The organism is Desulfovibrio inopinatus DSM 10711, assembly GCF_000429305.1.
Classification (GTDB): Bacteria; Desulfobacterota; Desulfovibrionia; order Desulfovibrionales; family Desulfovibrionaceae; genus Alteridesulfovibrio; species Alteridesulfovibrio inopinatus.
In genome coordinates, this window is record NZ_KE386881.1 from 97,154 (window position 1) to 154,824 (window position 57,671).

Below are 57,671 nucleotides of genomic sequence, written 5' to 3' on the forward strand. Positions count from 1 at the left end.
GAGGAAGCCCAAGGCACGGACGCTGTAGCTGAAGAAGCAGCTCACCAGAAAGAAGCCATCGAACACGAAGCCGCGGAAGCACAGGACGAACAGGCTACCGAAACCCAAGAAGAGACTTCGGCCGAAGCGCCTGCAGAGGAACACGCCGCGGCACCAGACGACGAGCAACCCGCTGTGACCGAAGAAGCCCAAGGCACGGATGCCGTTGCTGAAGAAGCAGCTCACCAAGAAGAAGCCGTCGAGCACGAAGCCGCGGAAGCACAGGACGAACAGGCGGCCGAAGCACAGGAAGAAACCGCGACGAAAGAAGTCGTTGCTGTGTCTCCACCGTACACCTCGGTGTCACCTATGACGGTAGCCGACGTCGCGTATTGGGTGGGCATCGTTGCCCTGTACCTCGTGATGTGCGTTGCCTATATGCGTATCGGGGCCAAGTTGGGACGCAGCGAGACGTTGCTGTTTCTTGTTCCCGTGTACAATCTATACTTGCTCATACGCGCAGTACACCTGCCCGCATGGCATGTGATCTTGCTACTCATTCCATTCCTCAACCTCATCTATCTCGCGTTCCTCGCCGGTCGCATTGCGGTATGGATGGGTCGTAGCTTTATCGTGTATTTCATTCTCACATTCTTTTTCTGTATTTCCTTGCTTATTCTGGCATTTGATCCTGCGGCGCAGTCTGACTAGCAGGCTCTTTGCTTAAGGTCGATTTTTCACGCCGGAATGACAGCTCATGGCTTGTCATTCCGGCGTGTTCATTGATTCCGTCTTGCCATAGCGTTCATTGATGATTGAAGACCATAGAAGTATGAATCAGCAATTTGAAAACCACAGTAAAAGCATGCAACTCAATTCACTTATCATGATACTTCATACAAAATAGACTAATTATCTGAATAAAAAATAACTCATTAAACAGACAACAACCATATATACAACCTTTATACATTGACAAAAAACAAATACATACAATACGCTACATCAAAGTAAATAGATAAAATCAAAAAAACATTACAAACAATCTCTTTTATGTCGAAAAATATTTATTCCATACTTTTTCAAGCCGCAATTCAATGATCACACATTTAAAGAATATTTTTCAGCAACATTCAGCAAACACAATTCATTGAATTCTTTATGACATAGACATGGCTTCCCATAATCTCCGTTGTCCAGACACGCATTGCATAATCTTTTCACGGGAGTGCATCATGAGCACATTGAAAGTGGTTGATGGGGTAGAAATACTGACGGTTATTGACAATTACATTGATGTCTTCCTCCCTGACCGTGAGGAAGTGAAACGCTATCCACTATGGAGTGATGGGCATTTGAACCCGCCTTTGCTCGCGGAACATGGTCTGTGTTTGCTTATCACGGTCCATGAGGGTGGACAGAAGCATACGATATTGGTGGATTCAGGGTTCACTTCACAGGGATGTATTCACAATATCGAGACGCTGAAATTGCCATTGGACCAGGTGGAGGCCTTCGTCCTCAGCCATGGACATTTCGATCATATCGGTGCGCTGTACAACTTGTATGAATCCGGATACGTGCCCAAAGGTACACCGCTCCATATGCACTCCACAGCACTTGCCGAACGAGGAATCAAGATTCCGTCGTCAGAACGCTTTACCTTACCGCAAGTTTTTCAAGACGAGCTGGAGAAACATGGCGCCGATGTGCGCATTGAAAATGGGCCGACGCGTATTGCTCATGATTGTTGTCTGTTGACGGGAGAGGTGCCGAGACGTTCTTTTGAAATCGGCTTTCCCATCGGGTGGCGCAATGAAAATAATGAAATTATTCGGGATGATATTCCTGATGATCAATCATTGATTTTTCACGTCAAAGGCAAGGGCCTGGTGGTTGTTCTCGGTTGTGGCCATTCCGGCGTCATCAATATTCTGAACTATGCCAAGGAACTCACAGGATGTGATGATATCTATTTAGTCATGGGTGGCTTTCATCTTACCGGTGAACTTTTCGAAAAATACACGGAACAAACTATCGATGCGCTGGCCGAAATGCATCCCAAGTTAGTCGTTCCAACACACTGCACAGGATTCAACTCCACAGTACGTTTTGCCCAACGCATGCCCGAAGCATTTGTCCTCAACTCCGTCGGAACAACGCTGCAAATATTTGCCGGATAGAGCATGAGGTTGCAGTCTGAGTTCACGCCATATCTGACACAAAAAACGACCCAAAGTGGTCGGTGGGGCACTTTGGGTCGTGGAGGCTGAAGACCGTTTCGGATAAAGAGAGCGGAGCGCAGGGGAATGCGCTCCGTTCCAATACATATCCGTCTCGGTCGTGCTAACCGGTTCTGTGCATACGGCGCAGTCCGGCGAACATCTGTCTGCGGTGAAAGAGACTCGGCGCCAAGGAGCCAGCGTCAGCCATCAGGTATTCATAGTACTCGGCCGGATCGTATCCAACCAAGTAGATGACATTCACCGTATCTTCATTAATCAACTGCGCCTTCGGGAAGTCTTTCTTCACCGTTTCCAGACGCTTTTGAGCCAATACCAAGATGTCTTCGCGATCACCGAACTCCATGGTGCCCGTCGGACAAACCTGGACGCAGGCCGGTTTCAGGCCATTTTTCACCCGATCGTTACACATGGTGCACTTCGACCAGATGCCGGTTTCAGGATTACGGCGAGGAATGTTGTACGGACACAGTTCTTCAGGATCATCGGTATCGATTTCTTTACTCAAATCCGTGTAGTACACCGCGCCGGTTTCCGGATCCTGGATTACAGCGCCTTCGGCAAAGCCATCGCCAACCGCTTTGCACGGTGGGTCAACACAATGCCGGCACTGTTCCGGGAAAAATAACCAATGCAACTTTTCTTCAATGATACGTTCTTCAAACCGGACAAGCTTGTACGTATCCGGATTAAGTTCCTTAGGATTCTGATGCGATCCCCAGTTGCTCGTTTCCGTAGCGGGCAGTTTGTTCCATTGCTTACACGCAATCTGGCAACCGCGACACGCCGTACATCGGGTCAGGTCGATGAGGAAGCTTTTCATGGTCATTCTCCTCCTTAGCTCTTGGCCTTCGTGACGTTGACCATGAAGGCTTTAGTCTCGGGGATACCCGTGTTCGGGTCACCGACCGAGGGTGTAAGCAGGTTGGCTGCGTCGCCGCCATTTTTGGGGAAGCGCCAGCCGTAATGCCATGGAATACCAACCTGGTGAATCTGCTCGCCCATGACCGTAAACGGTTTGAGTCGACGGGTGACAATGGCAATGGCCCAGAGTTTACCACGCGGGTTCTCCAGAATAACCTTGTCACCGTTTTCGATGCCGCGCATTTTCGCCAGTTCCGGGCTCATTTCGCAGAACATCTGAGGCTCGGCTTCAAGTAACCACGGTGTGTAGCGCGTCATGACACCGGTCTGCCAATGTTCGGTCACCCGATAGGTTGAACACACAAACGGATAACGCGGATCACAGACCGATTTCTTTTCTTCCTTGAACTGCAGGGCCACAGGGCTATGCAATTGCTTGGAGAACGGATGCTCGGCGATCGGGCATTCCAGCGGTTCATAGTATTCCGGGAACGGTCCGTCAGCAGTACCCGGTCCGAAGATGTGAGCAAAACCGGACGGTTTCATGATGAAGGCATGCTTGGAACCCGGAGGCCATCCACCGTCGGGAACATCGCCTTCCCACTTCTTGCCATTCCACTTGATAACTGCTTTTTGTGGTGCATACGGCTGCCCTTCCAAGTTCACCGACGCGCGGTTGTACAGAATGCGCCGGTTGACGGGCCAACACCAGGACCAACCGGGATACAGACCGATCGTAGCCTGCATATCGGTTTCTTTCTTGTCACGACGGGCGGCCATGTTGCCTTTTTCCGTGTAGGATCCGCAGTACAGCCAGTTTCCCGAGCAGGTGTTGCCATCATTCTGCAAGAAGGCAAAACTCGGAACAAGTTCACCTTGCTTGTAGGTCTTGTCTTTAATAGTCACATCTTTCAGGAAGTATCCATTGATGACTTTGGCAACCTTATGCGGATCGAACTCGCCATGCTCGTTGTCGTAATCCCATGTCAATCCATTGATAGGACCGGGGAAAACGGCCTTCGTATCTTTGGCGTATAAGCCTTTGATGCGATTCATGAGATCAAGGATAATATCGCCGTCCGGCCGGGTGTTTCCAAGCGGTTTCGGTCCCTGATAGCGCCACTGCATCCAACGGCCCGAGTTGGTAATGGAACCTTCCTTCTCGATGGAAACACAACACGGGAGGAAAAAGACCTCGGTCTTGACCTTTCTAGGGTCCATGTTCGGGCCTTTCCAGAACGAATTGGTCTCGTTGTCAAAGATGTTGACGTTGACAAGCCAATCGAGTTTGGAGAGCGCCTCACGGGTTTTGTTCGAATTGGCACCACTGCACGCCGGATTCTGCCCCCATGCAAAAAAGCCCTTGAACTTGCCCTTGAACATTTCGTCAAACATGACGAGCCAGGTGTAGTTCACCCCGTCGTCCAACTTGGGCAAATACGTGTAGCCTTCTTCCGTTGTCTTATCCCGGTACATGGCTTTCAGAAGCGATGCCGAGTACTTGGCATAATTTCCCCACCAATTCGCAGACTTCTCATCTTTAGTGGTCGGGGTCGACTGGGTATCATACGTTTTGAGATCGGGCTGCGAAGCCTTGGGCGCTTTGAGGTAGCCGGGCAGGATATGAACGAGCAAACACTGGTCCGTGGATCCTTGCACGTTGGATTCGCCACGGAGCGCATTGACGCCGCCGCCAGCCACACCAATGTTGCCCAAAAGCAACTGGACAATGGCCATAGAACGGATGTTCTGCACACCGACAGTATGTTGAGTCCAGCCCATGGCATACATGATGGTGCCCGATTTGTCGGGCTTTCCCGTTGCCGCGTAGGCTTTCCAAACCTTGAGCATGTCTTCTTTGGGCGTCCCCGTGACTTTGGAAACCGCATCAATGGTGTAGCGCGCATAATGCTTTTTCAGCAATTGCATGACACACCGCGGGTCTTTCAGCGTGGGGTCTTTCTTGGGATTGCCGTCTTCACCAAGTTCAAATGCCCAGGTGGATTTGTTGTATTTCCCGGTTTTCTTGTCCAAACCGGAGAAGACCCCTTCCTTGAAATCGAAATCTTTACCCACAATGAACGACGCATTCGTGTAGTTCACGACGTATTCTTTGAAGTAGAATTCGTTCTCAAGGATGTAATTGATAAAACCGCCCAAGAAACCAATATCCGAGCCCGAACGAAGTTGAGCGAAGATATCGGCTTTGGCCGATGTTCTCGTGTAGCGCGGATCAACGTGGATAAGCGTGGCTCCCTTATCCTTGGCGCGCATCACCCACTTGAATGAAATGGGATGGTTTTCGGCAGCGTTGCTGCCCATAATCAATATGCAATCACTGTTCTTGAGATCGATCCAGTGATTGGTCATCGCACCGCGTCCGAACGACTCTGCCAGAGCCGCAACAGTAGCGCTGTGTCAGATACGGGCCTGATGTTCGATATAGACCAGGCCAAGAGAACGCAGGAAAGACTGATATAACCAGCACTCTTCGTTATCCATGGCCGCGGAGCCGGCGGAACCTATGGCAAGAGTACGATTGACTTCCTGTCCTTTGGCATTTTTGAGCTCGAAGCTGGCATCACGCGTATCTTTGACGCGTTTGGCGATGGTATCGAGCATCCAATCCCAGGATTTTGTTTCCCATTTGTCGGAATGGGGCGCGCGATACATCGGTTCCAGGATGCGGTCTTCGTTTTCAGCAAGCTGCCAGACCGACGCACCTTTGGCGCACAAGGCACCTTCGTTTACCGGATGATCGGGATCGCCTTCGACATTGATAGCGCGGGCATCCCCATCTTTGGCCGTGTGGACGATAAGTCCACAACCGACCGCACAATAGGGACAAACAGACGTGGTTTGCTTCGCCCAGTTGATTTTAAGTTCCTGGGCGCGGGCAACAGCGGGTGTCAGGTTAAATCCTAACCCGCCGAAGGCCGTCGCTGCACCGGCAACGCCGGCCAGCTTAAGGAACTTCCTTCGATCGAGTTTCATCAGCACTCCTTTTCCGAACGGTTATCGACCCCGAATTTCACGCCCAAGCCGAACCAACAACCGATAGCCGAACGGAGCGAATACAAGCGTATTCGCACGCATTCGAACGCGTGGTCGCGGCCTGCCAACGAGGTGAAATCTGATGAAATATGCCCGCAGACGAATAGGGGTGAGATCGAACCCCAGGCCCGCAAACGGCAATCCATCACCCTTCGTGGCCGAATGATGTAGGGACATGCCTCCTCCTGCATGGACTCCCGAATTGTAAATTCGGTTATCCCCTCTTGAGGCACGAATGTAGAAAATTCCGTGTCATCAGGCAAAAGAACAAGGCTTAGTCATAGTTTGGAACAAGACTGCAAAGAGCTTGCGCCAACAGTGGAAACAATTCCTTATCCTGATGATTGTAGCGAAATTCTAATTCTTTAATATATAAAGGAAATCGACGTGGAGTCACGCCATTGTAGCGAGCAAGACGTGCTCTGGCGAAATGCCAGAAACCGCCTGATTGTTCATCGACAAATGCTTTATGTCGATACTTTCGAATACAATGATACGGCAGAGAATCATCACCACAGAAAATCAAAGCATCATACCGCTGGTATCGATCAGTATAAATAAGATTCCCCATTCGGACGAGCTTGAGGGAAAAATTATAGTTGAAATGAAAAACGCTCAACGCTTCAAGTTGAGGTAAAAGGTCAATAAAAATTCGCCCATTTCGCTCAATAAGCCCGAAGACCGGAATGGGTGAAAGTCGCTCGCGTCCTGTGTTGTGTTTTATCCGACCGCCTTCGAAGCCAAGTTCACTTCCGAAGCCACCAGATAAAAATTGTGGTGCGTCCATCGCTTGAGCCAATATGGCAAAACGAAGCGTGGTTACAGCCTTGTAGACCGTATTATACGCGAGCTGCAACTTCGGCGCCATGCGATTGGCGGTGTCTTCTTCGGCATAATACCGCAACAGTTTGGCCCAATCGGAAAACGACAAGGCACCAACGTTGATAAATCGTCGAGAAAATTCATGAAATGTATATTTACACGATGCACAACGCCGTCGGCCCGACGCAAGGTCATACACTTTGTCATGACTACACTTCGGGCACTTAAAGCCATCTTTCTCACGACATAATGCCGAAAAAAAAGTGTATGCCGATGCATCATCTTCAAAAAGACCGCAGAGGTCCACAGAGGGTAAAACAAAATTCGAAGCAGGCAATGACGCCATACGCGAATCCTTCTGCATATCGTTGAAGAACAGACAACACGATATACGATAGTCACGCGTTCTCCCTTCGACCACTCAAACAACGCGAAAACGACTTGGAGACTGTTGGAGAAAAACAAGGTAGGAAATGGCTAAGCAGCACGCGCCCCTACATCGTACACGATGCAACATGTTGCCAGCATCGTGCATCTGTCATGCCCATACCGTTCACCGCGCCGTACAATGCACGACGCGACGACGTTCAACCTATGTCTCTTCGCGACAAGAGTTCCTGTCACTCCACCATGCGGTGTCTACCCACCGATGGATGACATCTGCTTTTGTGCAACCGGACTCCGACCACGCTTGTCCAATATCTCAAAGCCAAGCGGTTTCCGCGTATTAGCTTTGGCAATAACCTTCGCGATCATATCGTCGTTTATTCGGGGAGAACGCAAAAGCGATCTCAATCGGTATTCCTTATCCGAAAACAGGCAGGTCCGCAGTTTTCCGTCGCTTGTCAAACGGAGTCGATTGCAGGTTCGACAGAAGTGGTGAGAGAGAGGTGTAATAAGACCGAAGCGTCCAAGCCCGCCTTTAATTTCATACATTTTCGCCGGACCACGAGATTCAGCAGACTCCGTTGATGCCGGCACGAGATCGGCCATGCTTTTTGCCGAGGCCAGAATATCATTAGCTGACCAAAAATTTTCAAAGCTCCACCGTGAGCACCCCCCCATAGGCATGAATTCTATGTAGCGAACATCAATGGGGAAATTACGGGCAAGATTAATGAAATCGAACAATTCACCGTCATTGACGCCTTTCAACGCCACGGCATTGATTTTCACTCGAAAGCCTTTTGAAACGGCTCGATCTACAGCAGTCAGGACACGCGGCAGAAAATCCCGGCCCGTGATGGACTGAAATTTGTCACGGTCCAACGTATCCAGCGAAATATTCAGCCGCATGAGTCCAAGATCTTTCAATGCATCAAGCTTGTCGGCGAGCAGCGTCGCATTGGTGGTCAATCGGAGAGCCACCGAAGGACTCGATTCTTTCAACATTTCCACAAAGTGGAGAAAATTCTTCCGAACCAGCGGTTCCCCCCCGGTCAAACGCACTTTATTGACTCCAAGACGTTCACAGATGCGAACGACACGAGTCATCTCTTCATAGGAAAGGATCTTGGGGTGAGGAATATAATATGCGTTCTCTTTATTGAAACAGTAGAGACAGCGCAAATTGCAGCGGTCGGTCACAGACAAACGGATGTAATTGACGGAACGGCCATAAGAATCGTTGAGGCGGCCGTGGGGCAGACTCGTCATGATACGCCCTCCAATTTTTGCATCACCGCGAGATCTGCCGGGTAGTTGATATTGAAGAAAGGCATAGCTTCATCCTTCGAATACATAATGTGCCGACGTCGGAACTCGGGAATGATACGGCTGATTTTATTTAAATTCTTTCCAACGGCGTCTTCAAGCAGGGGGAGGGCGGAATACTCATAGACGGCCACCAGAGATTCTATGAATCCAGTCTCCACTTGGCAATAGGTGGTCATGCATTCATGTCGCCGAATATGTACCCTCTCGGCGAGCAGTTTGGAAAGGATTTTTTCATTCAAAAATGGCAGGTCGCACGAAATAACCAAGACGGCTCCCTGCGTATAACGCAAGGCGGTCATGATGCCTGCAGCCGGGCCACGCCCGGTAATATCGTCGGGCAACCACTCCGTCTCCAACCCATGTATGGAAGGATCGCGCCCTACGACAATGACCCGCTCGCTCAATTGCGAAACCAAAGAAATTGCTCGCTCAAGAAGCGTCTGTCCCATAAAACGAATGACAGCTTTATCTTGCCCTAGCCGGGTGCTTTTACCCCCCGCTAAAACAATGCCTGTGATGGGCTGCCGTATATGACCGTCGGCAATCAGCATCATGAGGAAATCGCTCCAAGACTATCGTTAAAAACCGTAAAGCGATTTTCGGTATCGCGACAAAATCCAATGAGCGTCACCCCATTCGTCATGGCCGCTTCCACCGAGGCTGTGGTGACGGCCGACCGACTGATGACAACGGCAAAGCCACATTGCCGTGCTTTGGCAAGAAGACTGGCTGTCATCCTCGCCGTGACAAAAAGAATATGCGTACCGAGGTCGAAGTTGTGTTGGAGTGCCATTCCTGTGAGTCGATCCAGACAATTGTGGCGGCCGATATCCTCAGCCATGGCCACAAATATACCCTCCTCTGGCGAATATGCTCCAGCTCGATGGAAACACCCCGTACCATCCCACAAACCTGCATAGGCCATGAATGTTCGCATGGCCGAAAGCACTTCTGCGCCATTGAACACAGGCATTGTCGGCACACCTAGCTCTTTGCGAGGAACGTCGACCAGTTCAACATGAAAGGTGTTGGCTTCCCGGCCAACAATGACAGGCCGCATACCGGGACGCGCCCACTCATTCGCTGCGTGCCCCAAGGCCAATGCCTCGAGGTCATGCGGGTAGGCCCACAATTCTGCTCCGGGTTCCTCCAAGCGGATAATACGAACCCGGATTTCCGGACTGATATCGTCCTCAATGGAGCGCCACGCTCCGTTCTTGAACTGACGACAGATGAATTGTTGTGGACCAGGACCGTTCATATCAAAAACCCCAGGCTGAAAGCGTTGGACGCCCATACCCCTTGTTGCGCGCCAAAATATCGAGGGTTAACGATTCAAGATCGTCAAGGACAGGTATACTGGATCGGTCATACTCCCGGAAGTCGGCGGTCTTGAGATAGTGCTTACAACTCTCGCACACATGAACCTGATACCCCGGCTCATCTTTCGAACTGAAATATTGTAATTTCTCTGTTTTTTCCTCTCCACAGAACACACACGCCAAACGCTTGGCGCGATACTCGTGGCGACAAAAAGAACAGGTCAGATACCGTTGCCCTTCCTTGCCTCGCAGATCTGCAATGAGAGGATGCTGTCCGCAGACAGGACAATGCCCATAATTCCATTCATGTTCAGTCGGAATATGTACGGCTACCTTTGCTGCGCAGGCCGCAAGACTCGGAACGAGAGACGTCTCGGCCAAAAAATCCAGTAACATAGGGGCATTGTCCAACTCGTGACGCCACGGTGCAAAAAATGTTTCATCGGCCGTAAGATACGCCGAAAAAATATCCCGCTTTACCAACCTGCCCGAGGCCAACGCGGAGGATATATGGTTTGCCCCGTCGGCAAGAGGCCCCCACGAACGCAAAGCCAACGCAAGCAATTCGTCAAACAACGTATTGACGTTATCTTCGTCATAGATAAAACGCTCTCGAACGAGAAGCGGAGCACCTTGGACTGTCGTATCGGCTGGAGCCAAAACCTCACGAGAGATTTCGGGTATATGCACGTGCTCAGACGCATCACGCTGAAGTCGCATAGCCTCTTCAATGAGGTCGAGTAGCTCTTTGGGGAAAAAACCACGCCCCCGTAAGCCTGCAATCTTCTTCTCGATCAACCGGGCTTCTCGTTGTGGATCTCGGGACATGTATGCTCCTTGCTCACAGTATTACACTTGTCCTTAGTTTGATTCATTACTCATAGGCAAAAACTATTCGATTGCGCAAGGTCTGACACGAACTCAAATATAAACATGACAATAGTAATACAGCCTTCAAGAAGAGGGAAGAAGCATATAAAATTTTAATACAGCGAAGATAAAATATTGTGTACGAATACCTCACTTCTTCATATGGAGAAAACAAAGAAAACAACAGACTTGCCAATGCAGCCTGCATCATGAGATAAAAATAAAAATTCTACTTAATATACCATGAAAAATCCTCACTCTTCCTTTTCACATGACGATAATCTCTGTCGACAGCTTATAGCGGCATGGAGCGACATGACGGCCATTGTCGACAAGGAGCATCTCATACGAGTCGCTTCGACATCATTTGAATCAGAATTATTCCATGGTAACCCATGTGAAGGACGGTTTCTCACTGAGATCATTGGTAATGACGCCTACCGTTGTGTACGTCAAAGTATTGAAGCCTGTTTCGAGTCTTCTTTTGTTAACCCGTCGCATGCTCCATGGTTCTGTGGCTTGACGACGCAAGCTGGTATCAAAATTGATGCACGTGTTTTTGCTCTCACGACAGACAGTAAAACCATTCATCGCGCTGTTCTGAGTCTGCGCCACAGCACCCGAGCATGTAAACTTGATGCATTAAGCCGCGAGCATGAAGAACTCTTCACTCGGCTCTTCCGGGAAAGCCGATCTATCATGTTACTGCTTGACCCGAATTCCGGCCTTATCATCGACGCGAATACCGCAGCATGTGAGTTCTATGGAAAGCCTTTGCACGAACTCTGCCTGATGCCTTTTCTCGCGTTAGCCGAAGCCGATATGGAAGACACCCGTTTTGTTGCCGCCACCTCTGCTGCTCCCGCCGCTCCGATTCGCAAAGCCTACGAGGGACAACATCGACGAGCCGATGGGTTACTTCGTGATGTGGAAACCGTCTTCAGCCCCATTCGTCTTGGCGGTAAGGACCTCCTCAACGCACTTGTTCGCGATGTGACCGAAGTGCAGCGACAACAGGTCCGCAATGCCTATCTCGCCTCTCTTGTTGCCGATACGCAGGATGGTATCATTGGGAAAGACTTGCAGGGCAATATCATGAGCTGGAACAAAGGGGCGCAGGCCATTTATGGCTACAACGAAGCCGAGATCCTCGGAAAGAACATCAGTGTTCTCGTCCCCGGCCACCGCCAAGTACACCTCAAGGACCTTCACAACAAGGTAAGCAAGGGAGAATATGTCGATCGGTATGAAACCGAACGCATTCACAAGAACGGAAACCAGATCTCGATTTCCTTGAAGCTTTCGCCAATACGAGGGCACAATCAAAATATCATCGGTATTTCAGCCGTCGTTCGTGACATTACAGCCCGTAAACAAGCCGAAGAACATATGAAGCGGCTCGCCGCCGCAGTGGATCAGGCGGCCGAAGGCATTTTCATTTTGAATCCCGACTGGAAGATTGAATACGTCAACCCGGCGTTTTCTCAAATCACCGGATTTGGCCCGGACGAAACGATTGGGCGCACACCGAAATTTCTTTTGAATGAAAACGACACGGCATCACGCGCCATCAAGCAAGCGGCATACGATGAAATAACGTGGTCTGGACGACTCCGCGCAAAGAAAAAAGACAACACCTTATATTATGCCGATGCCACAGTGTCGCCGATCAAAGACGATATGGGACAAACCGTCAATCGAGTCTGTTTACTCCGCGATGTCACACGAGAAGTCGCATTGGAGCAGCAACTTCGCCATGCTCAGAAAATGGAAGCCATGGGCACATTAGCGGGCGGTATTGCACACGATTTCAACAATATTTTAGCAGCCATTCTCGTCAACGCCGAAACCGCATTGCTTTTAAGTCAACAAAGCCAAACGATCATTGTCGAATGCTTACAGGATATCGTCACCGGCAGCCTACGAGGTGCTGATCTGGTAAAAAACATACTGACCTTTTGCCGACGAACAGAGGAAGAACGGCAGCCTTTGGTTCTTCAATCCATCCTCAAAGAAGCCCTCAAGCTCCTTCGCGCTGCCACTCCCGCGACGATCCGTCTCAAAACCATGTTTGATGCCGAAAATGCATGTGTTCAAGCTGATCCTACGCAAATTCATCAACTTGTCATGAACCTCTGTACAAACGCCATCCAATCAATGACGCCGAAAGGAGGAGAACTCACAGTGTCGTTATGCCGAGAGAACACCACCCTTGTCCTCTCCGTTACCGACGCAGGGTGTGGCATTGCTCCGGAATACCTCTCACGAGTTTTCGACCCCTTTTTCACCACAAAAAAAGCTGGCGAGGGAACAGGATTAGGGTTGGCCATTGTCCACGGTATCGTGACATCACATTCCGGCGCTATTTCCATTGAATCACAGCCATCTCAGGGGACATGTGTTGTCGTTCGCTTTCCTATTATCGAAAATACACTCACCCCAACACCTGCCGAGCAACCTCACGTCACCACGGAACCCGCGCGCATTTTGGTTGTCGACGATGAAGTCCCCATTGCAGAATCTTTGACGCGTGCTCTCGGTCTTCTCGGGCACACGGTTACTGGTGTCAACTCAGCATTTGAGGCCGAATCCATGTTTACGCACGCACCGCATGAATACGATCTGATTATCACCGACCACTCCATGCCCGGCAAGTCAGGTCTTGATCTTGCCCAAAGCATCCTTGCAAAACGGCCGGATATTCCCGTTATTCTCTGTACGGGGTATGAGGATCTCGTCAACCACGAGGATGCTCGAAATGTTGGTGTCTCTGCCATCCTCAATAAACCACTCACCATGACCGAGCTGGGGACAACGATTGCAGCCAACGTTGTAAAAAGCCCCGTCCATTCCCCGCAAATACTATGACACGGATTCTCCTTATTGACGACGATCCACTTTTCGCCGCATCGCTGAGACGACAACTGTCCGGACTCGGATACACAGTTGAGCACGCCGAGACTTTGCAAGCCGGCTTCCATATAGCCCAAGCCGGTTTCGATATTATTTTTCTTGATGTCGGACTTCCGGACGGCAGCGGCCTTGATGCCGTGGAAGCGTTACGCTCTCCGGTCAATGCCCCGGAAATTATCATTATGACAGGGAAAGGCGACCCGGATGGAGCCGCTCTGGCAATTTCGAGTGGTGTATGGGACTACCTGGAAAAACCATTTTCTCTGGATAAAATGCGGTTATGCCTTACTCGAGCACTAGAATACCGGACGCAACACCGCAGTCAACCGGATCGCCCGCGAGAACGACATGGCATTGTCGGGAATGCACCGGCTCTGCTTGCATGTTTGGATCGTCTTGCAGAAGCAGGATGGAGCGATGCACCGGTTTTACTTTTCGGCGAAACCGGAACAGGGAAAGAATTATTCGCTCACGCGTTGCACCGCATCAGTTCCCGCTCTTCATTGCCCTTTGTTGTCGTGGATTGTGCTGCCATTCCAGACAATCTCCTTGAAAGTGAGCTTTTCGGTCACACACGTGGCGCGTTTACCGGAGCGTCCGTCTCCCGTACCGGACTCGTTGGGCTCGCTGACAAAGGAACCCTTTTTCTCGATGAAATCGGCGAATTACCTCTCTCAGGACAAAAAACGTTTTTACGGGTGTTGCAGGAAAAACGTTACCGCCCTCTTGGAGGCCAGACAGAAGTCAACAGCAATTTCAGACTGATTGCCGCCACGAATCAACGTCTTGAAACCATGGTACGGTCCGGACACTTCCGTAGGGATCTTTTATATCGATTGGCCGGCGTAGTCATCGAACTCCCCTGTCTCCGTGATCGTATGGAAGATATTCCAGAACTTGTCCGGCATCGTTTAGCCGAACATGCACGACAACGCAGAGCAACAGTCAAACAGGTCGCCGCAGACCTCTTTGACACGCTCAGCGTTCATAGTTGGCCCGGCAACGTTCGCGAATTGTTTGCTGTCGTTGACCAGGCGGTTCTCCGCGCAACCAACGAGCCAACCCTATTCGCTCGCCACTTGCCCGACTGGCTGAGAACAAAGGCCATTCGTGCACGTCTGACGCAACAGCCTGCACCGCAAAACCTCGATGCTCCAGATCCTATCAAGGTATACCGCGATGCCATGGACAAAGCGTATCTCATGCGCCTTATGCAACACACCGGGCATAACGTATCACGTGCCGCTGAAATTGCCGGTCTATCGCGTCAGCGACTCCATGTCCTGCTCAAATATCACGACCTGTGACGCGCATCATTCTCGCGGTGAAGTATGAAAAATTTCTTTGACCACGCCGCCAAAGCCGACACGGTATGCAATGCCGCGCCACGCCATAATGTTGGTTGTCCATGTTCGAAGATAGCACCAACCAACCATGATCAAAATCGTATAAAATCCAAGAAGCCAACGAAACATCGGAATCGGAACAGGAGCAAGAACGCGGTATATAGCTCCTATGCTGGCGGTTGAGACGAGGCTGACGAGGGCGGCGTCAACCGTACCGGTTGAAGCAACACCGAACATTCCGGCAAAAAGACACAGCAGAGACAGAACGACCGGCCCACTAAACGCCACAACCAAAAAAATGCCGAGCACCCACTCCACTGGCGTGCAAAACTTCAGATAAAAAAGTTGCCGCGTCAGCCAGTCATCCCATGCTTTCATGCCTTTACTGGAAAACGAGGTCTTCAACGCCGCATCGGCCACGCCGAGACAGCGAATGCCTTTTTTCAACAAATGCGGCCCCATGGAAAAATCATCGACAATATTGGTCGACCACACTTGTGCCACGTCGTGTTCTTCGAAAACGCGTCGTGTCACCGCCATAGCGCCACCCCAGGGTTGACTCAGAAAGCGGAACGACTGCAAAAGATGAATAGCCAATGTGGAAAACAACATGCCCATCGTTGCGACCGAGAAGTCACGCGGAATGATACGGTGGTATCCGCTTGTCAACACGGCCTTTCCTTCGACGATAGGAGCGACAAGGCATGAAACAAGATACCGTGGTGCATCGTGGGTACTGTCGCAAAAGACAAATATTTCGGGCCACGTTCCTAAATGAGCCACAGCGGCGAGCTGGTTGTGATTTTTCTGACCACATGTCGTTGCCGGTCCACTGTGGATGAGTTCCGCATCATCACGACCGGCGATCAATTCGGCAACAAGTGCAGTTGCCGGATCGGTTTCGTCTTTGGTAACGAAAACATATCGCAAAGCAGGATAGTCCTGGTCAAGAAGCGTCGCCAGTGCCTTGCGCATTTCGGGCGAATTTCCGGTTAACGGGATGCTCATTGCCACAGCCGGAGGATTGCTCCATTCTCGGCTGGGCCAAGACCAATCCATGCCTTGGAGTACATGCCGTCGGCCGTTGGCAAAAAGAACACCAAGAACGACAATACTGAGTCCACAAAGCCAAAGAAGAACACTGCTCAAAATATACTCCTTCAGTAAAAAGCCTCAAAGCAGTAAAGAAATCCTCGGGGCAACGCAAGAAGAGCACATATAGCCCCGTTGTGTCTGGTTTAAACCACCAAGGGCACCACAACATGTCCGACAACGTCATGTCCTCTCATTTGTGCGACGTTTCCATGTGCGTGATGCGTTTGTCACACGTGAGCGGAGAGCAAGCGGGAAATACTCAAAAAAACAATTTCGCTGAAAAACTGGAGGATCACATGGCAAGATTTCGTATCGGCTCACTCATATTGTGTGTGTTTTTTGCATCCAACGTTTGGGCGCAGGCCTCGTTTCCAGAGCGATTTTCAAATTATTTAAAACCATACCCGGGATCGACGGTAGAACAAGTTTTCACGTTCCCCAAAGCCACCGAAGCAACGCTCCACGTTAGCGCGTCAATCGACGACGTGGCAAAATTCTATTATAAAGCGCTTATTGACAAAGGTTTTAAAGTTGTCGCCACATCCAAAGAAGCACACTCTGCATTCATGCGGTTTGTTCGAGGAGAGACGGAATTCATTTTTGAAGCAATTCGTCAAGAAGGAATAACGGTGTATAAATTGAGTTTATAACAACGCGGCTTCAATGTCGCAGAGTGTGACAGGAGCGAAGACCATGCCAGCAGGAAGTGAACGCAAATTCCCCACACAAGGCAAGCCCAACCCTGGATCGTATGAAGCCATACACATGGGCTGTACGTGTCCTGTATATGAAAATCATCATGGAAAAGGCTATATTGGCGGGAAGAAAGGTATCACCGGAGTGTCACTTTTCGTCGTCGATGAATATTGCCCGCTTCACGGATTTCGCGAGCCGCGTTTCGGCTACAAACCACCAAGGCATGCGTAAGATTCAAAATCAGTGACGCGAACCTCAGCCTGCCGCGTCGGTTCGCCATCGCATAACCGTCGATAGACGGAGAGCGCCCACAGCGGAAAATAGTGTCGGTATCCATGATACCGAAGATAAAAAACCCGAGGAAATCCTGTGCCCGTATAATGGAGCTCGTCCCAAGTCCCGTTACGCTTTTGACGAGTGACGAGATAATTGACGGCCCGACTCACCGTCTGACTGTTTACTTCTCCCGCTGCAAGCAGGCCCAGAAGCCCCCACGCGGTTTGCGAAGGCGTGCTGTCTCCTTTTCCGGCCAAGGACGGATCATTGTAGCTCAAGCATGTTTCGCCGAAGCCGCCATCCGGATTCTGGCAACTTTTCAGCCAGGCGACAGCATGTCGTATATAATCGGCCTGCATATCCTCTCCGGCCGAAGCAAGTCCGGCCAGCACCGACCAGGTTCCGTATAAATAATTGACGCCCCAGCGTCCAAACCACCCACCACAGGGTTCCTGTTCTTTTTTCAGAAAGGCGATACCGCGGGCAACAGGTTTGAAATCAGGACCATACCCAAGCATACCGAGCATTTCGATACAACGACCGGTCAAATCGGACGTACTCGGGTCCAATAGCGCGCCGTGATCGGCAAAAGGAATATCGTTAAGATACAATGCGTCGTTGTCGATATCAAAAGCAGCCCACCCTCCGTCTGAATTCTGCATTGCAACGGTCCATCGGACCGCACGAACCAAACGTTCCCGGTAAAATGCATCGTCAAGACTCTTCGCCCGGAGCAAAGCCATGACAACCATGGAAGTATCATCGACATCGGGATACAGATTATTCTCGAATTGAAAGGCAAAGCCTCCCGGTTCAATGTGTGGCAACGTTTGTGACCAGTCTCCCGGCGTAAAAATCTGTTGATCAAAAAGCCATCGTACCCCTACATCCACGGCTGCGTGACCTGGTCCAAGACCGGATTCACACAATGCAGACAACGATAGACACGTATCCCAAATAGGAGAGACACAGGGTTGGCACGTCGCGCAGAGAAGAGACGAAGCCTGGTCGGCAACCTGACTGGGGTCAAGTTCCGGTGCAGCAGAGAGTTCCGCCCCAGAGATGACACAAGCAGATGGTCCGCCAGCATTGCCTTTCCCAATATCGATTTTACCGAGCATGAGATCGTCCAGCGCCTTCATGCCACGGACGAAATCAGGATCGTCATCCGATGCTCCATACACCCGAAGAGCCATCACCGCATTGGCCATGGCCGGATAAATGGCACCGATGCCGCCTGCTCCCTGCATACGCTCGCGAGTCCAGATAAGGGCCATGGCCACAGCTTTTTCATGCAGCTTTTTCGGCAAACGATGCATGACGCGTTTCAACGTACGGTCGAGAAGAATGAAGAGGTTTTTCCGTGAGCTTTGTGGAACGAAACCGTCGATATGAACGATTTTTGTAGCGGGTTTGACAAACAATTCAAAAAGACATTCTCGCGGTTCCAACTGACAAATTGGCTGTTTTGCATACAACAACAGCAGCGGAACCATAACTGTACGCGACCAGTAGGAAACCTTGGACAGGTGAAAAAAGAACCAACGCGGCAACAAGACAATTTCCACAGGCATCGCTGGAGCGGTATGCCAAGGGATTTGTCCAAAAAGTGCGAGCGTAATGCGGGTAAACACATTAACAGCAGCAGCTCCGCCCAGACTCAGAATACACTGCCTTGCACGCACCATATGCGGAGCATTCTGGTCTTCCCCCATAAGTTTGAGAGCAAAATAGGCTTTCACGGACGCACTGACGTCCGCCGGGCCATCGACATCAAAGAGCGGCCACCCACCATCCGGCATTTGTTTGGCAAGCAGGTAATTCCGTACCCGACGCCGAAAGTCGTCTCCGGGATCACGCCCGAGAAACCGTTGCAACATGACATATTCAGCGGGAATAGTGACATCGGCTTCAAGGTCAAAAACCCAGCATCCCTCCCGCTGCTGCCGAACAAGAAGGAATTCGATCGCTTTTTTGGCCGCCTCACGTGCACGTTGGCCAGCAAGCGAAATTGGCTTCATCCCGCCAACCGTATTGAAATAGTTCATGGTTGCCCTTTGTGGCCCACACGTCATACAAACGACCAACAGCGTACGCCGTTGGTCGGTTTAAAACGCTCTCTTCAGGTTATCGTGAAAGAAAATTGCTGTCATGGCCGCCCGCAATTGTCAACATAAGCAGATTGACCGGTTAAGACCCAATAGATACATACAAGGCCAAGGAGCCTGATAAGGTCTTGTTAAGGAGAAACTATGCGGATTTGTCTTACTTTGGTCTTCGTGCTGGTCGGAATACTCATGACGCATGGCGTCTGTTTTGCCGAACCCCACGGTTTCGGAGGCTTTCGCTTCGGAGATCCTGCCCCCCACACAGCACAACTCACACCAATCACTCGCTCGGAACTCCTCGGCGCGAAAAGTCCAGAATCCCGGTGTGTTGGCTTGTTTGTCAAAAAAGATCCCATAACGTCCTTCCATGGAGTAAAAACGACTCGGGTTATATATAAATTTGTCAAAGATAAATTTTTTGGCGTTCTGATTGAATGCAAGGACACCGATACCAGTTACAACGCGCTTATCCGGAAGCTCATCAGCAAGTATGGACGGCCTTACGGGATGAAGGCGGCCAAGGGCATGTACTTCTGGTACTTCGACCATGTCAATCTCACGGTCTACAAATCCATGCTTTCCAACACGCTTACCATCGAGTTCGAATACTCTCCTTTGCTCACCGAGTCCTACACCTGCCTGGAAGAAGAGTTCAATACCGTCGTCGAGGAGCGTTATCCCGGCGTCATAACCACCCGATAATGGAGGTTTCATGACACGTCGATTTTTCCTCACCCTGTGCTTGGTCGGCGTTATCGTTTTGCCCCTCTGCCTCATCGTACATACGGCAGCGGCCCAAAACATTGTCATAGACGGCCTGCCCTCCCAAAAAGCAAGCGCCAGCGCGACAGAGGCACGGCTTGATGCCCTTGACGCGACGCAAAGCCAAGACTTCAGACTCAAGATCATCAAAAGTGACGGTCAATATTTATGGGCCAGTCGAGGCAACAAACCTCTGTCGCACGTTGTCAGCGGGGTCTTTCATATCTTTTACGACACAACCGGTGGCGGATACGTCAAAATTATCGACTGGGCACCGCTCCCTCCATCCATGAAAAAAAACAACACCGGTGTCAGCTACTTTGAATTCATTTCAAGCGGCATGAAAACAATCACGTACTTCGGTTCGGCCGATTCCTTCACCCCCTGACGGCGTTCGTAAGCGTACGACATATTGCTCTTCGTCAAGGGGCTTCCATGGACCGCATTCAATACGTGCCAGCAAGAATATATTGTGGTATGCAAGTGTAATCGGAGTGAAGCATACGATGCATTTAGCGTCGTCATGTTTATTACCGTTGCAATATGTGAGCATCACAAAATATGACGTTCCCATAACCGGCCTCTGCCGGGAATGCAGGATAACACGTGAATACCGCCCCGCTATTTTCACACAAATCGCCTTCCCTGTCTTTCATCAGTCGGCGTTTTCTGTTTTTGGGAAGCGCGATATCGATTATCCTTATCCTTCTCTACAGTATCATTCTTGTTGTCGACCTTAATAAAGAGCGGCGCAACGCAATCGCATTCCTGATTTCATCAAACAATGCGACGCTTGCAATAGAAAAATCCAATATAGAAACCCTCTTTCTCACGGCGTTTTCCGAAATTCAGTTCCTGCCCAATATGTACGACATGCAACTCTTTCTTGCGGCACAAACCCCATACGCTCAGTCGCGACTTGAAAACAACCTTTCACAACTCTATTACAGCACACTTTCGTACCAACATATCCATCTCATACGACCGAATGGCGAGGAAGTGATTTCCATTACAAATGGCGATATAGACGCACTGGATAAACCTCTCAACGTTTCTGCAGAGCTGTATTTCCAAAAAGGCATGAAACTTACTCGAGGGGAAATCAGTATTGAGGATGTAGACAATATTGGGCCCAACGACCATCGCGTTGCTCCGCAGCCAGGTTTTCAACTTATTACCAAAGTCTATGATATCTCTGACAAATTTTTTGGACTTCTCGTCTTGGAATACAATGCTTCAATCTTTCTCAACCAACTTCCTCTTCCTTCTCAGCTATCATCATGGTTTGTCTCATTAGCCAATGAGCAAGGAGAGTGGATCGTTCCTCCCAAAGTATCATCAGGCGACAACACATCTCCAGCACAGCATCCTCCAAAGTATCAAGATACATTTCCCCAAATATGGCAAGACGCCCGTTCTTCCGAATCAGGTTCTGTTGTGACAGAGAATGGACTCTTGAGTTACCAAACTATCCATATTGCTCACCTCGCCGACCGCATGCGTTCCGACTTTCATATTGTCACGGAATCATCCAATAATTTACTGCTCACGGCGGTCATTCCTCCGCCTGCATTATCCGAGCATTTGCTCCCACTTATAAACCGCTTTTTTATATTGCTTGGCGCTGGTTCTATTGTTCTCATATTACTGACCTGCTTTGCCGTCTCCGCCTGGGACAGTCGCTTACGCTCAGAACGTCGAGCCAAGGAACACGCACAAAAACTGACACAACTCAATAGCAACCTGGCGCAGGAAGCTGCAAAACGAGCGCAAGCCCAAGAAGAAGCCGCAACAGAACGTGCCCGCCTGCTTACTTTTCTTGACGCGGCTGATCGTGTGGGTGTTATCGTCACCGACGTAACTGGTATTATCCGTTTTGTTAGTCGTGGAGCCGAAATTCTTCTCGGCTACCGCGCTGAAGAACTCGTCGACAAGATGACACCGGTGATCTTCCATGATCCACAAGAAACTGAAGAACTAGCGTTGAGTATTAAAGCGGAGACCGGTCGCCTCCCCTCCCCATTTGAAGCACTAATCCATTTCGCCAAACAAGGGAGGCAAGACGCAGGAGACCGTATTCTTATATCGAAAGACGGGAAACACATCCCTGTCAATTTTGTTGTCTCCCCTATCTACGATGAAAACCAATTGCTGACTGGATTCATCGGCGTTGCCATCGATATTAGTGAACAGCACAAAGCCATGCTTGCGGTGAGGGAGTCGGCCGCACGCTTCGAAGCCATGAGTGAAGCATCCCATGACGCCCAGGTACTCATCAATGCCTCTGGAAACATACTGTATTGGAATAGCGCTGCAGAAGCCCTTTTCGGCTACAGTGCCGAAGAAGCACTGGGAAAAGATGTCCATAATATGGTCGCACTTCCAGAACAGAGATCACAAGCACGAAAGGGATTACGCCATTTTTCAGAATCTGGACGCGGTGAAGCCATTGGGAATGTACTCGAGTTCGAAGCACTACGAAAAGATGGTTCACGAGTGCAAATCGAACGCGCAGTGGCATCGTTCCACTTCGAAGGGAAATGGTACGCTGTCGGCAATGTTCGCGATATTACAGAACGCAAAGCCATCGAACAACAATTACGCACCAGTCAGGAACGTCTTGATCTCGCACTGGAGGGTGGTGGTCTCGGGCTTTGGGATTGGAATATCACGACCGGTGAACTTTATTTCAATGATCAATGGACCGGCATGCTCGGCTATGATCGAAAGGAAATCACCCCGTTTTTTATACACTGGTTGCAGTTAATCCATCATGATGACCTGGCAGAAGTAAAAGCAGGTCTCAATATGCATTTAAACGGGGAAACACCTGTTTTTCGTGCCGAATACCGTATGAAATCCAAAGAGGGTATTTGGAAATGGATTCTTTCCATGGGCAAAGTGGTCGAACGCGATTCCCTGGGACGCCCTCACCGTGCTGTAGGGACACATATGGATATCACCGAGACAAAAAGAGTTGAAGAAGCCCTTCGAGAAAGTCGGGAACTCTTACGCGCTACGCAAGATATCGCCATGGTTGGAGGCTGGCAATACGACGTGGCCACCGGCACGCTCACCTGGACAGACCAAGTGTATACCATTCACGAACTTCCTATCGGCACAACAGTGTCCATAGAACAAGCCGCGGCATTCTACCCTCCGGAATATCGAGACATTATACAGAATGCGTTTAAAGCCTGCCTCAACGACGGAACTCCATACAATCTCGAACTCGAACTCCTGACGGCATCCGGCACACGAAAATATGTTCGGGCGATGGGAGCGGCGGAAACCAATCATGGTCATGTTGTGAAAGTTTCCGGAACATTGCAGGACGTGAACGACCGAAAAGTTGCCGAGCACCAGCTTGAAGAACTCAAGAGACGTTTGGAACTCGCTCTTGTCTCATCGGACTCGGGCCTGTGGGATTGGAACGTGATCACAGGAGATCTCTATATAGATGACAAATGGGCGGCTATTCTCGGGTATACCAGAGATGAATTGCCTCCACATGTCTCGACATGGGAAAAAACCGTTCATCCTGAAGATATGTCAGGTGTTATGGTACGACTCGAAAAAAGTCACCGTCCCGACGCAACCGAACTCTACGAAGCAGAATATCGCGCCCCGACCAAAAGTGGTGAACAGATATGGATTCTTGCTCGTGGTCGAGTGGTCGAACGTGACGAGAACGGCGCGCCTTTGCGTATGATTGGCATCATCCAAGACATCACTGCAAGAAAGAACCTTGAAGAACGATTGCGCCTGGCGACGGAAGAGGCCACGCAAGCCAGTCGAGCCAAAAGCGACTTTCTTGCGCGAATGAGCCACGAAATTCGCACACCGATGAACGCTATTATCGGCTTGTCTCACCTTGCGCTGCAAACGTCTCTCGATGCACAGCAACACGGCTATATCATCAAAGTACAAAACTCAGCGAAAGCCCTGTTGGGCATCATCAACGACATCCTCGACTTCTCGAAAATCGAAGCGGGAAAACTTGTTCTCGAACATACGAACTTCAATCTCGACACCACAATGGCCGATCTCGCCAACGTTGCCGGCCTGAGCGCCGAACAAAAAGGCCTCGAATTTATTATTTCGACGGCTCCCGATGTTCCGCGACAACTGACTGGGGATCCGCTCCGGCTCAGCCAAGTTCTCCTCAATCTGACGGCTAATGCAGTCAAATTCACGGACTCAGGGGAAGTCATGGTGTCTGTCGGGATGAAGCAAGCGACCAATAGTCGCGTCACATTGGAATTCTGTGTGCAAGACACAGGAGTCGGGTTGACAGAAAAACAAATTCAACGCTTATTCGAGTCGTTTACTCAGGCTGATGAATCCACCACACGCAAATATGGAGGAACAGGACTCGGACTGACCATCAGCAAACGACTCGTCGAGTTGATGGGGGGAGAAATATGGGTCCACTCCATTCCGGGACAAGGCAGTGCATTTCATTTCACGATTGTTTTAGACCGCCCCACAAACCAGGGTGAGACCGTACGGAACTTATGTTCCCATTTTCTTGGAAAGCGTACCCTCGTTGTGGATGACAACATGACAGCCCGTCAAATCCTGACCCGTGACCTCGAATCACTCTGCTTCAGCGTAACAAGTTGTGCTTCAGAAAAAGAAGCGCTCCGTTTACTCTACACAGAAGGACCAACGTATACATTTATTTTCATTGATAGTCAGACATCTGATATCAATACACTCGAACTCGTCCACACCATCCGGCGTGATCCAGCATTCACAGACACAAAAATTGTACTCCTCACGACCAATGAACACATCGATATTATTCCCCAAGCACAACAGGCCGGGGTCGACACCGTTCTTGTCAAACCCGTGCATCGCTCGTTGTTATATGACACTTTGACACAAACCCTTCACGAACAAACTCTCATTTTAGACTCTCCTCAACCTGATACCGACCTTGAAACTGCATTGAGGCGTATTCGCGAGGCAACGATTCTCGTTGTTGAAGACAATCCCATAAATCAGCAAGTAGCGCAGGAACTTCTTGAAAATGAAGGCTTTGTGGTCACTTTGGCCGATAGCGGCAAAGCCGCCATCCAGCTCCTCAAGAGCACCACATTTGATATTGTACTTATGGATGTCCAGATGCCGGGAATGGATGGGTACGAGGCAACACGTGCCATACGAAACCAATTGAAGCTTGTGGATATTCCTATCATTGCCATGACCGCTCATGCGCTTGTCGGCGACCGTGAGAAAAGCCTCAAATCCGGTATGAATGAGCATATTACAAAACCAATTGATCCGAGCATCCTGTTTAAGACCCTGACGAAGTGGATTCTTCCCAGGAACAAAACCATCTACCGCCCCTCAGATCGAACGCAGAAGAACATCGTCCTGCCCGACAGCTTGCCCGGCATCGATATTTCATCGGGGCTTACCCGCGTCGCTGGCAATGCATCATTGTATCGCAAGCTGTTGTGGGATTTCGTTCGTCATCACGAATCAGCAGGTACAGATTTGAATACACATCTTGCTTCCGGTGACATAACCACGGCTTTACGTCTGCTCCATACAGTCAAAGGTGTTGCTGGCAATATTGCGGCAAAAAAATTGTCCATTGAGGCAAGAGATCTCGAACTCCGCCTGAAAGAAGAACAGACCATTCCCCCCGAAGCATTCGCCGGATTTACCCAAGCTCTCGAATCTGTTATAGAAGGAATACACCGCTTTTGCCCCGAAACAACTTCGGACGTTTCCACAGAAAGCGAAATGGATCGAACGCAGGCAGGGAAAAAAGCAGCTCACTTGTCCAGCCTGCTTGCGGAGAACAGTTTTGATGCTGAATCTGCATTTGTTGAGTTCAAGAACAGCATGGCAGGCTTGGCCGATAAACGTTTGGATGAACTCCACAGTGCCATTGACGAGTTCGACTTTGAAAAAGCGCAAAGCCTGATCACGCAACTTATAAACGAATTTGACCTTAGCCCAGGCGCTATGGGACGCCCAACATCATGACCGATCGCCGCCGGGTACTCATTGTTGACGATATGCCTCAAAATATTCGTATGCTCGGAGAAGCACTGCGTGCCGACTACGAAATTAATGTCGCGACGTCAGGACAAAAAGCACTCGATATCGCTTTTTCCTCTACTCCACCCGACCTTATTCTTCTTGACGTCATGATGCCTCAAATGGACGGCTATGAAGTAATGCAACGCCTTCAGGCCAATGAAAATACCCAGTCCATCCCGGTTATTTTTGTTACAGCAAAAGATGAGGAAAAAGACGAAGAAGTCGGGCTCAAGCTCAGAGCTGTTGATTATATCACCAAGCCTATTAGTCTTCCTATTGTCAAAGCCCGAGTTGCCAATCACATGGCGTTGCTCGAAGCTCGACGTGAAGTCCAAACCGCCTACAATCAACTGTCGACGGAAATGGACAAAATGGCGGCGTTGCAAAAAAAGCTTATGCCCAACTCGGATTACCGAGATGATCATACGATTATTTCGGGGATGTACCGTCCATCCGGCAAAGCCAGTGGCGACTATTACGACTTCTTCCGCATGGATGACCGTCTTCGTCTTGTGGTGGCCGATGTATCCGGGCACGGTGCCCGAGCAGCGTTCATTGTCGGTCTTGTGCGATCTGTTTTTCATGCAAGTCGAACGACACGCATGGGATTGGCCGACATTGCCGACATCATTAATCGCCAATTGCTCGATTCTGTGGGAGAGGAGGGGGATTTCGTCACGATGATTGCGGCCGATATCCATACGGATACGGGATATATTGATTTCATCAATGCCGGGCATTGTCCGGGAATTCTTCGGACCAGCACGAACGACTTTGTCCATCTTGAGAGTCAGACCGCCATGCTCGGACTCTTTGAAGCCGAATTTGAAGCCCAGGCCATACAGCCAGGAGAGACATTTTCTTTATTTCTCTATACCGATGGAATTTATGAGTGGTTCATTGCGCCAGAAGAACTCTACGGAGCGAACCGCTTTGTTCAGCGCATTGAGAACGAACTCTCCAAGAATGCATTGCATCATGCAAACGATGTTCCCGGTATTGTGGCTGCAGACGCCAAGAGCACCCCGCGCTTCGAAGACGACCTTACTGCGCTCTTTATTCAATTCAGCACGACAAGCATAGGAACACATGATGAGCCGGCCGCGTAAGATACTGATCATAGATGACTCCACCTCAAGTATACGAATTCTTGGCACGGCCCTCCGTGGACTCTATGACGTCTTGGTCGCTACAAACGGCGAAAAAGGACTTGAGGTTGCTGCGGCGCAATCGCCTGATCTCATTTTACTCGATATCATGATGCCTGGAATCAACGGGTACGAGGTCTGTCGTCGATTGAAAGAAGATCCGCACCTCTCCTCTATCCCCGTTATTTTTATTACCGCCAAAGACGATGAGGAAGACGAGGAACAAGGTCTCAATCTCGGGGCTGTCGACTACATCACCAAACCGTTTCGTTTGCCGATTGTCCTGGCCCGCGTTCGGACCCACCTTCGACTCAAAGAAAAAAGCGACTTGTTGGAGCGGCTTGCGTCCGTTGACGGATTGACCGACATTCCGAATAGACGTCGATTCGACGAAGTCCTCGATATGGAATTTCAACGCGCCAGACGAGATGGCACACCTCTTGGTGTTATTCTCATCGACATTGACTTCTTCAAGCATTTCAATGACACTTATGGACATGCCGCTGGCGATGAATGTCTTCGCCGCGTCGCCAGAGTGCTTTCCCGAAGTCTCAAACGTCCGGCAGATTTTGTGGCACGCTATGGCGGCGAAGAATTCGTCGCGGTTGTCCCAGGAACACCACTCGATGGCACGATGGCATTGGCCGACGCCATGCGTCAATCCGTTTTTGAAGAACATATCCCTCATGCAGCCTCCACAGCTGCCGACTTCGTCACCATCAGCCTTGGGGCGGAATCGCTTGTGCCGCACTCCACCGACTCATCTGAACAACTTTTGAAAAATGCCGACGAAGCGCTCTACCTCGCAAAACAAAACGGCCGCAATCAAGTGCAAACACTTGCAGCTCAAACACCTCCGAAGGAATCATGACCCACCCCAGACCAACAATTCCCGAAACCGTCAACGCGGTCTGGCATCGCTCCATTTCCGATATTGATCGCACCGACTGGGACCGCCTTTGCGGCCCTTCAGTCTCGCCATTCCTCGAATGGGACTGGCTTCACCTGCTTGAGGATTCAGGGAGTGCCAATCAGGACACCGGCTGGCTTCCGCTGCACCTGACATTAAGCCACCAAGATCATATTATTGCAGCGGCCCCCCTCTATCTGCGCTTTGATAGCACCGGTGAATTCGTTTTTGATCAGATATGGGCCAACGTCGCGCTCCGCCTGGGGTTGCCGTATTATCCAAAACTTGTTGGTATGAGTCCGTTTACACCAGCAGCGGGGTACACGTTCCTGACGGATCCAACCTTTAATCAACATCTTCTGCAAGAAGCGCTTTTTGCGACACTGGCCGACTTCAGCGAACACAATGCACTTCACTCTTTGGCGTTCAACTTTATTGACCCTGCATGGAAACCTGAACTCGAAAGTCGGGGCTATAGTTTATGGGAGCATCAAGGGTTCGTCTGGAAGAACGCCAACTACGGTCATTTCGACGACTTTTTATCCAATCTCAAGCCGAATCGACGCAAGACCATACGGCGAGAACGAAAAAGCCTACTCAACGCAGGAATAACGACGCAAGTTCTTCAGGGAGATGAGATTACTCCCGAAGTTCTGGATTGGATGTATGAGGTCTATGTCAATACGAACGATAAATTCGGCCGATTTAGCTGTAAATTTCTCACAAAAAAATTTTTTGACGGGCTTCTTGGACCAGTAAGACGTCACCTCCTCTTTGTTGTTGCCCGACAAAACAATAACGCTCGCCCTATCGCCATGGCTTTGCTCGCGCATAAGAATGGTATCTTGTATGGTCGATATTGGGGCACATTCGAACATATTCCCTTCCTGCATTTCGAGGTATGTTATTACACCCCGATAGAATGGGCCATTGCCAACGGCTTACATACTTTTGATCCGGGCATGGGAGGCGAACACAAGACATTACGTGGTTTTCTCTCCACAACAAATTATTCCGCCCACTTACTCTTGGATTCAAGAATGCGTGAAATCATGCGCATCAATATGGACAAAGTGAATTCGCTCGAACGTGAACACATCGAGGCATTGAATGAATTACTTCCCTACAAAGAAGACGAAGAGCATCAAGGCACAGACAGGGAATAAACGATACTATCAAGAAGCTCTGGGAATATTGCTTCATTTAAAAACGCGACGCATGACACGTCGCGTTTCTGCTTTACGGATGGGGACGCAATATCTCACGTAAAGTTGTGAGGGCGTTGTGAAGTGTTGTGAAGTCTTCAATGCCTGTGAGCGAAATACGAGCCGCTGGAGGAGGAGAAGTTTGTCCCACGGCAAACTTTTCGGCTCCGAAAATACTGATTCCGGCGCGACGTGCAGCTCGTTCCAACATCTGTCCGGTCCATCTTTCAGGCAATTCCAACCAGATAAAAAAACCATTGGGCTTTCCCTGAAAACGCAACTCCTTCAAGGCATTGCTGGCGACCTGAAAACACTGTGCTCCCTCGGCCTGTTTGCGCTTCACGACCGCATCTGCCGTTCCATCCAGAATCCACATGGAAACCAACTCGGCATTCAGAGCCGGGCTCATCCAAATTGTATTGAGCACGGCCTGCGCCAAAGGTTTGAGATGTCGTTTCGGAACAACCAGAAACGACACGCGTAATCCTGCTGCGAACGATTTGGATATCCCCGCCACAAACACTCCACGTTGACGTACACGAGCCGTAATCGGTGTTTGCCCACCCGTCCCAGTCAGCGCATAAGCATCATCTTCAATGATGAGCAGATCATGTACCTCAGCAAGATGAGCAATACGGTCTCGTCGGGATTCCGGAATGGTCGCCGTCGTCGGATTATGCACATCGGGCATGAGATACACCGCTTTGATATCGTCACGACGACACGCCACATCTAAACTCTCCGGAATCATGCCATGCTCATCCATGGCGATGGGTACCAAGCGCATGCCGAGCATGGAAGCAAGCGTCTTCATCCCCGGATAGGTTAAGGCATCCGTTGCAATGCGATCACCAGGTCTGAGCAGCCCGCTCATACAGCACGTCAATCCATGCTGAGACCCACTGCAAACAATAATATCCTCAGCTTCGACTTCCAGGCCATACCGTGAGGCCCAAAGAGCTCCGGCCGCTCGATGTTCGGGAAGACCGCGCGGGTCTGTATACCGCATGAATGCCGCAGGGTCTTTCCGTCGTGCAATACGACGAAAACCTTCAGTGATGTCCGGATCCAAACACGAAAGCTGCGAAACCAATCCCAGATCCAACAATCCAGGCATCTCCGGCTCAAATGATACCATTGATGTATTCGTCACGGCATCTGACGCGACATAGGTTCCACGGCCCACGGTTCCAGTAACCAAACTCCGTTTTTCAGCCTCCAAGTATCCTCGTGTTACGGTGGAAACATTCATGTGAAGCACGTCGGCCAAATCACGATGCGTCGGCAACCGTTCTCCCGGTTTAAGTTCTCCACAAGCAATGGCGCGCTCAATTGCATCGGCCAGCTTTTTATACAGCGGGCCGCCACTCTCGGGGATGTGTGGTGTCCATATTGTCATGCACACAATAATCACATTGACACCACACAATGTCAACCGTACATCTGATTCATTACAGAACCTTTCTCCCCAATGGAGTAACTTCAATGAATATGGAGACATATTTCGCATTTGTCTTATTCGCAATTCTCATGACGGCCACACCCGGAATGGGTAACCTGACCATGATGGCCATTGGTCAAACAACGGGATTTCGTTCTTCCTTACCATTTCTGGCAGGAGCAGTTCTTGGGGCGACGTGTCTTGATACATTGGTGAGTGTGGGGTTGGGAGGCCTGTTTCTTCGGTCTCCTCAACTTGCCATCGTCGTGAAGTGTGGAGGAATGGCGTATATTCTGTATTTAAGTTGGAAAATCATGACAATGCAACTTTCCACCCATGGATCAAACAAACGGTTTTCCTTTTGGGAAGGACTGGTACTCCACCCAAGCAATCCCAAAAGCTGGACCATGGCCGTGGTCGGCTTCAGCCAAGTCGTCAATCCGGAAGCGCCTCTTTTGCCACAAGTCGTGCTCTTTGTTGCAACGTTTTCAATCTTCGCCATGACGTTTCACTCCCTGTGGGGAGTTGCCGGGGCAATGCTTATGCGCACAGTAACTTCACCTCCACTTCGCATTGGACTCAACCTTGTCATGGTGGGGGGAATGGTCGGTGCAACGTTATATGCCATGTTGGCATAAGAGGTGGATGCGATAGCACTGAAAAAAATGCAAACGAGGCATACCACAACCGGTACCCTCGTTTGCATTCAAGGAAGAGGAACAGACATATTCGTCTGCTCTTTTCTCAAGTGGTTTAAGCGTCCACTTTAGCAGGAACAAGCATCATGACACCATCTTTATAATCCGGATTCGCATCAATAAGCTCCGGCGGCGTCGGAATTGGGAGAGGTTCATTGTGATCATTCATCACACGAATATGTCCTTCAAGAGCCTGAACAGCCATATTTCGAGCACTGACAAGATCTGCACCGGCAGTAATGCACCCAGGGAAATCAGGGAAACACAATTCATATTCTGAGTCGCGCTGCTTATGAATCACGGCAATGTAATATCTCATCTCCTGCTCCTACGCGTTCAGGTTTGAGCCCGAAACAGGCCTGCCGCTCGATGTTGAGCAATGTCTTGATGGTAATGTTGCGCTTTGGATGTGGGACGGTAACGGTTCCAGGCTTGGTCTCATGCCGAAAATGCCTATGCGATCCACTGGAACGAACTAAACGCCACCCATCATTTTCCAAATGCCGAATCACCTCTCGACTATCCATATTTTCCCCCATGCTGCGATGAATATGCCCTGTCAAGAACGCTCTCGACTGATATGCATTCAACATCCGCGCACAGTATAGCAACAGAATCTTATTGATCGTCTACAACTTTGTGTACTGTTATCTGCGGATACGGAATCTCCCAGCCATTTCTGGTGCAGGTCTCCACGGCAACCTTCTGCACCAAACGGCCTGCCGAGTAATACCATGTCGCCGCTTCATGCGTGAGCGTAACAAACAACGAAATATTAAGCGATGAGTCAGCAGCCTCTTTGAAACTCGTCGAGACACTTTTTACGTGTTGCGCAATGGCTGTCTGAGAAAAAGCGTCGGCAATATCTGCTCGTAATGTTTCGGGAATAACCGTGGTGGCAATGTCTTGATGCTTATAGTCCACACCGAAGACTACGGTCACCGTAAAGCCTGTCGCAACATTCAACGGGGATGCGGAGAGGAAACTGCTTGTCGGGTAGTATTTGATCGCACCAGAAAGTAACTCAAGCTGAACAAAATCGGGTGTTTGCCGAAGAATTTTACCATAATCGGAACCGACCTGGACGTAATCATTTTTTTTCGTAGGAAAAAACGGCTCGCCCTTTTCAAAAGGCCTGGAGCATTTGCTCGTCAGATCGTCAATATGAACACGAACCATCCCTCCGGACAACGCCGGATTATTCAAGACCGTGTAATACCGAATACGATCAACCCGATATGGGATACCGTTCCAGACAAGACGCTCACCCTCGCGCACTCCACCAATATTAAGCAGAAGCTTCACCTGCTCCCAATACTTGTTGATCCCGGCTTTGGCCGACCAAATGGCACCAAAGATCAAAATAATGGAAAGACCAAGCAAGACCCAATCTCCTGCGACATAAAAAACGGCCAATGCTGCGAGGATAGCCAACAGAGATCCAAAAACGCCTACAGCAATACTGACCAAGCGCGCAGAGAAACTTGTTCCACCTATTTTATTTTTGAAAAGCAAAGGGGTAATCTGTTGATGCAACAGTCGTACAAGAAAGAACACTCCACAAAAGGCAAGACAAGCAAAGATAAAATTCAGCCCTCGCGAACTGAAAAATTGTTGAAACAAGGAGGAAATGGAGTCTGTCAGTGATTTGGTTTCGCTTTGTTTCTGATCCAGTTGAAGGATGGCAAGTTCCAGTGCTTCTTTGTAATCGGAAATAAGCGATTCCCAATGCTCTTTCTGTTTTTTCAGATAGTCGACCAGATCCGGATCTTTGGTTTCCGCTATCAATCCATCAATACGTTTCAACGCTTGTTCCGCTTTGGAAAGAACCTCAGTACGGCGATTGATCTCCGTACGAAGATGCTCAATCTCCCGAGGGTGTTCCGTCAAATCTTTTATCTGTTGAACAAGGGGCGCAAAGAGTTCCGCCAGCTCTGCTTTCCAGTCGAACTTCTTCAATTGGGGCTTGGCAAAGGTCTCCATAGAAATACCCGAAGCAATCTCGGATAAATCTTCACGTTGATCGGCAATGGAGGCTTGAAGCGAATCGATACGTTGTTGAATCGTTTTTTTTGTGTCGTCATCCTCGGCCGTATCCAACGCTTTTTGCAACTCGTCCAATGATTCTTGATTCTTTGCAACAGCATTCAACAAGGAGACAAGCGCTTTTCGCACTGCTTGCGATTTTCCGACCTTTTTAGTCGCAAGAGAAGGCATATCTTGTTTGGCATCAGACGGTTTCGCTTCAGAAAGAGACGTTTGCGGTGCCGGCAATCCTTCTTGTGGTGCTGCCGTTTGAATCTGCGTCTTCTCAGCAGGCGTATCGGATTGTGCACACACGACAGAAGCATGCAATACAACGAAAAAAATAAACAAGAATAGACATCGCATCGACACGCAATAAACCCGAAACATCAGATACTCTCCTTGGTTGTGCAATGTTTGGTCACGGCAGCATCATTTATAAGAGACAATCAGGAATTTTGTGGCCGTTATCGTGATGAGAGTCAACCGGAAGAAAGAAAATCTCACAAAAAAGCATAAAAAAAGGCCCTCGAAAGGGCCTGAAAAAATATGCTAAAACAAAAAATATGCGCTTAGTTGACGACCGTTACATTGGCCGCCTTGGCGCCGCGTTCACCGGGAACAATTTCGAAGTTGACCCGTTCACCTTCATGGAGGGTTTTGAAGCCCTGGCCACTGATCGACGAGTAGTGGACGAAAACGTCTTCTTCACCCGGTCGTTCAATAAAACCAAAGCCTTTCTTCTCATTGAACCATTTCACGGTGCCTTCGTACAGCATATAAATCCATCCTCTCAAAAGGTTATCAATCTTCCGCATCATGCGGCCCAAGAAGCAATGACGATACCCTTTTCCAAGAATTAGGCAAGGGAAATTAAATCATTCTGAATCACTCCGATTTTTCGCCCGAGCTCTTCCCATAATATCTCGTCCATATTTTTCCTGAATGGCATCAACGGCGTGATCGAGTTGAACTAAACGGTCATGGCGAGATTGGCGTTCATCGGGCAACAGCGTCAACTGTTGGGCCGGCCCATTAAAATTCGAAACACCAACCCCAATAAGGCGCACAGGACGGCTCAATTCAATCTTGTCGAAAAGACTTTTTGCCGTTGAATAAATCGTATCTGTGGCACACAGCGGGTGCGACACCGTTTCACTGCGCGTAAGGTTCGTAAAATCAGCAAATTTCAGCTTCAGCGTCACCGTGCGTCCGGCAAATCCTCGTCGTCGGAGTCCATGACCAACGCGCTCCGCTTGTGTGAGAAGATGTGTACAGAGTACGTCTCGATCAGCAGTATCGCGAGACAGCGTGTGCTCTGCCGATACAGATTTCCGCTCACGAGAGGGATTGACCCGAGAACGGTCTTCACCCCGCGCTTTTTTGGCCAGCTCCAACCCCCATTTCCCCAAATGACGTTCCCAAAACGCATCACTTTGCCGCGCCATGTCACCAGCATGGACAATCCCGAGACGAGCCAGGGTCGTGGCGGTGCGTCCCCCGACTCCGGGAATCTTACCAATAGGCAGTGTTCGTAACACCTCGGAAACATCATGTTCTTCAATGATGGTAATGCCCCCCGGCTTTTTCATATCCGAGGCGATTTTCGCGAGAAACTTCACGGGAGCCCCACCAATGGCACAAGAGAGATCGATTTCTTCACGAACCCGTTGTTGAATCATGACCGCAATTTCGAGAGGAGGACCATACAGCCGTCCCAATCCGGCAACATCAAGATAGGCTTCGTCAATAGAGGCAGGTTCTACAACAGGAGCGATCTCTTCAAAAAGCGCCATGACCTGACGCGATATTTCGGCATAACGATGCATACGGCCGGACAAAAAAATGCCGTGAGGACAAAGCTTCCGAGCCTGCATCACAGGCATAGCCGAATGTACACCAAACCATCGGGCTTCATACGATGCTGCTGAAACCACACCGCGTGTACCCTTTCCAATAATGACGGGTAATCCACGAAGTTCCGGATTATCGAGCTGCTCCACAGAAGCAAAAAAGGCATCCATGTCGATGTGAAATATCATCGGTACAGCCTTGCCTAACAGTGTGCCGTCCGACCCCGGGCACGCGATCGAAATCGAGCCGAATTATGTGGACTCGATGACGGCCGGATTGACCAACAGACGAAACATGTCGTCAAGATTGACAATACCGAGAGCCTTGCCATTATCAACAACCGGACAAAAACGACGGCATTCCGCCATCATGGCACTCGCGGCAATTGCTAATGGTTCTGTGGGAGTCAAAGGCTGCGGTTTCCTTGCTATCGAGCCGGCAGAAACACGCAAGGCCTCGTCAGTATAATGCTCGAACTGGAACTCAAAATCGGCGCCTAAACTCATGCGTAAGGCATCATTCAACGCAGTATCGTCAAGGTGCTTGAGCACGTCGCGCACACTGAGAATTCCTTCGTATTCCCCGTGATTATTGACAATAAGACAAGCCCCCATGGAATTGTCGTGCTCCATCGATGCCAAAATTGTTTTGACCGCATCCCACGCCGGAGCCGTGGCTTCAACAGTCGAAACATCGGTCCGCATGAGATCGAAAACCCGCTTCAGCAACAACATGGGGGGTACTCGCGTGTTAGGATTCTGCGCGAAGATCGAATGCTATTTTCATCGATCCGGACGGCCCTTTGTCAAAACTCAGAGCAAACGCCTTGCGGTAGTCTGTCAATGGAAACGTGTGCGTCAACAGACCAGCTGTCTCAAAATCTGATGATCCAAGTAATTCAAGCGCCATATCGTAGGTACGGACACGCTTCCCATTGAAGTCGGCATGAGCGTATGTTGCCGACCCTTTGAGCGTAAGCTCGCGGAACCAAAGGCTTGACACATCAGCTTTGTTAATACTCCCGGCCGTCCCAATCATGACGTACGTTCCTTTTGCGCGAAGGGCGAGCAATCCGTCCTCGAAAGAACGCGAACTGCCGACACAATCGTAAATGATATCGGCTCCTCCTTCAATATTCCCTCCGCCCAATGTGGTCGGTACATACTTAGCACGCACGGCCGATGCCAGATCCTGCCGAGAAGGAGAACGCAGAATCGTATCGGCTCCCCCCGCTTTGGCGAGATCAGCTTGGAACTGATGCCTGGCAATAACGGTAATGGAGATATCAACGCCAAGAGCCCGCAAGATGCGAACGACATGTTGTCCAAGAATACCGGCACCATAGACAACAACCCGATCGCCGTTTTTGGGAAATGAGGTGAGAACGGGTTGCAACGCCGACGCCAAAGAATCGGCCAGAACAGCTTCTTCATCGGTCAATGTATCAGGCACACGGATTAATCGCGACGGATGGGCGGCCGTCATTTCGGCCATTCCGCCCCCAGCCGACGCATTATACCCAAGAAATGCTCCTGGAGCGATGGAACCGTCGAGAAAATTTGTGCAGACATTGTAGTCCCCGGCCGCACATGCCGGACATAATGGAAGGCCTCGCGGTTCACAGCTCAAAACCGGCTCGACAACAACGCGCTCACCAATTTTGAACTCGCTGTCGGTCTGCGAAGCATCCACACGTGCGACAATTTCATGGCCAAGGATGGCGGGTAAAGATGCATAGGGTTCCATAAGAAAGGATTCGGAACCTTTCAGCAAACTGATATCGGAACCGCATATACCACACATCAAAACCCGCAATCGAACCCAATTAGGATCAGCCGGTTTGAAATCGACCTCTTCACAGCGCAACGGCGACAACCCGGCAAAAAAATGCTTCCGGGCAAATCGGTTCGCCACCTGCCCTAATACATACCGCAAAACACTTCGATGATAGACCAACGCATGCATATAATCCCTCCCATCACATTGTCCCGGCTTGTACGCCCTCTCTCTCTCCTTGTGAAGTGAATAATGGGGACAGGCAAATTTTATTGACGTTTGAAGTTTGTTCGCTGTATCCATGTTGGCATACATAATCAGCAGCACTTCGCTCCACCGACACACGAACGCTCGCTTCAACTGTAGAGGGGGAAAATCATGCCACGCATAGCCCGTCTTCTTCTCTCAGACCAGCCGTCAGTCTATCATGTCATGTCGCGTACGGCACTTGACGGTTTTCCCTTTGATGCCCTTGAGAAGGACATTCTCCTTTCGATCATCAAACAATTTTCCACCATATATTTTTGTGAGGTTCTCGGATTTGCCCTCATGGGAAACCATTTTCATCTTCTTCTCAGAATGTATCCGCCCGATACCGTAACCAACCAGGACGTCACCGATCACTTTAAACTCCGTTATGGTCCCGATGCCGTGATTACCGAGCTCCAAATCAATCGGTATCGCCAGAAATGGACGAATCTGTCGGAACTTATGCGAGAGATAAAGCAGACGTTTTCACGATCGTACAACAGGCGCCACAACCGACGCGGTTATCTTTGGGGAGATCGCTACAAAAGCGTTATTGTTGAAGACGGTCGGACGCTTATCAATTGCCTGGCATATATTGACCTCAATCCCGTTCGGGCCGGGATCGTCAAGCACCCCGAAAAATATCGATGGTGCTCGTTAGGCTATCATCTCCAATCAGGGAACCAAGATAACTTTCTGAGCCTTGATTTCGGTCTCAACGACTGGGATATCGCTCCGAAAACTTCGACTCGCGAACGCCTCCGGCTCTATCGCCAATTTCTCGCTGAGACCGGAACCCTCGCTCCCTCCCCCAATGGCCCCCGTATGACAATCCCTTCTCGCGACGATCGCAATGCCGACGACGAATATACACTCATCGATCGCCTTCTCCTACGAACACGGTGGTTTACCGACGCAGGTATCATTGGATCCAAATCGTTCGTTTCCAGACTGGCCAGACGCTTCAAAGTCTTTACGGTGAAAGACCGTCCTCCCAAGCAGGTTACCGGACTCAATATGTACTCGCTCAAACGGCTTTCCGAAATCGTTTAAACACAACACGCCGAGATATGACTCCCATCTTGGAGGAGACATCTCCCAATCCTTCCCAATTCATAAAAGAATATTTCGTTTTCGAGCGTTCTCTTTCGTTGCTTCGTGAGATTTATTTTCCTCGCAAAAGGATCTTGCTCCTTTTCTGATCCGTTCCATCATGCTGCATCAATCATTAACAGCATGACCACACAGAGGTGGATAATTTGCCTGTCCCTCTTTTAACCAGGTTGACGAGGACTTTGGCGGAGATTATGTGTTCGAGGCCGTTGGATTATAGAGTCTTCATACGCCCCATGTCGGGCATCGTGAATTTCCATTTCCCCAGTTCGACGACAAACCCTTGGAGGGTTGCATGTCTAAAAGAAGCAGTATCGCACTTGGAACGATTTACAAAAATTTCAGCAAAGTCCTCCGCCATCCTTGGTTGGCTGCACGGTTGGCTGGTATCGAAAAAGAAAAAATCTTTTTCGATTACCTCAATCCTAAAGCCGAAGAAGGACATGCCCGCACCATCCGCCAACTCAGTATCCGCATCACCGATCTGTGCAATCTTCGCTGCCATACCTGCGGACAGTGGGGCGACCAGGGCTTTCTCCACAAGTGCAATCTCAAAGATCTCAAAAAATCTGAAGTCACTCCCGAGAGGTATCTCGCACTTCTCGACGACCTGAACGCAAACGGGCACAAGCCTTCCGTTTACCTTTGGGGTGGAGAGCCGAGTATGTACAAGGGATGGCTCGATATCATCGATCGTGCCGCAGAATATGGAATGCCGACATCCATTGCGACGAACACCTCTGGTGTTGCGGCTGCAGCCGAACGCCTTGTCAACGCGCCGATGTTTCTTCTGCAAATTTCCATCGACGGACACGACCGCGAAACACACAATCTTGCCCGTCCGGCAGCCGGTGACGGTGATAACTTTCAAGATGTTCAACATACATTGGAAGTTGTCCGTGAAGAACGTAAGCGCAAAGGCGGCACTCTGCCCCTTATTGCCAGCCTGACCACCATTTCACAAACCAACATGCACAACCTTGTCGATATCTACGAAACCTATAAAGATAGAGTCGATATTTTTGTCTTCTATCTTTCCTGGTGGATCGACGAAGCATCGGCCAAAGCCCATGATGAAGATTTCGCCTCACGATTTGGCTTTACACCTAAACTGCATTGGGGCTGGGTCGGCGACTGGACCATCAAAGAGCATCAAGCCTTAAACGAGCAACTCATGGAGCTGCAAAAACGGTCAAAATCCCTTTCCTCGCCGCCAGTCAACATCATTCCGAATATCACGGGAGTGGAAAACCTCCGCGAATATTACACGAATCATAATGCCCACTTCGGCTATGACCGGTGCATTTCCATCTATCAAGCTGTAGAAATCGATTCCAACGGCGATATGTCACCGTGCCGTGATTACCACGACTATATTGTTGGTAATGTGAAAGAGAATACCATTACCGAACTCTGGAATAGTGAACCGTATCGGAAATTCCGTGGCAGTCTCCACACGAAAGGCATCATGCCTGCTTGCACGCGGTGCTGCGGACTCATGGGATATTAAAATCTGACCATGACACATTCATCTCCCCCGGCCACCGTGGTCCTCTTACTGCAAGACCTCCTTTTTGGAGGGACGCAACGTCAGACTCTTGAACTGGCAAAACGGCTCGACCGTTCCCGGTTCTCACCCCAGATATGGACTATGATGGCCGGATCGGATTTCTCCTCAACGGCCCAACAATACGATGTTCCGGTTCGAGTTCTTGCCGACACCCCTGCCGTCAAACTTTCATCGTTAACGGCTCTACGACGCGCCCTTGCCGAAACTCGACCAGACATTCTGATGCCCCTCACCGCCGTTCCCAATATTTGGGGACGTATTTTCGCTCGGCTGGCCAAAGTTCCTGTTGTCATCGGAACCTGCCGTGGAGGTGGAGCTATTCGTCGCCAGCATGAACGGTTTCTCGCCCGAATTGCCCACCACCACATCTGCAATACCGCAGCCCTCAAGACCGACCTGGTACGCCTCGGCCGGCCGGACAAAAACGTTACCGTCATCAAAAACGGCATCGACTGTGATTTTTTTGCGCCTCCACCGGATGAATTGCGCCCGGTACGCCTTGTCATCCTTTGTCTGGCCCGGTTTTGCGAGGACAAAGATCACGAAACACTCCTTCGCGCTTTTGAAACCGTTGCGGCAAAACACCCCGCCGCAGAACTTTGGCTTGTCGGCGACGGCCCCATGTCCCACGACGTTTCCAAGCAGGTTTCCCGGCACAAAGCGAAATCCCGCATTCGCATCTACCCGGCGAGTTCGGATGTACGCCCATTTCTTCAACAAGCCTCGATACTGGCATTAAGCTCGGTACGCGAGGGAATGCCCAATGTTATTCTCGAAGCCATGGCCTCTGGCGTCTCTGTTGTTGCAACTTCGGTTGGTGGCATTCCCGAGGTCGTCAGAGACAACGAAACCGGCCTTCTGGTTGAACCTCGAAACCCCGATGCATTGGCACAAGCCCTCTTGTCCCTCATCATCGACGATGCGCGTCGGCTTGCCATGGGACAAGCCGGCCGACGCAAGGCACACGCCGAATTTTCCATGGACGTCATGGTAAATAATTATCATGATGTCTTTAGCCGACTCCTCGGTACCACCTCCAGCCACGGTACGGAGCTATCATAATGAAACGCATTGCATTCATCACGACCGTCCTGGCCCTGCTGTTTTTCGCCAATATTTCACGCGCACTCTGCCAAAGCATCACTGGCGCATGGTGCGGTTCCATCCTCGGCTCCCGCATCGAAGTCACTCTTGTTCAAAACGACCAAATGTTTGAAGGGATTGCGAACCTGACTGACATTATGGGAACCCAAAGCACGTACCATGTCGTTGGAGCCGTTTTCGGCAACGCAATCAATGGACTGCATGGTTCCGGTCATACGTTTGCCGGACAACTCGTGAATCCAGATATTATCAAGGGGACGCTCACCCTCAAGTCAGGCCGGCAATTCGACCTGGAACTTGAGCGTGTTCATGCCGCGACCGTGTCTCAGCACTCAAACTCGTAATTCCTGATTTCCTACGGTGCTCGTAGAGGTGGTTGAGGATCCACTCCTCCTCAACCACCACAACGCGCTGTATCAGCTTCAATTTCTTAAAATCCTCGTGATCTCATTCTCCGCAGGCCGTTTCCGTAAAGATTTGCTCCCGGAAAAATAAACCATTCACCACATTGCTTATAGAGAACGGATAGTATACTGAAAATCAAAGGGATGTACCTTTTTTTCAATCATCCGCTATATTTTTTCTACAGGTAATAGTATCTTATCCCAATACAACGTCATATTTTTTCTTCTTCACCTCATGGTGATCGACTTGTAACATTTTGGAATACAACGATATGAAGACCAACTCACATGAAGTAACGCCATTATCCTCTGCCGGATTGTCCCCTTCGCTCCTTGATGAAATTTCTGTGCACGATCTCCCTGGCTTTCCTCCTCCCGCTGATAATGCACCCTGCTGAGGTCCCAAAACAGAGTCCGGTTTCGGAGTCTATGACAAGCCTGGATATACTATTTCCCCATTTATCGAATCATTTTATGAAACACCGGGTGGCCCGGTCCCTCGTCTCCGTACACATCTTTCGCTACGCGATCATGGCGGAACGATGTTCGCTCGACTCGGAGGACGAACAAATTATAAAATTGTTCCAGGCCTGTACTGCGTAGGAACCCCCAATGCGGGTTCAGAAGTTCTTGTAACCTGCAATTACAAGCTCACTGTCGATGCCCTGCGTCATGATATAGAAGGTGTCAACGCCTGGATTCTTATCCTGGATACACACGGCATCAATGTCTGGTGCGCCGCCGGGAAAAAAACGTTCTCCACGGTCGAAATCATTCATCGTGTCGCAATGAGTGAACTCAAATGCATTGCACCAGAAGCAACACTCATTTTGCCTCAACTCGCCGCAACCGGCGTTAATGCAAGAGAAGTCAGAAAAAAAACAGGATTTCCAACCATATTCGGTCCCATTCTGAGCAAAGATATCCCGCAATTTCTTGCGAATAATCTACAAGCCGATACTGCAATGCGTCGAGTCACCTTCAATATGTCTGAACGCGCTGTTCTCATTCCGGTTGAAATTACCCTTCTATGGAAACCGATCATTATCGGACTTGTGCTGATGTTGCTTGTTTCGGGAATTAGCCCTTCCATCTTTTCGTTTCATGCCGCTCTCACACGCGGTTATGCCGCCTTTTTGGCCGGTGTAGCTGGAATCGTGGCCGGAACCGTCATTGTTCCGCTCTTCCTCCCTTGGCTGCCAGGACGTGCGTTTTCCATCAAAGGAGCGCTTACTGGCTTTGGTACGGGTACAATCGCAGCATTCATGGGTGATTCTTTCCTGGCTGGCTCGGCGCTTGTGCTTTTTAGCACTGCGATATCCACCTACCTTGCCATGAATTTCACGGGTTCAACCCCCTTCACGTCGCCTTCCGGAGTGGAGAAGGAGATGCGTTATGCACTCCCGTGGATTGCAGGAGGATTCGTTCTGTCCGTACTCTTGTGGATTATTTCCGGATTGAGTGCATAAGATCGACGTTTTGATTCCTGCACAATAACAAAGGTAACGCATTCAATAAAAAACATCTCCCAGATGACGACGCGTTTATGAAACGCACATTATGCCAGGAGCTTACGGCTCTTGCGACATTATTCTTCTATGGACAATTGCCGATTCTATGCTACATTCTCAAGGTATAGAGGATTTCCTTCTTCAGAAGAATTCAGTGTTCGTCATACAAGAAGAACAATGCGAACAGTAGGATACTCTTCTCCATGCATATGATGTCTCCGAAGCACAACAAAAATCTCCTGCACTGTTTCATATGTGCGTTTTTCCTGCTGCTCCTTGCATCGCACGCTCAAGCGAAAACATGGCGAATTTTTATTCTACAAAGCTATAACCCTGAGTATATTTGGTGTAAGACCGTCAATCAGGGCATCATGGAAGCGTTATCCGATAGGACGATTGAATACGATTTTTATTACCTCGATGCCAAGCGAACTCCTAACGCACAAAGCCTCCAGCAGGCAGCACACACCGCGTATGCACGACTCACGGCGTTCCATCCCGATATCGTCATCAGCGTAGACGACGTTGCAGCAGCATTGGTCGTCAAGCCTAAGCTTACCGGCCACAACGCTCCACAAGTCATTTTCTGTGGTATCAATGCCCCGCTCTCACAATATGGATTCCCGTCAGCGAATGTCAGCGGCGTTTGTGAACGATGGCATTATCAAGAAGGGTTCCAACTCCTCAAACGCCTTGTTCCCGACGCCAAACGGGTGGCGTTTCTCATTGAAGATTCAGATGCAGGTGCGTTTGTGGTCAACGCGTTGCATGACGAACTCTCCGAGACTCCACCACATGGATTAACACTCGTCGGAGTGGAAAAAATCAAGACATTTGCACAATGGAAAGAACGTATTCAGTACTACCAACACCATGCCGATGCGTTGGCGCTTGGACTCTACAACAGCCTCGTCGATAAAAACGGAGAAGTCGTCGCCCCCGATACCATCATGGAGTGGACCAATGGCGCCAACACGCTTCCGACATTAGGATTCTCTGATATCGCCATGAACCATGGGTTATTATGTGGAATTCTTGAATCCGGTCACGAGCAGGGCTTTTTGGCCGGACAAATGGTCCAGGAGGTCATGGCCGGGACTCCAGCCGGTGCACTCCCTCCACGTCGCAATGAACGTGGTGTAGTCATGCTCAACCTTGTAACGGCCCATCAACTCAAAATCAGTATTCCGTATCGCCTCATCGAAGCAGCCGGAGTCGTCATACAATGATATTTCGACGCATCGCCGCTGTTTTTGCTCCGAACCCCAAACGAAGCGTGACGACCATGCTTTCCATCATCCTGCTAGGGATGCTGCTTATCACGATCGTTTCCTATATTCATACACGAAATACTGCGAAAAATTTGGCTGTCGGACAAGCGATGCAGGTCCTCCAGTTTCTTAATCGCGAGATTAATACACAATTCTTAGCGCTCAGGCTGAACCTCCAACAATGGTCTCATGAAGATGTTTTTAAAATTGCTTTGGAGAATTCCTACTTAGGGCGTTCGGCTCGCAAGGCCGCCGAGCAGCGACTGGCTGAACGCGCCAAGGGAAGAAATATTGAACGTATTCTCCTTGTTAGTGCTGACGGAGAGGTCCAAGCTTCCTCCGTCCCCGAAATGGTTGGAACGCTCCATCTCGCGGACAGAGACTATTTCAAACGCTCCATGGCCGGAGAAACAACCATCGCATCCCTCGCAGAAAGTCGCTATTCGGGCCGACCTGTCATCATTGTCTCCGGGCCTATCGTTTCCAATGACGGAATGGTCATCGGCGTTTTGCTGATTACGTTGGACACACTCGGTTTTGCCGAAAAAATCATCGATGACATCCATTTTGGCGACACTGGAGGAGCCTACTTCATTGATTTGCAGACGGGAGTACGCGCTGTGCCTTCATGGGGAAAGCCTGGTCAGTTCGACCCCGGCACCTCATTTGATGCTGTGCTCGCTGCAGCCGATACTAATCGGGTTATTCGATATGAAGGGCTCAGCACAGAACGTATGGCCGTGTCCACCATCAATACAGAAAGTGGATGGTTGCTCATTGTCGAGGCCGATACGAGTGAAATTCTCTCCCCGGCCACACGTCTCGCGACGTTCAATACCATGATTACGTTGTTCATTTTGGGGGTGACCATACTCTCTCTCGGCGCATTGCGTCGTGCCATGGTCGACTTGAAAACATCGGAATCACAGTTTCGATCTCTCATTGAAACAAGCCCTCTCGGAATCGCCACATTCGACAGCCAAGGTCACCTGACCTACATGAACACCCGAACAAGAAACATCCTTAGTCTTTCCCCGAATAGCTTGGATCAAGACTGGATGCAGACATTGGAAGACGAGTCCGGAACGCCTATTCCTCATCAATCACTGCCCATGATGCAGGCATTGACGTCAAAACAATCCATTATGGGGTGGACCGCCTGGCGTAAAATGCCGTATGATATCCGACAGGTTCTTTCATTTAATGCGGCCTGCCTCGGCGCTGAACACGGGGCTTCGGTGGTTGCCGTTATCGAAGACATTACCGAAGTGGAGCTTGCACGTAAAATTCTTGAACAATCTAAGGAAGAATTGGAAAAAATTGTTGAAAGCCGGACGAAGGAACTCAGAGAGGCCAATGCACGTTTGCTGGAACTCGATGAAATGAAATCACAGTTCCTGAGCATTGTTTCCCATGACCTCCGCACGCCCCTGACGTCCGTACTTGGCTTTGCGAAGATCATTGGCCGTGAATTCGCTAAAAAATTCTCCCCCCTCGCCCAATCGGACGCGCGTTTATCAAAAAGTGCCAAACGCATCGAACTCAACTTGGGCATCATCGATTCCGAAGGAAAACGCTTGGCACGGCTTATTGATGACTTACTCGATTTGTCACGCATCGAATCCGGGCGCTACCAATGGAAAGATACGAATATTGATATCATTCAATTGTCTAAAGAAGCGAGCAATGCCCTCTCTGCTGCATTCCACGCAAAGCCGATGGTCCGCTTGAAGCTCAATCTCCCGGACAAAGAAATTCCGCTTGTTATGGATCCCGACAGAGTAATGCAAATTCTCATCAATCTTTTGTCCAATGCACTGAAATTTACGGAACAGGGTGAAGTCAGCCTTACCGTCAAAGAAGACGGCGACATGCTGCATATAAGCGTTTCCGACACTGGAATTGGCATTGCTCCGGAAGACGCAAGCCGAATTTTCGAACGTTTCTATCAAGTCGGAAACCCCAAACTGGTCAGCAAGCCTGTCGGGGCCGGCCTTGGGTTATCCATTTGCAAAAATATTGTTACGCATTACAGCGGGACCATCTCCGTTGAGTCAGAACCCGACAAAGGAAGCACATTCATCGTTGAATTCCCTCTCGCCGTCGTGACACAACAAAGACCGGTAGACGACGTACAATCCCAAGACGTTGAAACCAGTCATACATAATTTCTCTCAAGAGAAATTTGGCGTCCAGGGCTTCTTTGAGTAGAACCATCAAAAGAGGAGCGAACTATGTTCACTATTCTCGACGGCACAGAAAACAACATTCTTGGGGTAGAAATCACTGGTGGGTATATGAAGGAAGACTTCAACGCGGTCAAAAAGGCCTTTGAAGATATCCTTGCTCAAGGCCATGATCGCGTCAATGTGCTGTGCAAAATCGATAAAATGAAATTTCTGGAAGGCGAATTATCTGCGTTTATTGCAGACGGCCGGTATGCGTTATCGCATCGCGACAAACTTCGACATGTGGCGATTGTTGCAAACAGTTCGGTTGTCGAGACACTGATATCCTTGGATAACGCAATTTTCGGAGATCCTCAAAACGATCTCATTGAAAAATACTTTGACATTAAAGATATTGACGACGCCTGGGAATTCGTTCGGCATTAAATTATCGTATAGGGCTCTCGAACAAACTACAGAGAATCCTCCCAAGAGGGAGACATCTCTGTCATGGACAAGGGCCACTGCTCCATGTAACGGTTATGTTGATTTGGAAATCAAAAACCAAGGGAGTATGTGATCGTGGAAAACGTTGTCTTGCTACTCGTTATGATTTTTGCAGTATATTACATGGTTAAAAAGATGTCGCGAGAATCGGGGGCGAACTTCTTCGGAGCTTCGTCGTCTGTGCAGGACCGGACCACACATCACGATTCGATTGACGATGACGACGTAGATGATACCGACGTCATCGTCTCAGAGACCAAATCATAGGACCTCACGCTCAAAACAGTACACTGCTTGCCATATTCCAAGCGGGGTTTCTCTTCCGAAACCCCGCTTTTTTCAGCGTGAATGCATGTCTTCTTCATTCAGGATAAACGCTTTTCGATGCGAAACATATTGGTTTGATCGACATATGAATATGACAGCGCGTCGGCATGTTCCCGGATGAGAAACACCCCAAGCCCATGCCCTAAAGGATTGTCGAGATCGGGAGAAGCAACGCGAGTGGGATCGAATGGCTTCCCTTGATCTGTGATGAGAAGAACAGCACGTTCATCATCGAACAGGAGTTCCACACCAACTTCTCCCGGCTCATCGTCGTATGCATGCCGAACAACATTCGTCACCGCTTCAGAAACCATCAGTTGCAAAGCATAACTCAACTCCGCATTCTCGACGACATACGGTGACAACTCGAAAAACCGCCGAGTAAAATCCGTTATTACGCCCACCGAAGAAGGAATGGCAGTCATAGTAACGTGGGCGCGTTGCACCGTCATCTCATCGCCTCCTGACCCGTCCGGACAGAATCGAAGTCTTGCCGCCTATCGGTGATTGTCCCGAGAAACGCGGCGTTATCCCTGAAGCACCGCAAGATCATTATTGTGCGACCACTGTTTCTTCATGGCATGAACCCGTTGTCCTATCAAGCTATTCAAATAGTTAAGTGGTTAAGAATCATCGTGCAACAAAAGAAAGAGAGCGGGATTTATGCCCCTCTCAACCGGAACGGCCTCAAGATAATTAAGCATAGTATATTCATCAAAAACCCCCATCTCCATCGTCAACGTTCCATCGGAAACCGTAACGGTTTTCGTACGGACAACATAGGGAGCCGTCGGTTCGTCGTCGAGAAAAGGAATACCTTCAATGACAATTTTATTGTGACTATATGTCCGGCCTTGCCAACCACACGATACGGTCACCTTGTATTCCCCATTCGGTACATCATGAACAAACGTCGTCAATCGTCCCCAATCATGGTAGATGACACTGGCCTGCAAAGGGTTGGGCGCATCGTTCAGATAGCGGTACATGGTGTATTCCATGTCATTCCCATACCATCCGTATCCTAAATTCTCATCATAGGCGTCCCAACCAACTTTCTTATATGTGTGTCCATTCACCACCAGCGGATCATCGAGAGGCTCACCATTCGGGTCTTGAAAATTAATATACAATGCCGTCGCTTTTTCATCCGACCCTGCAGGCTGAATATCTGGAATAGTGTCAATTTCACCGCCAATCTTCATGCCGATGAGCTTTCGAACATTTGCGAGGAAATCATCGTCACGAGTATATGAGGTCAATCCAGAAATAATTTTATCGGCCTGGCTATCTGCCGTATTGGTAACATCAACTTGTGGGTCGCCACCGGACAATATTTTCAAATACTCATAATCTTCCAGCCCGTCGCGTAACAATTCGATGCGAATGGACGGAACAAGACGATGATTGTTCTCGCCATAGGAAATTGCAACATTCTCCTCAGAGGGCGGATACAACAAAAAGGTATCGCCGTTGTGCCCATCCGTCATGGGGTTGGTCCATGGATTTTTGTTCCAGTTGTTACATGAATAATAAGCAAGCCCAGAAATTCGATATTTCCACAGAAACCACCCTGTAAATCGCGCTTCAAGACCTGGATGATCCAACGTTATTGGATTGAAATACGGAGGACGTGTTCCATGAAGAAAGTAAATCCACGTATCCTCATTATATTGTTTTTTGCGGGCATGCGAGACTGTTGGATCGTAATTATTGAGCACTGGCAACCAGATATCGATCGCGGCATCGGTATATACAGGGTGGTTATAAATTTCGGGTCGTGGTTCTTCCGAAACCATGAGACGTAAGTCCGGAGCCACTTTTTTCATCTCTTGTGCATACCATGCGATAGCATCGTAATCAGCCTGGTCTTGTGGCTCATTGGCAAAATAATAATACGCCATGTTCAGATAGCCCAAATTCTCCAGGTAACGTTCCAACGCCTCCATGTAGGCAAACCAGGCCGTGTTATATGCCGAGTCCGTATTCCCCAACCAATCCGATGCCGAAAGTGTATGTCCACAAAATGAAGATGGCCGCTGATCTTGTGATGAATCGTTATTCTTGAATGTAGCCGCCATAAACGACGGGAAGCCCACCCCATTGTTGAACCCATTCCCGCCCAAATACTTTTCCGCCGGCTGCTCAAATCCCCAGATACCGTCTGTATCCGTGAATGTTCCGGCGCAATCATATCCGATAAACGGCGCCCCCTGGCTCGTCAGCCCGCCGGGCCACAGCGGCCCTTTCGGGGTAAGACGATGTGCCATGAAAAATTCCTTCACCATGTCCACATAATTCCAATATTCCGTCGACGTTCCCGGCACACTGTAAGCCGATAATATCGTCTGAAATGATGTGTTCATCTGTGACAAGATTGAAGGACGTTCAGGCAAAGAAAAGTCAAACACATGCAGTACAACCGGAACCGCAACCCCATTTATGGTCACCGAACCGATATGGTCCCCAGCTGAGGCAGTTGTATCAACAGCAACGCTCACCCAAAACGCAGTATTCACACCGCCAGCCAATTGGACTGTCGCCCCATTCTCCAATGGCCACAACGGATCAGGATATGGTCCTGTCTGCCCAAGACTATCGGAAACCTGCTCGATATCGACATATTTGACCTGAAACAATTCCGTAATCACGCCTGAACCGAAGTCCGATACATTCACCGTCACCGCGCCTGAACTCGACGGCTTCACGGCGATCTGAAAAGGCTCCGTTTCATTTCGTGCAGCAAAAAGATGAATACTCTCGGCGCTCGCTGTGGGTACGGTATGCTCTTTAAAAATCCGTACTGTAGGAGGAGCCGTCCATAGTACGACGGCGGAAGAAGATTGGGTCAAACGATGGGTAAAGGTTTCGACGTCCGCCGCCCGAACAGAAGTCGCCAACAGCAGCATCCCCCAAACGATCGCAACGCCACTCCAGACGACACGTATCCCATGTTGATTTCGCATAGATGTTCCCCGCTTTATTGATTGCTTAGCATACTGAGACCATAAAACGTCAATGCAGACAAACCCAAAAAAGGGGGCGAACTCGAAAGTTCGCCCCCTGACAAGGTATGAGTGGTTGAGGAGCCTACGGCAAGGCTGCGGTGACGTCGTCAAAAGCCTTCTTCAGCTTCGGTCCAAGAGCGGCAACCGAGCCGACGATAACAGCGGCAATAAGAGCGGCGAGCAGGCCATATTCAACAGCGGAAGCGCCTTCGTCGTCACGGAGAAAATTCAGGATTGCGTTCATGATATACTCCTTATGATCATCGTCTTATGCGTATACCGGGTCGAATGTTGTGTCGTCCGGTGTGCATGCGTTATACAGAACAATCGTTTGACTTACGGCAGCGCGGCGGTCACGTCGTCAAAGGCCTTCTTCAACTTCGGTCCAAGTGCGGCAACAGAACCGACGATAACGGCGGCAATAAGAGCGGCGAGCAGGCCATATTCAACAGCGGAAGCGCCTTCGTCGTCACGGAGAAAATTCAGGATTGCGTTCATGATATACTCCTTATGATAATCGTCTTATACGTATACCGGGTCGAATGTTGTGTCGTCCGGTGTGCATGCGTTATACAGAACAATCGTTTGACTTACGGCAGCGCGGCGGTGACGTCGTCAAAGGCCTTCTTCAACTTCGGTCCAAGTGCGGCGACAGAACCGACGATAACAGCGGCAATAAGAGCGGCGAGCAGGCCATATTCAACAGCGGAAGCGCCTTCGTCGTCACGGAGAAAATTCAGGATTGCGTTCATGATATACTCCTTATCTGCAATGCAAATTGCATGATGATATATTTGTTAACCCCATGTAATGCATTATCTATGCATTATGCCGATTTATTAGTTTACGGCAACGCAGCGGTGACGTCGTCAAAAGCCTTCTTCAGCTTAGGACCAAGAGCGGCGACTGATCCAACGATAACTGCGGCAATAAGAGCGGCAAGCAGGCCGTATTCAACAGCGGAAGCGCCTTCGTCATCACGGATGAAATTCAGGATTGCGTTCATGGGGTACTCCTCATTCATATTATAAAAATTAGTGTTGCAGTGATGTGTCATCCTCTTGCATTTCTATTAAGCAACGCCTGTGCCAAGACACAATCTCTTCGCTATTTCTTTTGAAAAAAATGATATCTCATTGAAATATAAAAACTATTCCAGGCACCTCACCATCTTTTATACGATGTATCACCACATGCATTCTTCACACAAAGGCCCCACACCGTGAGTCGGCTCCATGAATCAATTAATTATGGATAGATCATCTCCACATTTTCATGATTCCATCAATAGAATTGTCCTATACACTCGGAAATGGAGCCAAAGCCGCTTTGATTCTTTTGAACGGGAATGGTAGTGAGTGCCGACATTTCGCGTGAGCGCGCCAAAGGAAGGAAAAGCATGTCCAAAGTGTATTTGTTGGGAGCCGGCCCCGGCGATCCTGGTCTGTTGACCATCAAAGCCAAGGAAATCCTCGAAAAAGCCGACGTGGTGGTCTATGACTACTTGGCGAACAAGGCTTTTCTGCGTTACGCCAGGCCCGATGCCGAAATTATTTATGTTGGCAAAAAAGGTGGCGATCACACCCTACCACAAGATCAAATCAATCAACTTCTCGTGGAGAAAGTTAAAGCCGGCAAAGTCGTCGCTCGGCTCAAAGGCGGAGATCCGTACGTTTTCGGCCGCGGTGCCGAAGAAGCCGAAGAGCTTCTTGATGCGGGTGCAGCCTTTGAAACCGTTCCGGGTGTCACGTCGGCTGTGGCAGCACCGGCTTATGCCGGCATTCCTCTGACCCACAGACAGTATGCCTCGTCTGTCAGTTTCATCACCGGTCATGAAGACCCGACGAAACCTGACAGTGTCCATAACTGGGAGAGCCTGGCGAAGGGAACATCCACCCTTGTCTTCTTCATGGGCGTCAAAAATCTTCCCGATATTTCACAAAATCTCATCACGGCGGGGATGGACCCCACCACACCAGCGGCACTCGTTCGCTGGGGAACCACCTGCCGTCAACAGACCCTTGTTGCCGATATCGGCAGTATTGCGGATGCAGCCGCAGCGGCCGGGATGAAGCCACCCGCGTTGCTCGTGGTCGGACATGTCGTTTCATTACGCGACCGTCTGGCTTGGTTTGAAGAAAAACCGCTTCTCGGCAAAGGGATTGTTGTCACTCGCGCCCGGCAACAGGCCAGTGGCCTTGTTGCGACACTGACCGAGCTTGGAGCCTGCGTATACGAATTTCCGACAATCGAAATTGCTCCGCTCTCGGATTATGGTCCGGTGCGCGACGCAATTGATCGACTCGACTGCTATGATTGGATCATTTTCACCTCGGTCAATGGCGTGAAATACTTTTTCGATGAGATGGAAATCATGGAAAAAGACGCTCGATCTCTCGCGGGGAAAATGATTGCCGCTATTGGTCCGGCAACGGCGAATGAGCTTCGTGCTCGCGGTATCCGTCCGGATTTCATTCCGGAAAAATATGTTGCCGAATCGGTCGTTGAAGGCCTGTTAGCACTGCATGTGGCCGGGAAACGGGTACTTATCCCGCGTGCACTTAAAGCACGCGAAATTCTCCCCAATGAATTACGCCGTGCTGGTGCTGATGTTGAAGTGCTGTCTGTCTATGAGACAACCCTGGCCAATCAGGACACGGACGAAGTGCTCGCCGCGCTGAAGAATGGTGAAATCCATTATGTGACGTTCACATCTTCGTCCACTGTGGATAATTTCTTTGAAAAAATTCCAACCGATGTCCTCAAGGCTGCAAAAGGTACGGTAAAATTGGCAACCATTGGCCCAGTGACAGCCCAAACCCTGTCTCGTCATGGCTTCGATTCCGATCTTTCGCCCGAAGAATTCACCATTCCCGCCTTGGTTCAGGCTCTGGTGAACGACGCATCTTGATCGACACTTGTCCGGCAAGTCCTCCAAGCCTTGCCGGACAAGCTACCGCCATTTCACCATCAATCAAAGCGAGCGTCGCCTATGCTGCCTATCGCTGTTTTCGTTTCCGGCTCCGGATCCAACTTGCAAAGTATTATCGACAAAATGGAACAAGGTGCCCTTCACGTGGATATCCGCCTTGTACTCTCCAACAAGCCCGACGCCTACGGACTCGAACGCGCCCGAAAGCATGGACTTCCAACGGTTATTCTCCCTCATGGCGACTACCCCGACCGAAACGCGTATGATGAAGCGCTGCTGCGTGAAGTCGACCAGGCGCAGGCTGATGTCATCGCGTTAGCCGGGTTCATGCGTATTCTTGGCCCAACGTTTGTTTCGTCCCGACGCAACCACATCGTCAATATTCATCCGGCAATTCTTCCGAGCTTCAAAGGAATTCATGGGCAACAGGACGCCGCCGACTATGGCGTCACCCTTTCCGGTGCAACGGTTCATCTCGTTGACGAAAAAATGGATCATGGCCCCATCATTATTCAGGCGGCCGTCCCCGCGTATCCCGACGACGATGGTGATAGCCTCGGGAAACGCATTCTTGCCCTGGAGCACCGCATTTATCCTCAAGCGCTGCAATGGATCGCCACAGACCGTCTCAAAATCGAAGGTCGAAAAACCCGCATTGAGCAGTCCGAAATACCTCAAGCTGCAATGACAACGCCGTGCCTCGTGAATCCTCCGTTAGAGGAAGGGTTCTAAAGTTATTACAATAAAAAGAAGATAACTTCGGCGGATCAAAGAACTTGAACAGGTTGCAACACCATAGCGGAATGCAAGATTAAGACACTCAGCTCTTCCCCATGGGAAAGATGCAAGTACCGACCGTTACATTCTCATCTGTGCGTGCGACATAAAGAATAGACTTCTCTGCGTTTCATGCCAATTTCTACGAAACGCCAGTAATAAAGGTTTGGGCGAAAAGAGAGGGGAATTCTATCCCCTCTCCCCTTCCCCTGACCGCCGGAGACTGCCTATGAACATCGCCATATATGCTCTGACCCCAGACGGGGCGCGGTTAGGCGACGCATTACGTCGAGCTTTTGACGGTACACTTTTTCTCCCAATGCGATGGGCGCGCGAACATAATGCAACGGGCTTTGAACGCATTGTGGATGCGGTGGCAGAAGGCTTTGAACGCTACGATGGGCTTATCTTCCTGACCGCATGTGGGATTGCTGTGCGTTCGATTGCACCACTTTTGCAAGGGAAAACGAAAGACCCGGCCGTTGTGGTCATGGACCAAGCCGGACGATTTGCTATCAGCCTGCTGTCCGGGCATTTGGGCGGAGCCAATGGGTTGGCCGAACATATCGCGGCCGTCACAGGAGGAACCGCCGTTATTACGACAGCAACGGATGTTATAGGTGCTCCGGCTATCGATATTGTCGCGAAACAGGCTCGCTTGCGAGCCGCTCACGACATCGGGTTTCGAGAAATTGCAGCAGCCTTAGCCGCTGGAGAACCGGTATCATTGTTCGATCCGCAAGGATTATTACCATTGACGCCGAAAGAATCCGGATGTTTTGTGTGGGCATCTGCCCCGCTTGGCCCTGCGGAAACCGATCCAGAGGTGGTGGTGGATTTTCGAGAGCATCGCAATCGACCGGGACGTCTTGTGCTCCACCCACCGGTTCTCGTTGCCGGAGTGGGATGCCGCAAAGAGGCATCGGCCGAAGATATTCTGGAGTGTATTACATTGGCTCTGTCAAAAGCCAACTTGGCCGCCAAAAGCGTGGCCATCGTGACCAGCATTGATGCCAAAAGCGAAGAACCCGGCCTCTTGGCCGCAGCCACGGCATTATCAGCCAAAACCCTGTTTTTCTCCGCGGAAGAACTCGGCAGTGTAACAACACCCACTCCGTCGAGAACCGTGGAACGCCATATGGGAGTGAAGAACGTATGCGAGGCAGCAGCCATGTTGGCAGCCCAGACAAATCGGCTCCTTGTGACCAAAGTCAAAACACAGACAGCCACGACAGCCATCGCTCGAATACAGCAGCCGGTATAACGGTTGTCGGTCTCGGGCCGGGCGATGCAAGTCTGTTACCGCCCCGTGCGGCCGACGCCATTGCCAGTGCAGATTCGATCGTCGGGTATACAACATATATTCGCCTCATTCCCGAAGCATTGCTCGTTGGAAAAACGATCATCGAAACGGGCATGACCGGAGAAGTGGCTCGATGTGAACGAGCCGTTGCTGAAGCGGTCTCAGGAAAAGAAACCGTGGTTGTCTCAAGTGGAGATCCCGGTGTCTACGGTATGGCTGGACTCGTTATTGAAATTTTGGAAAAACAAAACCGTCTTGAGACCGTTCCATGCCAGGTGATTCCGGGCATCAGCGCCGCGACGGCCGCCGCCGCCTTGTTGGGCGCTCCACTGACGCATGATTTCGCCGTAATCAGTCTCAGCGATCTTCTCACACCATGGGAAACCATCGCAAAACGACTCGATTGCGCAGCACAGGCCGATTTCGTTATCGTGCTGTACAATCCACGCTCCAAGCGTCGTCAAGACCACCTTCCCAATGCTCTCGAAATTGTACGCCGGTACAGGCTCCCCACCACGCCGGTCGGCCTTGTTCGCGAGGCTTTCCGACCGGGAGAGGAGACAAAGCAATACACCCTCTCCACAGTCGACGTGGATGCCGTCGATATGTTAAGCATCCTTATCATTGGCAATTCTGCGACTCGAATGGCAGGACCGATGATGCTGACACCACGCGGCTATGCTGGCAAATACGCTTTAGGGTAGAGACGAAAATGGACCTCGTCGATGATGAGAGAAACGTCATTTTTTTCGTGTCGAACCTTCCATATGTCGTATCGCCTTGACAGTATTAGGATAGTCGCCGTATTGGCTTATTTGCTTCTTTAACCTAACTTCTACTCTTGGGAGGTGTAGAGGAATGAAACGGACTCTTCTGACAATGTTGAGCTGTTTGGCGTTGGTGACCATGTTTTACCTGCCCAATCTGCAGGCGACCGAAGCTCCTGCTGATATGACCATTCAACCGCTCGAAGGCATGAAAGTCACCAAAGCACCTGTTGACTTCTCGCACAAGGGACATGCTGCGCTTGATTGTAAAGCCTGCCACCATAAATGGGACGGCACGAGCGAAATCAAAGGTTGTGCCTCTGAAGGTTGTCATACCGACGGCGCTAACAAAAAAGGCGATCACTCCTTCTATCGTGCATTCCACGATATGAAGAGCGAAAACAGCTGCCTGGGTTGCCACAGAGCCAACAAGGGCAAAGCTGGACCGACCAAGTGTAACGATTGCCATCCTAAAAAAAGCTAACGCCATTCTGTTAAGAGGCCGCCCAAGCGGCCTCTTTTCTTCCGCAGACCGGGCCATTGCGGCCATGCGAGGTGAGAGATGCCTTCCAAACCGCCAGCGAATGACAATATTCAAGACGATATCATGGACCTGACCGAACTCATGGGAGACGACGACGCCCAAGGTCATGGCGACGATCTGGACATGAACTTCGAACAGGAACTTGAAGATCTTTTTTCCGACGGTCCGGACGAAACCACCCCTGAAAGACCCCAAACAGACAATGCCGATGATATATCGGATGCGTCCCCCTTCGCATCGGCCGATGATGAACCTATAGAACTCGGTGATGACGATATTGCCGATCTCAATCTTGACGACGCGTTTGATCTGCCGGAAGCGCAAAGTGCAGATGACGATGAGCATGCACCAGAAACCGGAGGCGAAATAGACCTCGCCGGTTTGGATGCACTTATTACGGAAACGCGTGCACAAGCAGACTTTTCAGAAAACACCGATCCCATGGATTTGGAGCCCTTCGAGCTCAGTGACATTGTTCCCGAAGACGACCAAGAGCCATTTGACCTCGAAGATGCCCTCATCGAAGAAGAGCCCGATAGCGCCCCCCTTGAATTGACAGAGCCTCTTGAACCGGATGAAGACGCCGAGGCCCCTGACTTGGCTGAACCGGATGTGTCGGTCGCAGTTCCTCCCGTCGATGACAGCTCTCCAGTTTCCGACGATGCATTGTCCGCTTTTGAAGAACGTCTTGCGGCACTTGAAGAAAAAGCCGTGGCCTATGACACCATGGAACAGTCGCTGACCGCAACGTTTGAGGACATGCTTTCCACCAAAATTTCCGAACTCAAAACCGAGTTGGCCGCAGATTCAGATCCGGTAGCCGATCCGACGGAGGCTATCGATTCCATGGCTGAAGCCCTTCGGGCGGAATTGACAGAACGTATCAAAGACCTGAAAGCCGAGCTTGTTCCACAATCTGAAGAAGCAGACGAT

Annotated in this window: 52 protein-coding genes (1 of these 52 cut by a window edge); 28 read left to right on the plus strand and 24 right to left on the minus strand. The window is 50.0% G+C overall.

The genetic code is table 11. The annotated features are described in order from the left end of the window. Both G451_RS33370 and G451_RS0124965 read left to right on the plus strand, forming a co-directional pair. Positions 1-690 (plus strand): DUF5684 domain-containing protein (locus G451_RS33370; RefSeq protein ID WP_169727940.1); only part of this gene is annotated, 690 nt, incomplete at its 5' end. A gap of 524 nt (positions 691-1,214) precedes the next feature. Then, the gene (locus G451_RS0124965; protein WP_034644003.1) at positions 1,215-2,162 is read left to right on the plus strand and encodes an MBL fold metallo-hydrolase; all 948 of its coding nucleotides are present in this window, start codon (positions 1,215-1,217) and stop codon (positions 2,160-2,162) included. Between the two features lie 163 nt (positions 2,163-2,325). On the opposite strand, the gene G451_RS0124970 is transcribed toward G451_RS0124965, so the two are convergent. The 8 genes from G451_RS0124970 to G451_RS0125010 all read right to left on the minus strand — a co-directional run bounded on the left by G451_RS0124970 (position 2,326) and on the right by G451_RS0125010 (position 10,828). Continuing rightward, positions 2,326-3,051 (minus strand): 4Fe-4S dicluster domain-containing protein, encoded by a 726-nt coding sequence (locus G451_RS0124970; RefSeq protein ID WP_027186363.1) that lies wholly within the window; start codon positions 3,049-3,051, stop codon positions 2,326-2,328. 8 nt (positions 3,052-3,059) lie between these two features. Continuing rightward, positions 3,060-6,080, minus strand: coding sequence for a formate dehydrogenase-N subunit alpha (gene fdnG, locus G451_RS0124975; RefSeq protein ID WP_084448774.1), 3,021 nt, complete (start codon positions 6,078-6,080; stop codon positions 3,060-3,062). 21 nt (positions 6,081-6,101) lie between these two features. Then, entirely contained in the window at positions 6,102-6,317 is a 216-nt protein-coding gene (locus G451_RS31680) for a hypothetical protein (protein ID WP_034644004.1), read from the minus strand. Between the two features lie 97 nt (positions 6,318-6,414). Next, positions 6,415-7,308 carry a transposase gene (locus G451_RS0124990; RefSeq protein WP_169727941.1) on the minus strand — a complete coding sequence of 298 codons (894 nt, stop codon included), beginning with the start codon at positions 7,306-7,308 and terminating at the stop codon, positions 6,415-6,417. Positions 7,309-7,601: 293 nt separating this feature from the next. Then, positions 7,602-8,618 carry a GTP 3',8-cyclase MoaA gene (gene moaA, locus G451_RS0124995; RefSeq protein WP_027186367.1) on the minus strand — a complete coding sequence of 339 codons (1,017 nt, stop codon included), beginning with the start codon at positions 8,616-8,618 and terminating at the stop codon, positions 7,602-7,604. Next, positions 8,615-9,232, minus strand: coding sequence for a molybdenum cofactor guanylyltransferase (gene mobA / locus G451_RS0125000; RefSeq protein ID WP_245587870.1), 618 nt, complete (start codon positions 9,230-9,232; stop codon positions 8,615-8,617). The genes moaA and mobA overlap by 4 nt, the downstream gene beginning before the upstream one ends. Then, positions 9,229-9,939 carry a formate dehydrogenase accessory sulfurtransferase FdhD gene (locus G451_RS0125005; RefSeq protein ID WP_027186369.1) on the minus strand — a complete coding sequence of 237 codons (711 nt, stop codon included), beginning with the start codon at positions 9,937-9,939 and terminating at the stop codon, positions 9,229-9,231. Before G451_RS0125005 ends, mobA begins: the two co-directional genes overlap by 4 nt. Position 9,940: 1 nt before the next feature. Next, positions 9,941-10,828 carry a formate dehydrogenase accessory protein FdhE gene (locus tag G451_RS0125010; RefSeq protein ID WP_027186370.1) on the minus strand — a complete coding sequence of 296 codons (888 nt, stop codon included), beginning with the start codon at positions 10,826-10,828 and terminating at the stop codon, positions 9,941-9,943. 357 nt (positions 10,829-11,185) lie between these two features. On the opposite strand from G451_RS0125010, the gene G451_RS33375 reads away from it, so the two are divergent. Together G451_RS33375 and G451_RS0125020 are read left to right on the plus strand one after the other, a co-directional pair. Next, a complete protein-coding gene (locus G451_RS33375; protein WP_051261895.1) occupies positions 11,186-13,738 on the plus strand; it encodes a PAS domain-containing hybrid sensor histidine kinase/response regulator in 2,553 nt (850 codons plus the stop codon). After that, entirely contained in the window at positions 13,735-15,090 is a 1,356-nt protein-coding gene (locus G451_RS0125020; RefSeq protein WP_027186371.1) for a sigma-54-dependent transcriptional regulator, read from the plus strand. Before G451_RS33375 ends, G451_RS0125020 begins: the two co-directional genes overlap by 4 nt. 6 nt (positions 15,091-15,096) lie before the next feature. Here G451_RS0125020 and G451_RS0125025 read toward each other — a convergent pair whose 3' ends face one another. Then, positions 15,097-16,278 carry a glycosyltransferase gene (locus tag G451_RS0125025; protein WP_027186372.1) on the minus strand — a complete coding sequence of 394 codons (1,182 nt, stop codon included), beginning with the start codon at positions 16,276-16,278 and terminating at the stop codon, positions 15,097-15,099. 242 nt (positions 16,279-16,520) lie between these two features. Here G451_RS0125025 and G451_RS0125030 point away from each other — a divergent pair, with 242 nt between their 5' ends. Together G451_RS0125030 and G451_RS0125035 are read left to right on the plus strand one after the other, a co-directional pair. Next, a complete protein-coding gene (locus G451_RS0125030) occupies positions 16,521-16,874 on the plus strand; it encodes a hypothetical protein (protein ID WP_156921820.1) in 354 nt (117 codons plus the stop codon). 43 nt (positions 16,875-16,917) lie between these two features. Beyond that, positions 16,918-17,151, plus strand: coding sequence for a hypothetical protein (locus G451_RS0125035; RefSeq protein ID WP_027186374.1), 234 nt, complete (start codon positions 16,918-16,920; stop codon positions 17,149-17,151). Here G451_RS0125035 and shc read toward each other — a convergent pair. Further along, positions 17,127-19,244 carry a squalene--hopene cyclase gene (gene shc, locus G451_RS0125040; protein WP_051261896.1) on the minus strand — a complete coding sequence of 706 codons (2,118 nt, stop codon included), beginning with the start codon at positions 19,242-19,244 and terminating at the stop codon, positions 17,127-17,129. The genes G451_RS0125035 and shc overlap by 25 nt on opposite strands. A gap of 204 nt (positions 19,245-19,448) precedes the next feature. On the opposite strand from shc, the gene G451_RS0125045 reads away from it, so the two are divergent. From G451_RS0125045 to G451_RS31705, 6 genes are all read left to right on the plus strand, one after another. Further along, positions 19,449-20,006, plus strand: coding sequence for a hypothetical protein (locus tag G451_RS0125045; protein WP_027186376.1), 558 nt, complete (start codon positions 19,449-19,451; stop codon positions 20,004-20,006). Between the two features lie 10 nt (positions 20,007-20,016). Further along, the gene (locus G451_RS0125050; protein WP_027186377.1) at positions 20,017-20,454 is read left to right on the plus strand and encodes a hypothetical protein; all 438 of its coding nucleotides are present in this window, start codon (positions 20,017-20,019) and stop codon (positions 20,452-20,454) included. Positions 20,455-20,672: 218 nt separating this feature from the next. After that, positions 20,673-26,069: a PAS domain S-box protein gene (locus tag G451_RS33380; RefSeq protein ID WP_051261897.1), complete on the plus strand. Its 5,397-nt coding sequence runs from the start codon at positions 20,673-20,675 to the stop codon at positions 26,067-26,069. Further along, entirely contained in the window at positions 26,066-27,235 is a 1,170-nt protein-coding gene (locus G451_RS33385) for a PP2C family protein-serine/threonine phosphatase (RefSeq protein ID WP_051261898.1), read from the plus strand. Before G451_RS33380 ends, G451_RS33385 begins: the two co-directional genes overlap by 4 nt. Further along, positions 27,216-28,145, plus strand: a complete 930-nt coding sequence (locus G451_RS31700; RefSeq protein ID WP_051261899.1) for a diguanylate cyclase — start codon at positions 27,216-27,218, stop codon at positions 28,143-28,145. Before G451_RS33385 ends, G451_RS31700 begins: the two co-directional genes overlap by 20 nt. After that, positions 28,142-29,350, plus strand: coding sequence for a GNAT family N-acetyltransferase (locus tag G451_RS31705; RefSeq protein WP_051261900.1), 1,209 nt, complete (start codon positions 28,142-28,144; stop codon positions 29,348-29,350). Before G451_RS31700 ends, G451_RS31705 begins: the two co-directional genes overlap by 4 nt. 73 nt (positions 29,351-29,423) lie before the next feature. Here G451_RS31705 and G451_RS0125075 read toward each other — a convergent pair whose 3' ends face one another. Further along, a complete protein-coding gene (locus tag G451_RS0125075) occupies positions 29,424-30,788 on the minus strand; it encodes an aminotransferase-like domain-containing protein (RefSeq protein WP_027186378.1) in 1,365 nt (454 codons plus the stop codon). An 86-nt stretch (positions 30,789-30,874) separates the two neighbouring features. On the opposite strand from G451_RS0125075, the gene G451_RS0125080 reads away from it, so the two are divergent. Continuing rightward, complete coding sequence (locus G451_RS0125080; RefSeq protein ID WP_027186379.1) at positions 30,875-31,468, plus strand: LysE family translocator; 594 nt, start codon at positions 30,875-30,877, stop codon at positions 31,466-31,468. Positions 31,469-31,583: 115 nt separating this feature from the next. Here G451_RS0125080 and G451_RS31710 read toward each other — a convergent pair whose 3' ends face one another. The 7 genes from G451_RS31710 to G451_RS0125110 form a co-directional block, all read right to left on the minus strand. Continuing rightward, positions 31,584-31,847: a type II toxin-antitoxin system HicB family antitoxin gene (locus tag G451_RS31710; protein WP_051261901.1), complete on the minus strand. Its 264-nt coding sequence runs from the start codon at positions 31,845-31,847 to the stop codon at positions 31,584-31,586. Then, on the minus strand, positions 31,819-32,055 hold the full coding sequence (locus G451_RS33920; RefSeq protein ID WP_084448777.1) for a type II toxin-antitoxin system HicA family toxin: 237 nt from the start codon (positions 32,053-32,055) through the stop codon (positions 31,819-31,821). Before G451_RS33920 ends, G451_RS31710 begins: the two co-directional genes overlap by 29 nt. A gap of 91 nt (positions 32,056-32,146) precedes the next feature. Continuing rightward, complete coding sequence (locus G451_RS0125090; protein ID WP_156921821.1) at positions 32,147-33,904, minus strand: mechanosensitive ion channel family protein; 1,758 nt, start codon at positions 33,902-33,904, stop codon at positions 32,147-32,149. A gap of 221 nt (positions 33,905-34,125) precedes the next feature. Continuing rightward, positions 34,126-34,332 (minus strand): cold-shock protein, encoded by a 207-nt coding sequence (locus G451_RS0125095; RefSeq protein ID WP_034644007.1) that lies wholly within the window; start codon positions 34,330-34,332, stop codon positions 34,126-34,128. A gap of 99 nt (positions 34,333-34,431) precedes the next feature. Further along, positions 34,432-35,595, minus strand: a complete 1,164-nt coding sequence (locus G451_RS0125100) for a DNA polymerase IV (protein ID WP_027186382.1) — start codon at positions 35,593-35,595, stop codon at positions 34,432-34,434. Between the two features lie 63 nt (positions 35,596-35,658). Further along, positions 35,659-36,141, minus strand: coding sequence for a CBS domain-containing protein (locus G451_RS0125105; RefSeq protein WP_027186383.1), 483 nt, complete (start codon positions 36,139-36,141; stop codon positions 35,659-35,661). 16 nt (positions 36,142-36,157) lie between these two features. Beyond that, positions 36,158-37,372 (minus strand): zinc-dependent alcohol dehydrogenase, encoded by a 1,215-nt coding sequence (locus tag G451_RS0125110; RefSeq protein WP_027186384.1) that lies wholly within the window; start codon positions 37,370-37,372, stop codon positions 36,158-36,160. Between the two features lie 189 nt (positions 37,373-37,561). On the opposite strand from G451_RS0125110, the gene G451_RS33390 reads away from it, so the two are divergent. From G451_RS33390 to G451_RS0125155, 9 genes are all read left to right on the plus strand, one after another. Further along, positions 37,562-38,485 carry a transposase gene (locus tag G451_RS33390; RefSeq protein WP_027186385.1) on the plus strand — a complete coding sequence of 308 codons (924 nt, stop codon included), beginning with the start codon at positions 37,562-37,564 and terminating at the stop codon, positions 38,483-38,485. A 355-nt stretch (positions 38,486-38,840) separates the two neighbouring features. After that, positions 38,841-40,055 carry a radical SAM protein gene (locus tag G451_RS0125120; protein ID WP_027186386.1) on the plus strand — a complete coding sequence of 405 codons (1,215 nt, stop codon included), beginning with the start codon at positions 38,841-38,843 and terminating at the stop codon, positions 40,053-40,055. 9 nt (positions 40,056-40,064) lie between these two features. Beyond that, on the plus strand, positions 40,065-41,177 hold the full coding sequence (locus tag G451_RS31720) for a glycosyltransferase family 4 protein (protein ID WP_051261902.1): 1,113 nt from the start codon (positions 40,065-40,067) through the stop codon (positions 41,175-41,177). Beyond that, a complete protein-coding gene (locus G451_RS31725) occupies positions 41,177-41,563 on the plus strand; it encodes a hypothetical protein (protein WP_034644008.1) in 387 nt (128 codons plus the stop codon). Before G451_RS31720 ends, G451_RS31725 begins: the two co-directional genes overlap by 1 nt. Positions 41,564-41,895: 332 nt before the next feature. Further along, a complete protein-coding gene (gene hgcA / locus G451_RS0125135; RefSeq protein WP_252396621.1) occupies positions 41,896-43,092 on the plus strand; it encodes a mercury methylation corrinoid protein HgcA in 1,197 nt (398 codons plus the stop codon). 245 nt (positions 43,093-43,337) lie between these two features. After that, positions 43,338-44,363, plus strand: coding sequence for an ABC transporter substrate-binding protein (locus G451_RS0125140; protein WP_051261903.1), 1,026 nt, complete (start codon positions 43,338-43,340; stop codon positions 44,361-44,363). After that, on the plus strand, positions 44,360-46,573 hold the full coding sequence (locus G451_RS33395) for an ATP-binding protein (protein ID WP_051261904.1): 2,214 nt from the start codon (positions 44,360-44,362) through the stop codon (positions 46,571-46,573). The genes G451_RS0125140 and G451_RS33395 overlap by 4 nt, the downstream gene beginning before the upstream one ends. A gap of 66 nt (positions 46,574-46,639) precedes the next feature. Beyond that, positions 46,640-47,020, plus strand: a complete 381-nt coding sequence (locus G451_RS0125150) for a SpoIIAA family protein (protein WP_027186389.1) — start codon at positions 46,640-46,642, stop codon at positions 47,018-47,020. Positions 47,021-47,155: 135 nt separating this feature from the next. Continuing rightward, the gene (locus G451_RS0125155; protein WP_027186390.1) at positions 47,156-47,347 is read left to right on the plus strand and encodes a hypothetical protein; all 192 of its coding nucleotides are present in this window, start codon (positions 47,156-47,158) and stop codon (positions 47,345-47,347) included. 98 nt (positions 47,348-47,445) lie between these two features. Here G451_RS0125155 and G451_RS33400 read toward each other — a convergent pair whose 3' ends face one another. The 6 genes from G451_RS33400 to G451_RS33940 form a co-directional block, all read right to left on the minus strand. Beyond that, the gene (locus G451_RS33400; RefSeq protein WP_051261905.1) at positions 47,446-47,859 is read right to left on the minus strand and encodes an ATP-binding protein; all 414 of its coding nucleotides are present in this window, start codon (positions 47,857-47,859) and stop codon (positions 47,446-47,448) included. A gap of 171 nt (positions 47,860-48,030) precedes the next feature. Then, positions 48,031-50,373, minus strand: coding sequence for a DUF4091 domain-containing protein (locus tag G451_RS0125165; RefSeq protein ID WP_027186391.1), 2,343 nt, complete (start codon positions 50,371-50,373; stop codon positions 48,031-48,033). Between the two features lie 124 nt (positions 50,374-50,497). Beyond that, positions 50,498-50,659, minus strand: coding sequence for a Flp family type IVb pilin (locus tag G451_RS33925; RefSeq protein ID WP_084448778.1), 162 nt, complete (start codon positions 50,657-50,659; stop codon positions 50,498-50,500). Between the two features lie 92 nt (positions 50,660-50,751). Beyond that, positions 50,752-50,913 (minus strand): Flp family type IVb pilin, encoded by a 162-nt coding sequence (locus G451_RS33930; RefSeq protein ID WP_084448778.1) that lies wholly within the window; start codon positions 50,911-50,913, stop codon positions 50,752-50,754. 92 nt (positions 50,914-51,005) lie between these two features. Next, complete coding sequence (locus G451_RS33935; protein ID WP_084448778.1) at positions 51,006-51,167, minus strand: Flp family type IVb pilin; 162 nt, start codon at positions 51,165-51,167, stop codon at positions 51,006-51,008. 92 nt (positions 51,168-51,259) lie between these two features. After that, positions 51,260-51,421 (minus strand): Flp family type IVb pilin, encoded by a 162-nt coding sequence (locus G451_RS33940; protein WP_084448779.1) that lies wholly within the window; start codon positions 51,419-51,421, stop codon positions 51,260-51,262. A gap of 393 nt (positions 51,422-51,814) precedes the next feature. Between G451_RS33940 and cobA the strand changes: the two genes are divergently transcribed. The 6 genes from cobA to G451_RS0125215 form a co-directional block, all read left to right on the plus strand. After that, positions 51,815-53,326 carry a uroporphyrinogen-III C-methyltransferase gene (gene cobA / locus G451_RS0125190; protein ID WP_027186392.1) on the plus strand — a complete coding sequence of 504 codons (1,512 nt, stop codon included), beginning with the start codon at positions 51,815-51,817 and terminating at the stop codon, positions 53,324-53,326. 81 nt (positions 53,327-53,407) lie between these two features. After that, entirely contained in the window at positions 53,408-54,079 is a 672-nt protein-coding gene (purN, locus tag G451_RS0125195; protein ID WP_027186393.1) for a phosphoribosylglycinamide formyltransferase, read from the plus strand. Between the two features lie 274 nt (positions 54,080-54,353). Further along, positions 54,354-55,388, plus strand: a complete 1,035-nt coding sequence (locus G451_RS0125200; RefSeq protein WP_084448780.1) for a cobalt-precorrin 5A hydrolase — start codon at positions 54,354-54,356, stop codon at positions 55,386-55,388. Continuing rightward, positions 55,280-56,131 carry a precorrin-3B C(17)-methyltransferase gene (gene cobJ / locus G451_RS0125205; RefSeq protein ID WP_084448781.1) on the plus strand — a complete coding sequence of 284 codons (852 nt, stop codon included), beginning with the start codon at positions 55,280-55,282 and terminating at the stop codon, positions 56,129-56,131. The genes G451_RS0125200 and cobJ overlap by 109 nt, the downstream gene beginning before the upstream one ends. A 154-nt stretch (positions 56,132-56,285) precedes the next feature. Further along, on the plus strand, positions 56,286-56,678 hold the full coding sequence (locus tag G451_RS0125210) for a cytochrome c3 family protein (protein ID WP_027186396.1): 393 nt from the start codon (positions 56,286-56,288) through the stop codon (positions 56,676-56,678). Between the two features lie 78 nt (positions 56,679-56,756). After that, a protein-coding gene (locus G451_RS0125215; RefSeq protein ID WP_027186397.1) for a hypothetical protein crosses the window boundary here: on the plus strand, positions 56,757-57,671 show its 5' end (the start). The gene runs 1,545 nt beyond the window's last position; only the first 915 of its 2,460 coding nucleotides appear in the window; the start codon lies at positions 56,757-56,759; the stop codon falls past the right edge of the window.

What these genes read in the sequence shown, in the direction of transcription:
- G451_RS0124965 (WP_034644003.1), top strand. Translation starts at nt 1,215, where the DNA reads ATGAGCACATTGAAAGTGGTTGATGGGGTAGAAATACTGACGGTTATT.
- G451_RS0124970 (WP_027186363.1), bottom strand. Translation starts at nt 3,051, where the DNA reads ATGACCATGAAAAGCTTCCTCATCGACCTGACCCGATGTACGGCGTGT.
- G451_RS31680 (WP_034644004.1), bottom strand. Translation starts at nt 6,317, where the DNA reads ATGTCCCTACATCATTCGGCCACGAAGGGTGATGGATTGCCGTTTGCG.
- G451_RS0124990 (WP_169727941.1), bottom strand. Translation starts at nt 7,308, where the DNA reads ATGGCGTCATTGCCTGCTTCGAATTTTGTTTTACCCTCTGTGGACCTC.
- moaA (WP_027186367.1), bottom strand. Translation starts at nt 8,618, where the DNA reads ATGACGAGTCTGCCCCACGGCCGCCTCAACGATTCTTATGGCCGTTCC.
- mobA (WP_245587870.1), bottom strand. Translation starts at nt 9,232, where the DNA reads ATGATGCTGATTGCCGACGGTCATATACGGCAGCCCATCACAGGCATT.
- G451_RS0125005 (WP_027186369.1), bottom strand. Translation starts at nt 9,939, where the DNA reads ATGAACGGTCCTGGTCCACAACAATTCATCTGTCGTCAGTTCAAGAAC.
- G451_RS0125010 (WP_027186370.1), bottom strand. Translation starts at nt 10,828, where the DNA reads ATGTCCCGAGATCCACAACGAGAAGCCCGGTTGATCGAGAAGAAGATT.
- G451_RS33375 (WP_051261895.1), top strand. Translation starts at nt 11,186, where the DNA reads ATGACGGCCATTGTCGACAAGGAGCATCTCATACGAGTCGCTTCGACA.
- G451_RS0125020 (WP_027186371.1), top strand. Translation starts at nt 13,735, where the DNA reads ATGACACGGATTCTCCTTATTGACGACGATCCACTTTTCGCCGCATCG.
- G451_RS0125030 (WP_156921820.1), top strand. Translation starts at nt 16,521, where the DNA reads ATGGCAAGATTTCGTATCGGCTCACTCATATTGTGTGTGTTTTTTGCA.
- G451_RS0125035 (WP_027186374.1), top strand. Translation starts at nt 16,918, where the DNA reads ATGCCAGCAGGAAGTGAACGCAAATTCCCCACACAAGGCAAGCCCAAC.
- shc (WP_051261896.1), bottom strand. Translation starts at nt 19,244, where the DNA reads ATGAACTATTTCAATACGGTTGGCGGGATGAAGCCAATTTCGCTTGCT.
- G451_RS0125045 (WP_027186376.1), top strand. Translation starts at nt 19,449, where the DNA reads ATGCGGATTTGTCTTACTTTGGTCTTCGTGCTGGTCGGAATACTCATG.
- G451_RS0125050 (WP_027186377.1), top strand. Translation starts at nt 20,017, where the DNA reads ATGACACGTCGATTTTTCCTCACCCTGTGCTTGGTCGGCGTTATCGTT.
- G451_RS33385 (WP_051261898.1), top strand. Translation starts at nt 26,066, where the DNA reads ATGACCGATCGCCGCCGGGTACTCATTGTTGACGATATGCCTCAAAAT.
- G451_RS31700 (WP_051261899.1), top strand. Translation starts at nt 27,216, where the DNA reads ATGATGAGCCGGCCGCGTAAGATACTGATCATAGATGACTCCACCTCA.
- G451_RS31705 (WP_051261900.1), top strand. Translation starts at nt 28,142, where the DNA reads ATGACCCACCCCAGACCAACAATTCCCGAAACCGTCAACGCGGTCTGG.
- G451_RS0125075 (WP_027186378.1), bottom strand. Translation starts at nt 30,788, where the DNA reads ATGACAATATGGACACCACACATCCCCGAGAGTGGCGGCCCGCTGTAT.
- G451_RS0125080 (WP_027186379.1), top strand. Translation starts at nt 30,875, where the DNA reads ATGAATATGGAGACATATTTCGCATTTGTCTTATTCGCAATTCTCATG.
- G451_RS31710 (WP_051261901.1), bottom strand. Translation starts at nt 31,847, where the DNA reads ATGAGATATTACATTGCCGTGATTCATAAGCAGCGCGACTCAGAATAT.
- G451_RS33920 (WP_084448777.1), bottom strand. Translation starts at nt 32,055, where the DNA reads ATGGATAGTCGAGAGGTGATTCGGCATTTGGAAAATGATGGGTGGCGT.
- G451_RS0125095 (WP_034644007.1), bottom strand. Translation starts at nt 34,332, where the DNA reads ATGCTGTACGAAGGCACCGTGAAATGGTTCAATGAGAAGAAAGGCTTT.
- G451_RS0125100 (WP_027186382.1), bottom strand. Translation starts at nt 35,595, where the DNA reads ATGATATTTCACATCGACATGGATGCCTTTTTTGCTTCTGTGGAGCAG.
- G451_RS0125105 (WP_027186383.1), bottom strand. Translation starts at nt 36,141, where the DNA reads ATGTTGTTGCTGAAGCGGGTTTTCGATCTCATGCGGACCGATGTTTCG.
- G451_RS0125110 (WP_027186384.1), bottom strand. Translation starts at nt 37,372, where the DNA reads ATGCATGCGTTGGTCTATCATCGAAGTGTTTTGCGGTATGTATTAGGG.
- G451_RS33390 (WP_027186385.1), top strand. Translation starts at nt 37,562, where the DNA reads ATGCCACGCATAGCCCGTCTTCTTCTCTCAGACCAGCCGTCAGTCTAT.
- G451_RS0125120 (WP_027186386.1), top strand. Translation starts at nt 38,841, where the DNA reads ATGTCTAAAAGAAGCAGTATCGCACTTGGAACGATTTACAAAAATTTC.
- G451_RS31720 (WP_051261902.1), top strand. Translation starts at nt 40,065, where the DNA reads ATGACACATTCATCTCCCCCGGCCACCGTGGTCCTCTTACTGCAAGAC.
- G451_RS31725 (WP_034644008.1), top strand. Translation starts at nt 41,177, where the DNA reads ATGAAACGCATTGCATTCATCACGACCGTCCTGGCCCTGCTGTTTTTC.
- G451_RS0125140 (WP_051261903.1), top strand. Translation starts at nt 43,338, where the DNA reads ATGCATATGATGTCTCCGAAGCACAACAAAAATCTCCTGCACTGTTTC.
- G451_RS33395 (WP_051261904.1), top strand. Translation starts at nt 44,360, where the DNA reads ATGATATTTCGACGCATCGCCGCTGTTTTTGCTCCGAACCCCAAACGA.
- G451_RS0125150 (WP_027186389.1), top strand. Translation starts at nt 46,640, where the DNA reads ATGTTCACTATTCTCGACGGCACAGAAAACAACATTCTTGGGGTAGAA.
- G451_RS33400 (WP_051261905.1), bottom strand. Translation starts at nt 47,859, where the DNA reads ATGACGGTGCAACGCGCCCACGTTACTATGACTGCCATTCCTTCTTCG.
- G451_RS0125165 (WP_027186391.1), bottom strand. Translation starts at nt 50,373, where the DNA reads ATGCGAAATCAACATGGGATACGTGTCGTCTGGAGTGGCGTTGCGATC.
- G451_RS33925 (WP_084448778.1), bottom strand. Translation starts at nt 50,659, where the DNA reads ATGAACGCAATCCTGAATTTTCTCCGTGACGACGAAGGCGCTTCCGCT.
- G451_RS33930 (WP_084448778.1), bottom strand. Translation starts at nt 50,913, where the DNA reads ATGAACGCAATCCTGAATTTTCTCCGTGACGACGAAGGCGCTTCCGCT.
- G451_RS33935 (WP_084448778.1), bottom strand. Translation starts at nt 51,167, where the DNA reads ATGAACGCAATCCTGAATTTTCTCCGTGACGACGAAGGCGCTTCCGCT.
- G451_RS33940 (WP_084448779.1), bottom strand. Translation starts at nt 51,421, where the DNA reads ATGAACGCAATCCTGAATTTCATCCGTGATGACGAAGGCGCTTCCGCT.
- cobA (WP_027186392.1), top strand. Translation starts at nt 51,815, where the DNA reads ATGTCCAAAGTGTATTTGTTGGGAGCCGGCCCCGGCGATCCTGGTCTG.
- purN (WP_027186393.1), top strand. Translation starts at nt 53,408, where the DNA reads ATGCTGCCTATCGCTGTTTTCGTTTCCGGCTCCGGATCCAACTTGCAA.
- G451_RS0125200 (WP_084448780.1), top strand. Translation starts at nt 54,354, where the DNA reads ATGAACATCGCCATATATGCTCTGACCCCAGACGGGGCGCGGTTAGGC.
- cobJ (WP_084448781.1), top strand. Translation starts at nt 55,280, where the DNA reads ATGCGAGGCAGCAGCCATGTTGGCAGCCCAGACAAATCGGCTCCTTGT.
- G451_RS0125210 (WP_027186396.1), top strand. Translation starts at nt 56,286, where the DNA reads ATGAAACGGACTCTTCTGACAATGTTGAGCTGTTTGGCGTTGGTGACC.